The sequence below is a fragment of the Bifidobacterium catulorum genome, from assembly GCF_003129925.1.
Classification (GTDB): Bacteria; Actinomycetota; Actinomycetes; order Actinomycetales; family Bifidobacteriaceae; genus Galliscardovia; species Galliscardovia catulorum.
Map to the genome: position 1 here is coordinate 1 of NZ_QFFN01000019.1, position 45,774 is coordinate 45,774.

The 45,774-nt window shown below is 65.5% G+C and carries 34 protein-coding genes, 1 tRNA gene and 1 other RNA gene; 31 read left to right on the plus strand and 5 right to left on the minus strand.

The features are described 5' to 3' along the window. Nucleotides 1-512: 512 nt before the first annotated feature. The 7 genes from DF200_RS07150 to DF200_RS07180 all read left to right on the plus strand — a co-directional run bounded on the left by DF200_RS07150 (nucleotide 513) and on the right by DF200_RS07180 (nucleotide 4,908). Entirely contained in the window at nucleotides 513-1,280 is a 768-nt protein-coding gene (locus tag DF200_RS07150) for a CpaE-like family protein (protein WP_146192038.1), read from the plus strand. Continuing rightward, nucleotides 1,264-2,355 (plus strand): TadA family conjugal transfer-associated ATPase, encoded by a 1,092-nt coding sequence (locus tag DF200_RS07155; protein WP_109137598.1) that lies wholly within the window; start codon nucleotides 1,264-1,266, stop codon nucleotides 2,353-2,355. Before DF200_RS07150 ends, DF200_RS07155 begins: the two co-directional genes overlap by 17 nt. Nucleotides 2,356-2,382: 27 nt before the next feature. Then, a complete protein-coding gene (locus DF200_RS07160; protein WP_241520182.1) occupies nucleotides 2,383-3,054 on the plus strand; it encodes a type II secretion system F family protein in 672 nt (223 codons plus the stop codon). Between the two features lie 19 nt (nucleotides 3,055-3,073). Next, complete coding sequence (locus DF200_RS07165; protein WP_146192039.1) at nucleotides 3,074-3,649, plus strand: type II secretion system F family protein; 576 nt, start codon at nucleotides 3,074-3,076, stop codon at nucleotides 3,647-3,649. Nucleotides 3,650-3,861: 212 nt separating this feature from the next. Further along, nucleotides 3,862-4,137, plus strand: a complete 276-nt coding sequence (locus tag DF200_RS07170; RefSeq protein WP_109137600.1) for a DUF4244 domain-containing protein — start codon at nucleotides 3,862-3,864, stop codon at nucleotides 4,135-4,137. Nucleotides 4,138-4,151: 14 nt separating this feature from the next. After that, the gene (locus DF200_RS07175) at nucleotides 4,152-4,541 is read left to right on the plus strand and encodes a TadE/TadG family type IV pilus assembly protein (RefSeq protein ID WP_241520183.1); all 390 of its coding nucleotides are present in this window, start codon (nucleotides 4,152-4,154) and stop codon (nucleotides 4,539-4,541) included. Continuing rightward, nucleotides 4,534-4,908: an Rv3654c family TadE-like protein gene (locus tag DF200_RS07180; RefSeq protein WP_241520184.1), complete on the plus strand. Its 375-nt coding sequence runs from the start codon at nucleotides 4,534-4,536 to the stop codon at nucleotides 4,906-4,908. Before DF200_RS07175 ends, DF200_RS07180 begins: the two co-directional genes overlap by 8 nt. A gap of 109 nt (nucleotides 4,909-5,017) precedes the next feature. Here DF200_RS07180 and DF200_RS07185 read toward each other — a convergent pair whose 3' ends face one another. Further along, nucleotides 5,018-5,920 (minus strand): formate/nitrite transporter family protein, encoded by a 903-nt coding sequence (locus DF200_RS07185; RefSeq protein ID WP_109137602.1) that lies wholly within the window; start codon nucleotides 5,918-5,920, stop codon nucleotides 5,018-5,020. Between the two features lie 446 nt (nucleotides 5,921-6,366). Here DF200_RS07185 and dnaX point away from each other — a divergent pair, with 446 nt between their 5' ends. From dnaX to DF200_RS07215, 6 genes are all read left to right on the plus strand, one after another. Beyond that, nucleotides 6,367-8,883, plus strand: a complete 2,517-nt coding sequence (gene dnaX / locus DF200_RS07190) for a DNA polymerase III subunit gamma/tau (protein ID WP_109137603.1) — start codon at nucleotides 6,367-6,369, stop codon at nucleotides 8,881-8,883. Between the two features lie 29 nt (nucleotides 8,884-8,912). Continuing rightward, on the plus strand, nucleotides 8,913-9,515 hold the full coding sequence (recR, locus tag DF200_RS07195) for a recombination mediator RecR (protein ID WP_109137604.1): 603 nt from the start codon (nucleotides 8,913-8,915) through the stop codon (nucleotides 9,513-9,515). 271 nt (nucleotides 9,516-9,786) lie between these two features. After that, on the plus strand, nucleotides 9,787-10,551 hold the full coding sequence (locus DF200_RS07200) for an aspartate kinase (protein ID WP_109137605.1): 765 nt from the start codon (nucleotides 9,787-9,789) through the stop codon (nucleotides 10,549-10,551). 78 nt (nucleotides 10,552-10,629) lie between these two features. Next, entirely contained in the window at nucleotides 10,630-11,193 is a 564-nt protein-coding gene (locus DF200_RS07205; RefSeq protein ID WP_109137628.1) for an ACT domain-containing protein, read from the plus strand. Nucleotides 11,194-11,244: 51 nt separating this feature from the next. Next, entirely contained in the window at nucleotides 11,245-12,315 is a 1,071-nt protein-coding gene (locus DF200_RS07210; protein ID WP_109137606.1) for an aspartate-semialdehyde dehydrogenase, read from the plus strand. A gap of 697 nt (nucleotides 12,316-13,012) precedes the next feature. Beyond that, nucleotides 13,013-13,639: a DUF5701 family protein gene (locus DF200_RS07215; RefSeq protein ID WP_109137607.1), complete on the plus strand. Its 627-nt coding sequence runs from the start codon at nucleotides 13,013-13,015 to the stop codon at nucleotides 13,637-13,639. A 153-nt stretch (nucleotides 13,640-13,792) separates the two neighbouring features. Here DF200_RS07215 and DF200_RS07220 read toward each other — a convergent pair whose 3' ends face one another. Further along, nucleotides 13,793-14,689, minus strand: a complete 897-nt coding sequence (locus DF200_RS07220; protein WP_109137608.1) for a hypothetical protein — start codon at nucleotides 14,687-14,689, stop codon at nucleotides 13,793-13,795. A gap of 118 nt (nucleotides 14,690-14,807) precedes the next feature. Beyond that, nucleotides 14,808-16,187, minus strand: coding sequence for a PspC domain-containing protein (locus DF200_RS07225; RefSeq protein WP_241520186.1), 1,380 nt, complete (start codon nucleotides 16,185-16,187; stop codon nucleotides 14,808-14,810). 190 nt (nucleotides 16,188-16,377) lie between these two features. Here DF200_RS07225 and DF200_RS07230 point away from each other — a divergent pair, with 190 nt between their 5' ends. The 3 genes from DF200_RS07230 (at nucleotide 16,378) to leuA (ending at nucleotide 20,607) form a co-directional block, all read left to right on the plus strand. Continuing rightward, the gene (locus DF200_RS07230) at nucleotides 16,378-17,640 is read left to right on the plus strand and encodes a sensor histidine kinase (RefSeq protein WP_158275805.1); all 1,263 of its coding nucleotides are present in this window, start codon (nucleotides 16,378-16,380) and stop codon (nucleotides 17,638-17,640) included. A 107-nt stretch (nucleotides 17,641-17,747) separates the two neighbouring features. Beyond that, complete coding sequence (locus DF200_RS07235) at nucleotides 17,748-18,488, plus strand: LuxR C-terminal-related transcriptional regulator (protein WP_109137611.1); 741 nt, start codon at nucleotides 17,748-17,750, stop codon at nucleotides 18,486-18,488. Between the two features lie 199 nt (nucleotides 18,489-18,687). Next, nucleotides 18,688-20,607, plus strand: coding sequence for a 2-isopropylmalate synthase (leuA, locus tag DF200_RS07240; RefSeq protein WP_109137612.1), 1,920 nt, complete (start codon nucleotides 18,688-18,690; stop codon nucleotides 20,605-20,607). 316 nt (nucleotides 20,608-20,923) lie between these two features. Here the strand turns inward: leuA and DF200_RS07245 are convergent, their stop codons facing one another. Then, nucleotides 20,924-23,251, minus strand: coding sequence for a transglycosylase domain-containing protein (locus DF200_RS07245; protein WP_109137613.1), 2,328 nt, complete (start codon nucleotides 23,249-23,251; stop codon nucleotides 20,924-20,926). Between the two features lie 307 nt (nucleotides 23,252-23,558). Here DF200_RS07245 and DF200_RS07250 point away from each other — a divergent pair, with 307 nt between their 5' ends. Beyond that, nucleotides 23,559-25,850: an LTA synthase family protein gene (locus DF200_RS07250; RefSeq protein WP_241520185.1), complete on the plus strand. Its 2,292-nt coding sequence runs from the start codon at nucleotides 23,559-23,561 to the stop codon at nucleotides 25,848-25,850. Nucleotides 25,851-25,886: 36 nt separating this feature from the next. Here DF200_RS07250 and glf read toward each other — a convergent pair whose 3' ends face one another. Further along, a complete protein-coding gene (gene glf, locus DF200_RS07255) occupies nucleotides 25,887-27,065 on the minus strand; it encodes a UDP-galactopyranose mutase (protein WP_109137614.1) in 1,179 nt (392 codons plus the stop codon). 275 nt (nucleotides 27,066-27,340) lie between these two features. Here glf and ffs point away from each other — a divergent pair. From ffs to DF200_RS07325, 14 genes are all read left to right on the plus strand, one after another. Next, nucleotides 27,341-27,435: signal recognition particle sRNA small type (ffs, locus tag DF200_RS07260), an RNA gene on the plus strand. Nucleotides 27,436-27,452: 17 nt separating this feature from the next. Then, nucleotides 27,453-28,547 carry a PfkB family carbohydrate kinase gene (locus DF200_RS07265; RefSeq protein WP_109137615.1) on the plus strand — a complete coding sequence of 365 codons (1,095 nt, stop codon included), beginning with the start codon at nucleotides 27,453-27,455 and terminating at the stop codon, nucleotides 28,545-28,547. Between the two features lie 361 nt (nucleotides 28,548-28,908). Then, nucleotides 28,909-29,877 carry a PfkB family carbohydrate kinase gene (locus DF200_RS07270; protein ID WP_109137616.1) on the plus strand — a complete coding sequence of 323 codons (969 nt, stop codon included), beginning with the start codon at nucleotides 28,909-28,911 and terminating at the stop codon, nucleotides 29,875-29,877. 116 nt (nucleotides 29,878-29,993) lie between these two features. After that, nucleotides 29,994-30,689, plus strand: coding sequence for a phosphoribosylanthranilate isomerase (locus DF200_RS07275; RefSeq protein ID WP_109137617.1), 696 nt, complete (start codon nucleotides 29,994-29,996; stop codon nucleotides 30,687-30,689). Beyond that, complete coding sequence (locus DF200_RS07280) at nucleotides 30,689-31,846, plus strand: iron-containing alcohol dehydrogenase (RefSeq protein ID WP_109137618.1); 1,158 nt, start codon at nucleotides 30,689-30,691, stop codon at nucleotides 31,844-31,846. Before DF200_RS07275 ends, DF200_RS07280 begins: the two co-directional genes overlap by 1 nt. A gap of 42 nt (nucleotides 31,847-31,888) precedes the next feature. Continuing rightward, nucleotides 31,889-32,833, plus strand: a complete 945-nt coding sequence (uriH, locus tag DF200_RS07285) for a uridine-preferring nucleoside hydrolase UriH (RefSeq protein ID WP_109137619.1) — start codon at nucleotides 31,889-31,891, stop codon at nucleotides 32,831-32,833. Nucleotides 32,834-32,905: 72 nt separating this feature from the next. Beyond that, nucleotides 32,906-34,324: a uridine transporter UriT gene (gene uriT / locus DF200_RS07290; RefSeq protein ID WP_109137620.1), complete on the plus strand. Its 1,419-nt coding sequence runs from the start codon at nucleotides 32,906-32,908 to the stop codon at nucleotides 34,322-34,324. Nucleotides 34,325-34,578: 254 nt separating this feature from the next. Then, a tRNA-Arg gene (locus tag DF200_RS07295) sits at nucleotides 34,579-34,652 on the plus strand. A 246-nt stretch (nucleotides 34,653-34,898) separates the two neighbouring features. Then, a complete protein-coding gene (locus tag DF200_RS07300; protein WP_158275806.1) occupies nucleotides 34,899-36,245 on the plus strand; it encodes a phosphatase PAP2 family protein in 1,347 nt (448 codons plus the stop codon). A gap of 66 nt (nucleotides 36,246-36,311) precedes the next feature. Next, entirely contained in the window at nucleotides 36,312-39,446 is a 3,135-nt protein-coding gene (gene topA, locus DF200_RS07305; protein WP_109137622.1) for a type I DNA topoisomerase, read from the plus strand. 116 nt (nucleotides 39,447-39,562) lie between these two features. Then, entirely contained in the window at nucleotides 39,563-40,204 is a 642-nt protein-coding gene (tmk, locus tag DF200_RS07310; protein WP_109137630.1) for a dTMP kinase, read from the plus strand. After that, nucleotides 40,201-41,367, plus strand: a complete 1,167-nt coding sequence (locus tag DF200_RS07315) for a DNA polymerase III subunit delta' (RefSeq protein ID WP_109137623.1) — start codon at nucleotides 40,201-40,203, stop codon at nucleotides 41,365-41,367. The genes tmk and DF200_RS07315 overlap by 4 nt, the downstream gene beginning before the upstream one ends. A 198-nt stretch (nucleotides 41,368-41,565) precedes the next feature. Then, nucleotides 41,566-44,355 (plus strand): family 78 glycoside hydrolase catalytic domain, encoded by a 2,790-nt coding sequence (locus DF200_RS07320; protein WP_109137624.1) that lies wholly within the window; start codon nucleotides 41,566-41,568, stop codon nucleotides 44,353-44,355. Between the two features lie 243 nt (nucleotides 44,356-44,598). After that, nucleotides 44,599-45,714: a LacI family DNA-binding transcriptional regulator gene (locus DF200_RS07325; RefSeq protein ID WP_109137625.1), complete on the plus strand. Its 1,116-nt coding sequence runs from the start codon at nucleotides 44,599-44,601 to the stop codon at nucleotides 45,712-45,714. Nucleotides 45,715-45,774: the final 60 nt, after the last annotated feature.

The following is a 45,774-nucleotide window of genomic DNA, read 5'->3' on the forward strand; positions in this document are numbered from 1 at the left end:
GCGGGTGGGGCGCGATGTAGACGGTGGCGGTGCGTGTGCGCGGATGCATTATGCGGGTGACTCGGAACAGATGAATCGGGCCGGGTGCTTCGGGCCGAGGGTGGTCCATCCGTCAACATTGCCGGAAAACCCCATGCCGGCATGACCGACGTTGCGACAATCGGACCATGGATACTGCATATATCGGAATGGTCGAAGAGGATGCCCGGCCGGCGGGACGGGGCGTGAACGCGGGCGCTGGCGGCGGTGCTCTCCGTGGGGATGCCGTCGGTGCGGTGGATGCCGTCGGTGGTATGCCGCTGCCCGCGGGAATGAAGACGCTGCCGACGCCACGACCGAGACGGTTCTACGTTCGAGCCTCCACGCAGGGGCCTCCGGCGGGGCGGATGGAACGAGAACGGCGGCGTGGGTATGGGCATGGGCATAGTCACGGTCGCGGCGTCGGTGGCCGTGGGGCGTCGGGGTCCTCTGCCGGGACGGCGTTCGGAGACAGGCCATCCGGTGCCGTGCGGATGAGCGGACCGGGTGCGGTGGTGTTCTCGTCGGCGAGCGGCGGCATCGGCGTCAGCGCGTTCGCCGCCATGTGCGCGCGGACGCTGATGAAACGCGACAGGTCCTGCGTGCTCGTCGACATGGATTTCTCGGCGGGCGGGGTCGACGTGCTGCTTGGCCAGGAATCCGAGGGCGGGCTTCGGTGGAGCGGCGTCAGCGCGCCATTGGGCAGGATCGAACCGGAATCGCTGCTGCACGAGCTTCCCCAATGGGAGGGCCTGCCCATGCTGGCTTCCGATCCCTGGAACGACGGGCATCCGGACTGGTGGGAGATCGAAGCCGCCGTGGATGCTTTGGCGCAATGCCGTGACGTCGTCATGGTGGACGCCGGCCATGCGGGGGACTGGCGGAAGATTCCCATCGCCCTGCATGTGATGATGGTGGAGCTCAGTGTGCTTGGGCTGGCGCGGGCCCGGGGCGCCCTGGCCCGGTTGAAGGACCGGGGCGTGGACGGCGATGGCGGGGCCTCCTTGGCGGTGGCTGATGCCCCATTGCTGCTCGTGGGGGTACGGCCGTTCGGTGCGGGGCATGGTGGCGTGGTGACGGAGCGCGACGCCAAGGATTATCTCAAGGCGCCGTTGGCCGGTGTGATACGGAGGAAAAGCGGTCTGGGCAAAGGTTTGCTGGCCGGACTGGGGATTACGCGGATTCCACGACGGTACCGCAGACTGCTGGATGACATATGCGACCGGGTGGAGGAAAGGTGCTGCGATGGACGTCGGCCATGACGTTGGCGGGGCCCGTCGGCCCTCCGTGGTGTTCGGGCCGTTGGACGCCGTGCTGCACGAGTCCGGGATCACCGATGTGGCCGTCACCTGTGACGGGCGTATATGGGTGGACCGCGGCGGCGGCATGGAGGAGCGCGTGGTGCCGATGGGGTTCCGCACGCCCCGCATCGTTCGGGACTATGCGGTGCAGCTGTGCGCCCAGCTCGGACACCGGCTTGACGACTCGCGCCCGATAGCGGACGCCGCCACCCCCGACGGCATCCGCGTGCATGCCGTCATCGAGCCGCTGGTGGAGCAGGGGGCGGCGTTGTCCATCCGCTTCCCGGACCGCGTGCCCTCGGACCTGTCGACGCTGCGCGGCTCCGGCATGTTCCCCGAATCATGGATGACGCTGCTGCAACGGCTGGTGGAGGAGCGGGCGACGATGCTGATCACGGGTGGGACCGGAACAGGCAAGACCACGCTGCTCAAGGCGTTGCTCGCCTCGTGCGACGCCGGCGAACGCATCGTCAGTGTGGAGGAGATTCGCGAGCTCGGCGCATTGGACCATGCCAATCATGTGTCGCTGGTGGCGCGGGAGGCGAACGTGGAGGGCGCGGGCGCCGTGGGACTGCCCGACTTGGTCAAGGCCACGCTGCGTATGAGGCCCGACCGCGTGGTGCTGGGGGAGTGCCGCGGCGAGGAGATAGCGGACCTGCTGCGCGCGTTGAATTCCGGGCATCATGGCGGCATGGCCACGGTGCATGCGGATGGTGTGGACCGGGTTCCGGCCCGGCTGACCACGCTGGGATTGCTGGCCGGATTGAGTCCGGAGGCGTTGGCGATGCTGGCGCAGGGGGCGTTCGATGTGGTGCTGCATCTGGAACGGTTGCATGGCGTTCGGCGCATCGCCCAGGTCGGTGTGCTGGAGGCGGGCGCCGATGGTCGTCTGGTGGGCAGTCCGCTGTGCGAATGGGATGGCGCGGGGGCGGAGGCATATCATGCCGGCTGGCCCGCGTTCGCCGAACGGTGGGGCGTGCCGTTGTCCGGCGACGGGGTCCGTCCGGCTCCGCAGCTGCCGGCGAGACGTCGATGATCGGCGTCGGCGAATGATGGGCGGGTGATGGTGATGATGGCGGTGTTGGCGGCGGTGGGTGCGGGATGCACCGTGGGATTCTTGCTGTGGAATGTGGCGCCGCCGTGGCGCCGTCTCGACGGCCTGGGTGATGCCGCTGTACGGTCCATGACCCGTATGGGGGTGGCGGCGGCATTGTCGTCGATGGGAGCGTTCATCCGCAACGGCGGAACCGCGTCCGCCGCCTTGGAGGAGCTCGCCGGTCGTCGGTTCGCCACGAACCGCGTCACCGAGGAGCGCGCCGCGGAGGTGTTCGAACAACGTCGCGGCGCCGACGAGACCCCGGAGGTGGCCCGTCGCGTCGCCCGCGACGTGTTCGTGGCATGCCGTGTCAGCGAGCGGCTTGGATGCGAGACGGTGCGTTGTCTGAAGGCGGTCGCGTCGTCGTATGCCCGTTCGCGGTTGATGGATGATCTGAAGGCGAAGGCGCTGGCCATGCCCCGGTCCACGGTGAGACTGCTGTCTGCGCTGCCTGCCGTGACCGTCGTGCTCGGCGAGATGCTGGGTGCCGGTCCGCTGGCGTTCCTGTTCGGTTCCATGCCGGGATTGCTGTGTCTGTCTGCGGGCGTGCTGTGCTATGCCGTGGGGTTGCTGTGGGTGGAGGCGCTTATGCGTCGCCTGCATGATGATGTCGGCGGCGCGGATGCGCGGACACCATGATTCGGTGGGGTGATGGCACATGGGAATGATATGGCAGCTGCTGGCGGCCGGAACGGCCGGCATGGCGGCGTATCTACATATCGGTGGCCGTCGCGCCGTTGCGCTGCCGGGCCGCCCGTCGTGCGGCACCGTGCCTCCGGTGCCGTTGCTGTTGGAACTGGTCGCCGTGGCGGTCCGGCAGGGATCGTCCATTCCCCGCGCGTTGGCGGTCATCGGCGAAACACTGCTCGACGACGGCGTCACGGTCGAGCCGGACGACGATGCGTTGGGCATTCGACTGGTCGCCGTGGCGAACGCGTTGAACCGTGGAGCGGATTGGGACAACGCCTGGGGCGTGGTCCCGCCCGACAGCCGTCATCGGCGGTCGTTGGACGCCATACGCGAGACGCTGGCCCCATCGTGGAAGCATGGCGTCTCGCCGCTGATGCGCATCGAAACGGCCATCGAACAGATCGACCGGGACGAACGCCGTTCGATCGAGGAGGACGCCGCCAGACTGTCGGTACGGGTGCTGGTGCCCATGGGACTGTGTTTCCTGCCGGCGTTCGTGCTCATCGGAGTCATCCCCTCCATCGTGTCGTTCGCCGGGGCATGACAAATACGCATGGTCCGCAGGATGTGGATGGTTTTTCCGTTGTCCACAAGACGTTTTTTCAAGCGGGAGTAAGGCTCATCCACGTTTGTCAACATTGCCGGGAAACCCTGCTGCGGCGGTCCGTAATACGGCACACTGGAATCAGCTTCGAAGCCGAGACAATGCAGACCGATACAAGGTGGGCGGCCATTCGACCGCCGGAAAGGACGGACATGATGGAACGACTGCAATCAGACGGGCTGAATCATGGACCCAACATAAGCGACCGTCTGGGAAGCATGACCCAGAGGGCGAAAACGACGATATGCCTATGGGACGCACGGCTGCGGACATTGACCGCGGAACCGGAGAAAGGGCTGGCGACGGCCGAATACGCCGTCGTCATGATCGCCGCGACCGGCTTCGCCGGCCTGCTGGTGGCGATCCTGAAGTCCGGGGCCGTGAAGACGCTGCTGACCAATCTGGTCAGGCAGGCCCTGAGCGTATGACCTGAAAGGCGGGGATGATGAGGGGCGAGGCGCGACGATGGGATCGGGTCCGTGGCGGGCTGGCACGCTCGGACCGGGGAACGGTCACTGCGGAGTTCGCCGTGGTGTTGCCGACGGTGATGGTGGTCGCGCTGATGCTGTTCTCGTCCGCACGGGCGGTGATCGTCAACATGAACTGTCAGGACGCCGCCCGAGCGGCCGCCCGGGAACTGGTGGTGGCCGGAGACGGCCCCGCCGACGTCGCGGGGGTCGTCACACGCATAGCGGGGAACGGCGCGAGCGTCACGACGTCGGTGACCGACGGCATGGTCGTTGTGACGACGCGATGCCCGGTGCTGCCCGGACCGTTGGGAGTGGTCCTGCCCGATGGGCGGGGCGAGGCCGCGGGGATTCGCCATGAATAACGTGGCCGGATTGAACGCGTGGACGCGTTCCGACGAAGGGTCCGGCACCGTCGTCGGCGTCGGACTGGTGATGGTCGCCGCGGTGTTGCTCTCCGCGATTCTGGCCGTGGGCAACGTGCTGTATTGCAGGGCGGTGGCGCAGACCGCGGCGGATCATGCGGCGCTTGCGGCGGCCACCGCATTGTATGAATCCGCTGGAGACCCCTGTGTGGAGGGCGGTTCCACGGCGGCCGCCAACCGCGCCCGCATGACGGGATGTGCGATCGACGGCGAGGATGTGACGGTCACGGCCGCTGTGTCGACCCGCGTGCCGTTCGTCGGAGACGCTTCGGCCCGGGCACGTGCCGGGCCGAAGGACTGCGGATGACGTCTGGGCGATGGCCGGGCCGTCATCTGGTCGTCGAGGTGCCGCCGCCGTGGTGGTTGGCGCCGTCGCGGGCATCGATCACGCGGGCATCAATCACCGGTGGGCGTCGTCATCGGTGGGCGTCATCGCGGCGGGCATTGACGAACCAGTAGGCGAGCGCCACGAAGATTGCGCCGCCGACGATGTTGCCCAGCGTGGCCGCCGAAAGGTTATACAGGATTCCGGGCACGTTCACCGAACCGGCGCCGGCGGCCGAGGCGCCGAAGCCCATGAGCTTGGCCACGAGACCGACGGGAAGGAAGAACATGTTCGCCACGCAGTGCTCGAAGCCCATGGCCACGAAGCCGGCGATGGGCAGCAGGATGCCGAGCACCTTGTCGCCGACGGAGCGTGCGGAGAAGCCGATGCGCACGGCGAGGCAGACGAGGATGTTGCACAGGATGCCGCGGAAGAACAGCGTGACCCAGTCCGGGGTGATCTTTGATGCGGCGGTGGCCACGGCGGTGTCTCCCACGGCGCCGTCGTTGAGTCCCATGGTGCCGGCGAGCGCGATGAGCGTGACGAGCAGCAGCGCGCCGGCGAGGTTGCCGAACCAGACGATGATCCAGTTCTTGGCGAGCGCCCCCCAGCTGATTTTGCGTGCGGCGATGTCGCTGGCCATCAGGGAGTTGCCGGTGAACAGTTCGGCGCCGCAGCACAGCACGAGTACGAGGCCCATGCAGAAGGCGAGGCCGCCGACGAAGCGTTTCGGGCCCCAGGTCATGGCCGGGTCGGAGGTGACGATGAGGAAGAACAGCGCGCCGAAGCCGATGAAGGCGCCGGCGAACATGGCGGAGACGAAGGCCTTGCCTCCGGTGAGCTGCGTCTTGCCGATGCCGGCCTTCTCCACGGCCTCCTCGGTCTCGGCCGGGGTCAGGGCGTTGACGTTGATCTGCGGGGTGAGGATGGACTGCGTGGTCTTGATGGACGGCGATGAACCGGTCTCGGCTGCCGGGGCGTCGTTGTGCGGCATGGTGCGATCCCTTCTCTGGAGTCTTCGATGAACCGCATACCATATTCGCGCACACGGTTGACTCGTTCTCCTCCGTTCCCATCATTTGCAGAAGGGACGGGCTCGCCGGGCGGATTCCCGTACCGATGCGGTTCCATGGTTCGGCGGGGCCGGATGGTCAAGCGGGGTCAAGTAGTATGGGAATCTGGTCCGCCGGGAAGCAGCAGTTTGGTTTTGGATAGATTGGGTTTGGATTATGGCTTTGGCATTGTATAGGCGTTACCGTCCCGACATCTTCGATGGAATAGTGGGTCAGGACCAGGCTGAGCCGTTAAGACGACAGTCCAGTGGACTGTCGTTAGGCGATGCGAGCGCGATGCATCGAGCGCGAGGTCTGGAAACGGCGGCATGGTGACCTGGTCCGCCGGGAAGCAGCAGTTTGGTTTTTGATAGATTGGGTTTGGATTATGGCTTTGGCATTGTATAGGCGTTACCGTCCCGACACCTTCGACGGAATAGTGGGTCAGGACCAGGTCACCATTCCTCTCTCCCGCGCCCTTGACGAGGGCAAGCTCACGCACGCCTATCTGTTCTCCGGACCGCGAGGCTGCGGCAAGACCAGTTCGGCGCGCATCCTCGCCCGCTGCGTCAACTGTGCGAAGGGACCGACCTCGCATCCCTGCGGTGAGTGCGAAAGCTGCCGGGACCTTGCCACGGGCGGCCCCGGGTCCATCGACGTGGTGGAGATCGATGCGGCCAGCCACAACGGTGTGGACGACGCCCGCGAGCTGCGCGAGCGCGCCGGGTTCGCGCCTGCGCGCGACCGTTACAAGATCTTCATCCTCGACGAGGCCCATATGGTCACGCAGCAGGGGTTCAACGCACTGCTGAAGATCGTGGAGGAGCCGCCCGAGCATGTGATGTTCATCTTCGCCACCACCGAGCCGGAGAAGGTCATCGGCACCATCCGCTCGCGCACCCACCACTATCCGTTCCGTCTTGTGCCGCCCGAGGTCATGGGCCCGTATCTGGATGAGATCTGCGATAAGGAGGGCATCAGGCCGGAGCCGGGCGTGCTCAGGCTCGCCATGCGTGCCGGCGGCGGCTCCATGAGGGACACGCTTTCCGTGCTCGACCAGCTCATGGTCGGCGCCGTCGACAACGTCATCACCCATGATTCCGCGATCGCGCTGCTCGGTTTCACCCCGGAGGCACTGATCGCCGAGGCCATCGACGCCGTGATCGACAAGGACGGCGAGAAGCTTTACGGCGTCGTGCAGAAGGTCGTGGTCGGTGGATTCGATCCGCGTCGGTTCGTCGAGGACCTGCTTTCGCGTGTGCGAGACCTTCTGGTGCTCACCATCGCCGGGGAACGGGCGGAGTCCGTGCTCAGCGACGACGCCGAGGCGGAGGACGTCGACGATCTGCGCCGTCAGGCCAAGGCGCTCGGTCTGGAACAGCTGACGTCCATCGCCGACGTCATCAATTCGACGCTTGGTTCGATGAGCGGCGCCACATCCCCCCGTATGAGGCTGGAGCTCCTCGCCGCACGGCTGCTGGTGCCGTTCCACCCGTCGCAGCGGAACGTCTCCACGGATTTGGCCCAGACGGCTCCGGCGTCGCCTTCCCCGACGCAACAGTCCGGCGCCGCGCGCGGAGGCTTCATCGGCCGCCGCCGGGCACCGCAGTCCGCCCAGTCCGGTGGTGGTTCCGCCGAATCCCGGCCTGCGGAACCGGCTGCCATGCAGACCGCGGCAACGGCTGCGACGGAGCCCGCACGGTCCTCATCACCCGCGGACGCGTCCGCGCCGCATCCGGCACCGGCGGAGGAACGCCATCGGTCCGACGACTCCCGTACCCCGGACGAGAAATGGGATGCGCTGGTCGCCGCCCTCCCCTTGGACGTGCGCGCCTACGTGGACCGCACCAGGGTTCCGCGGGTCAAGCTCGCCCCCCATCCCAGGACCGGCAAGATGTACCTGTGGATCAAGTTCAGCAAGCCGCTGAACAAGTATGCGTTCGCGCTTGCGGTGGCGTCGCAGAGCGTTGACGGCACCACCAAGGTGACGAACATCATCCGTTCCGAGATCCACAAGGCGTTCGGCCCCGAAGTGGGCCTCGCTCCGACCAGGAAGATGGCGGACGGGCAGGAGGCGCCGCCGTGGAAGAGCCTCGATCCGCAGCGGCAGCAGCAGATCAAGGCGCAGCTGCTGCAGGAGCAGATGAGCGCCGTCACGGCGCCGGCGGGCACCGCCGCACCGGCCGTGTCGCAACCGCGCGAGCACGCCACGTCCGACGCCGACGCCCCACAGGCCGCCGGCGCCAGCGACGACGACGCCGACGTCCACCGGACCGGACAGGCCCCGCAGGCGGCGGCCCCGTTGCCCGAAGACGACCCCTGGGCCGCGCCCGCGGCTCCGTCGGGCCCATCGTCCGTGTCCTCCGATGTTCCCGGACCCTCCGTGCCCGACGACCCGTGGGCCGTGCCCGCCCGGTCCATGCCGGCATACGAGGACCTGTCGCATGAGGAATCCCGTCGTGCGCCCCAAGGCCCGACGCACACCAAGCATGTTGCGGTCCCCGACCTGAGCGACGATACCGACCCGTGGGCCGTTCCCGTCTCGAACGGCAACCGGTCGCCGCAGCCATCGCAGGAGCCGAAACCGGAGCCGCAGCAGCCCGGCCCGTCGCAACAGGCGCCGCATTTCCGTCCGAACATGCGGCAGACCCCGCCGCCGTCGCATCCGGCGTCCGACGGCCCCGCCACCGTCCCGCCGTCCGAGAACCCCGCCCCGGCCGTGGACCCGGACGAGGACGAATACTCCATGACCGACGAGTCGCTCGGCTCGTCGAACGCCATGAGCCTCGATGCCCTCAAACAGATGTTCGAGGTTAAGACCGTGGAGGACATCGCCGCAGACGATCCAAGGAACCCGCGCAACATCGCCGCCAAACGCAGGACGGACACCGACGGCGACGAATGACGGTATGACCATCAACGGAAGGAAAGACCATGGCATTGGCCTATGATGGCGCAATCCAGAACCTCATCGACGCATTCGCCAAACTGCCGGGCATCGGACCGAAAGGCGCGCAGCGCATCGCCTTCTACCTGCTCGGTTCCGACGACCATGAGGCCCAGGAGCTCGCCGACGCCATCCAGGAGGTCAAGGCCAAGGTGCGGTTCTGCGATATCTGCGGCAACGTATGCGAGACCAGCCCCTGCCCGATTTGCGTGGACCCGCGGCGCGACCGTGGAATCATCTGCGTGGTCCAGGAACCCAAGGACGTGATGAGCATCGAACGTACGCGGGAATTCCGGGGCCTCTACCATGTGCTCGGCGGCGCCATCAACCCCATGGCCAACATCGGCCCCGCCGACCTGCGCATACCACAGCTGCTCAAACGGCTCGAATCCGGCGAGGTCACCGAGGTCATCATGGCGTTGAACCCCAATATCGAGGGCGAGGCCACCACCACCTACATCGCACGCCTGCTCGGACCATTGGACGTCAAGGTCACACGGCTGGCCAGCGGCCTGCCCGTCGGCGGCGACCTCGAATACGCCGACGAGGTCACGCTGGGCCGCGCGCTCGCCGGCCGACGGGAGGCATAGCCGGACGGCGTGATGACACAGCCGGACGGCGTGATGACACAGTCCGGACGGCGCTGACGACACCGTCAACCCATACGGAAACGACAGTCGAACGATTTACGTGAGTCGTTCCTGACGTCCGGAACGTGCGGCTCGCTCACAATGTGGAGAATGCGATCTGCGATTCACCTCGCACGCCCTATAATCTTGCCGTTTGCGTACACTGTTGCGTACTTGTGCGCACAACGACAACGACAAAACGGGCGCAGATTTTTCACGAGATTGGATTGACGTGGCACTTATCGTTCAGAAGTATGGCGGCTCGTCGGTAGCCGACACCGACTCAATCAAACGTGTGGCCAGGCGCATCATCGAAACCAAGAAGAAGGGCAACGATGTCGCGGTCGTGGTCTCGGCGATGGGCGACACCACCGACGATCTGATCGACCAGGCGCTCGACATCGACGCCAAGCCGCCGGAACGCGAGATGGACATGCTCATGACGGCCGGCGAGCGCATCTCCATGAGCCTGCTCGCCATGGCCATTCACGCGCAGGGCGTGCGCGCCCACTCCTTCACCGGGCAGCAGGCCGGTTTCCTCACAGACGCCCGCTACGGTGCCGCGCATATCCGCGCCGTCAAGCCGAAGCGTGTGGCCGAGGTGCTCGATGAGGGAGACGTCGCCATCGTCGCCGGTTTCCAGGGGATCAACACCAAGGGCGACGCCACCACGCTCGGCCGTGGAGGCTCCGACACCTCCGCCGTGGCGCTGGCCGTGGCGCTGGGCGCCGACGTATGCGAGATCTACACCGATGTCGACGGCGTGTTCACCGCCGATCCGCGCATCGTGCCGACCGCGCGCCGCATCCCCGCCATCTCCTACGAGGCGATCCTCGAAATGGCCGCCTGCGGCTCCAAGGTGCTGGCGTTGCGTTGCGTCGAATACGCGGAACGCTTCCAGATGCCTCTGCACGTGCGCAGCTCCTTCTCGCACCGTCCCGGCACGCTGATCCTCCCCGAGGGCGCCGATCCGCGCGGCATCCCCAACCTGCAGTGACCCGACGGCCACACCCCGGCCGAGACCACATCCGTATTACTCGTATTCCATCCGTACAACATCGCGAAAGTAGTGATCATGACCAACGATAACCAGTCCATGGGCGACCTGTTCCCCGACCTCGGCCCCGAAGACCCGGTCGTTTCCGGCATCGCGCACGACAAGAGCGAGGTGCAGGTCACGCTGCGCCGCATCCCCGACGTGCCCGGAGTGAGCACCTCCGTGTTCACCAGTCTGGCCGAGGCCGGCGTGAACGTCGACATGATCGTGCAGGCCGCCGCCTCCACCGGCACCGCCGACATCTCCTTCACCGCCTCCGAATCCCAGCAGCGCCAGATCGAGCAGGTGCTCACGGACAAGCGCGACGAACTCAAGTACGAGTCCCTCGACATCAACAAGGAGGTCGGAAAGGTCGCGCTCGTGGGCGTGGGCATGAAGACCCACTCCGGCATCGCCGCCACGTTCTTCCGTGCGCTGAGCGAGAAGAACATCAACGTGCTGATGATCTCCACCTCCGAGATCCGCATCTCCGCCATGGTGCCGCTCGCCGACCTTGAGGACGCCGTGCGCGCCATCCACACCAAGTTCAACCTCGACTCCGACCAGGTGGAGGCCGTGGTGTACGGCGGCACCGGCCGCTGACCGCACGGCATGGAATCGTTTGGGAACCAATAGGGAAGAAGGGAACGAACCATGGTTCAGATCAATGACAAGGGCGTAAACGTAGCGGTGCTCGGCGCCACCGGCCAGGTGGGCATGGTGATGCGCCGCATCCTCGACGAGCGGGACTTCCCCGTGAAGGACCTGCGCTTCATGGCGTCCGCGCACTCCGCCGGCACCGTGCTCAACTGGCGCGGCCACGACATCGTGGTGGAGGACGTGGCCAAGGCCGACCTGTCCGGCATCGACATCGCCGTGTTCTCCGCCGGCGGCGGCACCTCCAAGGTGTGGGCCCCGAAGTTCGCCGAGGCCGGCGCCTACGTGATCGACAACTCCTCCCAGTGGCGTATGCACGACAACGTGCCGCTGGTCGTCGCCGAAGTGAACCCCGAGGACCTCGACGAGGTGCCGGACCGCATCATCGCCAACCCGAACTGCACCACCATGGCCTGCATGCCGGCCATGAAGGCCCTTTCCGACGAGTTCGGCCTCAAGCGCCTGATCGTCAGCTCCTATCAGGCCGTCTCCGGTGCGGGCCGCGCCGGCGTTCTGCAGTTGATGAACGAGGCGAAGGCCGCCATCGAACAGGGCGCCGACAAGCTCGTGTTCGACGGTTCCGCCATCGACTTCCCCGAGCCGACCAAGGTGGTGCGCACCATCGCCTTCAACGCCGTGCCGTTCATCGGCGCCATCGTGGACGACGGCAGCGAGGAGACCGACGAGGAGCAGAAGCTGCGCAACGAGAGCCGTAAGATCCTGCACCTGCCGGAGCTCAAGGCCAGCTGCACCTGCGTGCGCATCGGTGTGTTCACCGCCCACGGCATGAGCATCAATGCCGAGTTCGAGAAGGACGTCACCCCGGACGAGGCCCGTGCGGTGCTCGCCAAGGCCCCGGGCGTCGTGCTCGACGACATCCCCACCCCGCAGCTCGCCGCCGGCAAGGACCCGAGCTTCGTCGGCCGTATCCGTCAGGATCAGGCCGTCGATGGCAAGAAGGGCCTGTCGATGTTCATCACCAACGACAACCTGCGCAAGGGTGCAGCCCTCAACGCCATCGAGCTCGCCGAAATCGTAGCGAGGAAGCACTTCGGGGATCAGTTGTGATCTCCGAACGATAAACACTGCGCAAATCAGTTGTGATTTGCCGAACCTGCCGGGCAATCGGCTCCCCTCCCGGCGGAGGGGAGCCGTCGAGCGTATGCGAGACTGAGGGGAGTGGATTGCGCGGGGTGCGGTTCGTTTTTGGCTGGTGGCCCCCTCAGTCCGCCTTGCGGCGGCCAGCTCCCCCACCGTTCGTGGGGGAGCCGATTGGGTGGGGCGTCTTGCCGGTGGCCGGTTCCCCGTGGGCTGAGGGCCGCCAATCGGATGGGGCGTCTTGGCGGCCGTTTTCCCGTGGATTGTGGTGTCCGGTTGGGTGACGTCGGTCCATCTTGGTAATCGGCTCCCCTCCCGGGGAGGGGAGCTGTCGAGCGTATGCGAGACTGAGGGGAGTGGATTGCGCGGGGCGCAGCTCTTTTTTTGGCTGGTGGCCCCCTCAGTCCGCCTTGCGGCGTCCAGCTCCCCCACCGTCCGTGGGGGAGCCGATTGGGTGGGGCGTCTTGCCGGTGGCCGGTTCCCCGTGGATTGTGGTGTCCGGTTGGGTGACGTCGGTCCATCTTGGTAATCGGCTCCCCTCCCGGCGGAGGGGAGCTGTCGAGCGTATGCGAGACTGAGGGGAGTGGATTGCGCGGGGCGCAGTTCATTTTTGGCTGGTGGCCTATCGCCGGCGCCGCTTGTCACCATCGCTGGGGATACTGTAGACATGTCTGAAGCATCCGTTGAAGCGCAAAAGCAGTTGGACCGCATCGTGGCCTTGGGATATCCCGACGTGGCCGATATGACGGCGGCCGCGTTCCGTGCGTTGGCCACCCCGATCATCAACGCGTTGTCGAAAAGCGATCTTGGCGCCAATATTCTGCTCGTGCCCACACGGGAGCTGGTCTCTCCGGAATCGCTGATCGCCAGGACCAGCATCAACCGCATGGCGGGATTCACCACCATGCCGCCCCGCGACATCGCCAGTTTCATGCCGCAGGATGGTTTCGAGCCTCCGGAAGGCCCGTTCTACATCGTCGTGGACCCGCATACCGGCACCACATATACGAACCGCGAGCCCGACATCGCCCGCAAGCTCGTCGAATCCGATGGCCGTCTGCCATTGACGCTTGAGGAGGGGCTCGCCATCGCCACCCAGCATCCCGACTGGCTTGTGCACAAGAACGGGTTCAATCTGCTCGGGTCGCGAAGCAACGACGGGCGCGTCCCCAGCATCTGGATGAGCCAGAACGCGCCGCGTCTTGGCGCCGTATGGCCGACGAGCAGGCATACGTGGCTGGGCAACGCATATTGCCGGTCCCGTCTCGGCGTCTCGCTGTTCCATTATCAGTGAGCCTCAGGTTCAGATAATCTGAAACCTGCCGGTCGGTGATATGTCGGCGACGACCCGGCTCTGCGTCGTCGGCCGGCATTGCAGCGTCGGGTCATCGCCGCATTGCCGGCATATCACCGCGTCGGGAGATATCGGGTCTTCGGCCGATTCCGGTCATCGGTCGGTTTTGCGCCGTCGTACCGCAGAGGCGATACCGCCGATGACGAGCGCCGCACCGATCACCACGAGCGCGGAGATGGCGAGGATCGTCCACACGCTCGGCGACATCGCGAATCCGAACAGCCAGGTGCTGGCCAATCCTCCGAATGCGAACAACGCCAGCAACGTGCCCCATACGACGGTCGCCGTGCTCGGACCCTTCTTGTATTCCACGCGGGGCGTGTATGGTGCGCTGGGATTGGGATTGCCGGCATATTGGTTCCAGCCCGGATAGTTCGCGTATTGCGGCCCGGCCGTCGCCTGCGCCGTCTCGCCCGATCCGGGGTATCCGTTGCGATGCGCCTCGCTGGCGTAGCCTTGCGCGGCGGCGGCCTGCTGCTGCCAGGCTGCCTGCGGTCCGGGGGCTCCGTCGGCGTTTGGAGTTCCCTCGGGGTGTTCGGTACCGGCCAGGTTTACGTCCGGCTTGCCGATCATCGGCCGGGTCGGCAGGTCGTCGTCGGACGATGGCTCGGTCTCTTCGGTTTTTTCTGGCTCGGCGATGTCGGCAAGCTGGGCGTCCAACGGTTTGGTGGCACCGAGGCGTTCGTTGATGGTCGTGTCGATGACCGACGTCGGGGCGATGGGCCCGGACGAGGACGAATCCATCGAATCCGTTGCGATCGGCCGCGTTTCGGCGACAGGCGGCATCGCCTCCGTGTCGGCGTTCTGCGCGCGGACGCGTTCGGGGTCGATCGCCTGCGTCGGCGCCTCCGCCGACGACCGGCGTTCCTCCGTGGCGGGGAACGCCTCGGTGGCGGCGTCATCGGCTTGCTTCGTCTCGGCGCCTTCTCCGTCCGACTGTTTGATGATCATCGTCGGTGCGTTGGAGAATCCACGATTGTACATGGTCATGATGGTCTCGATTCATTGGTTGATGACGGTATTGATGACGATGGGTCGACCGCCGTCATATGGGACGGCGTATGGAATGTCGTGGCCGGTATGGTTGCCGCGGTCGGTATGTGTGCGGTCAGTATGTTTCGGGGTCGTCGTAACGGTCGTATGTCGTCGGACTGGAGTCAGTGACGTGAATGCTGGAGAACGCGGCGTCGCCGACCAGGAACAGCGAGTCGTCCGATCCCGATTCGTTGTAGGAGCTGGCGGAGGCGAACATCAGGTTCATGTTCGGCGTGGCGTTGCAGCCCGATGGCAGGATGATCGTCACCGTGCTCGACATCGCGTCGATGGGGAAGTCTCCCGTCGGGCATTCGCCCTCGTCGGGGTGCACGGTCCGCCAATCCGACAGGTCCACGGTCACGTTCGACGACACCGCCTGCAGTCCGTTGCCGCGCAGCTGGTAGAAATCGTCGGAGCGGTAGTTGACGTTGGTGCGGATCGCCGATTCGCCGTATTCGCCGCTGAGTTTGTTCGCGACTGTCGTATACGCGGGCATGGCGGCGTACGCGCAGATCGAGCAGATCAATGCGATGATGGTGATGGGAATCAGTCCGCCTGATTTGCGTCCGGCGAAGCCGACGACGATGGTGACGATGCCGAGCACGAACGTGGCACCGAGGACCCACAGGCAGATCAGCATCACCGGGGATGGCATGTCGGGAAATCCGGCGAAGTACAGGAAGTACAGCAGGGCGGCCAGCGAAAGCAGCAGCAGGCCGGACGTGATGCCGACCACTACCGGGCCGGCCGGCTTGCGGCGGTACACGACCGGGGGGACGCGTCTCGGCGGAGGCGCCTGGCGGAACTGCATGTTCGGCGGCTGCGGTGCGGCGTACGGCTGTTGGGGGCCGTTCGTCGGCGCGGCGTTCCCATAGGCGGGTGCCGGGCCGTTTCCGGCGGGGCGTCGTCCGGGGCCGGCTCCCGTGGCGCCCCGTCTGCTGGCGTCGCGGTTGTACAGCACCGCGGCGACGATGATGAGGACCACGAACACGGGTATGGAGATGAACGGCACGGCGAACAGGCTGCCCGGGCATCCGATGATCATCATCACGATGGCGATCCAGAACGACGACGGGAAGCGTCCACCGACCAGGGCGTCCTCGGCCAGTATCACGCCGTCTCGCTCATCCGGCAGCAGCAGCCAGGCGAGGCCGTAGAGCAGGGCGCCGAACCCGGCCGCGCAGAAGAACGCGAACCAGATGATGCGGATGATGATGGGGTCCCAGCCGAGACGGTTGGCGATGGCGCCGGACACGCCGCCGAGCCAGCGTTCGGAACTGCGGTTGAATCCCAGCGTGCGGATCCAGTTGAAGAAGCCGTTGCCGAACGGGCGGCCGGATTTGCGGCCGGCCGGATTTGCGTTCGGTGCGGCGCCCGGGTTCGCGCCCGGCTGCTGGGGCTGGAACGGCGGTGCTTTCGGCCCGCCGAACGGATTCTGGTCATAGGAGGTCATGCCACTCACATCCAATCTCTTCGGAAACGATCTTCGTTGATTCCATTCCACCGCGCAGCGGCATCGAACGCTATGGGGGAACACCCTGAACGTTCCCTGATTCATGGGTGGGAACCCCGAACCCGCGTTCTCGGCGACGTGGGGATTGTTACAGTTGAAGGACCTCCCCAAGACGAGAAGGAGCGTCATCATGGCAGAACCCAATCGTATGGGCCCTTCACCGGGCCGGACGCACCCGGCGGGGAGCGATTCCTCGGGGACAGGTGCAGGGGCCGGGGACCCCGCTTTCGACTCGCCCCTGCGACGCACCACGCTGAGCTCCCTCGTGGATGCGGCGAGCCGGATCCGGGAGTCGCAGCGCAACGTGCGGCCGGCGACGGTCGGCGTGGTCACGGCGCTGGTGGGTGTCCTCGCGATCGGACTGACGACCTGGGGCGTGATGGTGGGGTTGCCGGACCGCGTCGTGGTCGGACTGTCCATGGTGTTCATCGGCGTGGCGGTCGGCTGGGCACAGATGAGCTTCGTCATGGACGACCAGCTGCATCCGGAGATGCATACCAGTCGCATCACCATCGTCGTCACGGCGGTCAGCATGATGACGACCATCGTCGGCGTGCTGGTCATGTTCAGCACGGTGCTGCGTCTGGTGTCGCTGATTCAGGGTGCGGTAGCCGGATTCGTGATGATCCTTGCCTTGGGCGTGATCATAGCGCCATGGTGGATCAGTCTGGTCTCCGATCTTGGGATGCAGCGTGCGCGCACGGCCAGTGAGGAGCTTCGGGCCGACATCGCCTCCCGGCTTCACGATTCCGTATTGCAGACGTTGGCGTTGATCCAGATGCAGTCCGGGGACGCGACCAAGGTCGCGGCGTTGGCGAGGGCCCAGGAGCGTGACCTGCGCGAATGGCTGTACGGCGATCCGGAGGCGGCCGCCTCCTCGATGGGGGCGCCCGGCCCCGCCGCCATGCCGGCGACCGGTTCCGTTCCGCCGTCCGAGCCCCCGATGAAGGCCGGCCCCGGACCGTCGGCGGCCGCCCCGCCGCCAGCCGTGCCGCCGCCCGGTGCACGGGAGCCGTTGTCCCGCGTGATCAAGCGTGTCTCGGCCGGTGTGGAGGATGCCCGGGAGAAGCCCATCGACGTGGTCGTGGTGGGGGAGTGCCCGTATACGCCGAATCTGGAGGCGCTGCTCTATGCGGCCGTCGAGGCCATGAACAATGCGGCCAAGCACGGTGCCGCACCGATCTCCGTATATGCGGAGGTGGGGGCGGACCGTGTGCAGGTGTTCGTCCGCGACCATGGCGGGGGCTTCGACGTGGATCGGCTGCCTGCCGGTCATCTTGGGGTGAAGGAGTCGATCCTTGGACGCATGAAACGAGCCGGGGGCACCGCCGAGATCGTCTCCCGGCCCGGATGGGGCACCGAGGTGCGACTCACCCAGCCGCTGAGAAGCTGAAACGCGAGTAGTGAGGCTTCGCTCAGGCAGCTTCGGATCGCCGGGTCTAGGGAATCCGTGACCGGCGGCAATGATGCCATACTGAAGACGAGGAACAAGGAGCGAATATGACCGGAGAAGCCGTGGGAGACAATGTTCGGAGAATCCGCATCGGCGTGGTGGACGACCACGACCTGTTTCGGGCGGGCGTGATCGCGGCGATCACCTCGGCCGCCGATGATCTTGAGATCGTCGGACAGGCCGGTGACGTGGAGTCGTCAGTGCGCATGATTGCCGAGACCAAGCCGGATGTGGTGCTGCTCGACGTGCACGTGCCGGGTGGCGAGGGCGGAGGCGGGTCGGAGATCATCCTGCGCAGCATGCCGTACGCGCCGCATACGCTGTATCTGGCGCTGTCCGTCTCCGACGCGCCGGTGGATGTGGGCGCGGTCATCCGCGCCGGCGCCCGGGGCTACGTGACCAAGACCATCACCGCCGACGACCTCATCGCCTCCATCCGCCAGGTCGCCGAAGGCTACGCGGTGTTCAGTCCGAAACTGGCCGGATTCGTGCTCAACGCGCTCGGCCCCGCACAGTCGCCGCCCGCGTCCGGGGCACGGACGCCGCAGCCCACGGTCCCCGACCTCGACGGCGATCTCGACGACGACATCGACATCGACGTACTCAGCCCCCGCGAGCAGGAGGTCATGCGGCTCATCGCCCGCGGCTACTCCTACAAGGAGGTGGCCGCAGAACTGTTCATCTCCATCAAGACCGTCGAGACCCACGTCTCCAAGGTGCTGCGCAAGCTCCAGCTCTCCAATCGCGGCGAACTCGCCCGCTGGGCCGCCCATCGCCGCATCGTGTGATCATGCGGTCGTATCGCGCCGGTCATGGCCGGTGACTTTTCGGATTCCCACCTGTCCTGCGGGTATGTGACAGGGTTTCGAGCCGCCCGGTGTTTCTGTTGTCGCCGGCTTGTAAACTGTGAAAGTTGGTGGTCGAAAGGCCGCCGAACATGAATCTACGGCGCAACCGGCGCCGTTCTATATGGAAAAGGAGGAAGTTATGGGCCAGGATCATAACCCCGACGTTGACTCGGTATTCGATCTTGCGGCTGCTGCGGCGGCATCCAACGGAGGGAACAACGACCCGCTGCTGCCTCCCGCGCGTTTCATCGGCTCCCCGCAGAAGCCGAGCGCCATGCCGTACAACAAGTACGCATCCTATGAGCTTCAGGTGCCGTTCAGCTTCCCCGAACGCACCTGGCCGGACAAGACCTTCAAGCGTGCGCCCCGCTGGTGCTCCGTCGATCTTCGCGACGGCAACCAGGCGCTCGTCAACCCGATGGACTCCGAACGCAAGCTGCGCTTCTGGAACCTCCTCGTCTCCATGGGCTACAAGGAGATCGAGGTCGGCTTTCCGTCCGCCTCGGAGACCGACTTCGACTTCATCCGCATGCTCATCGAACGCGAGCTCATCCCCGACGACGTGACCATCGTGGTGCTCACCCAGTGCCGCGAGCACCTGATCCGCCGCACCTACGAGGCGCTCAAGGGCGCCAAGCGCGCCATCGTGCACTTCTACAACTCGGTCTCCGTGCTGCAGCGCGAGGTCGTGTTCCGCAAGAACCGCGCCGAGATCAAGAAGCTCGCCACCGACGCCGCCGAACTGTGCAAGAACCTTGAGGGCGAGGCCGAGGGCATCGATCTCTACTACGAGTACTCGCCGGAATCGTTCACCGGCACCGAGCCGGAATACGCCGTCGAGGTGTGCAACGCGGTCATCGACGTCATCAAGCCGACGCCCGAGCATCCGATGATCATCAATCTGCCGGCCACGGTGGAGATGACCACGCCGAACGTGTTCGCCGACGAGGTGGAATACGTCTCCACGCATCTCAAGGACCGCGACGCCATCGTGCTTTCCCTGCATCCGCACAACGACGAGGGCATGGGCGTGGCCGCCACCGAGCTGGGCGTGCTCGCCGGCGCCGACCGCGTCGAGGGCTGCCTGCTCGGCAACGGCGAGCGCACCGGCAACGTCGACCTCGTCACGCTCGGCCTAAACCTGCTCACGCAGGGAGTGGACCCGCAGATCGACTTCTCCAATGTGCCGGAGATTCGCAAGACCGTCGAATACTGCAACCAGATCAAGATCTCCGAACGTCATCCGTACGCGGGCAACTTCGTGTTCACCGCGTTCTCCGGCTCGCATCAGGACGCCATCAAGAAGGGTCTGGAGGCCCGTCAGATGGCCGCCGACCGCGCCGGTGCCGACCTCGACAAGTTCGTGTGGCTTGTGCCGTACCTGCCGATCGACCCGAAGGACATCGGCCGTACGTACGAGGCCATCATCCGCGTGAACTCGCAGTCCGGCAAGGGCGGCATGGCCTATCTGCTCAAGACGAACCACAACCTCGATCTGCCGAAGCTCCTGCAGGTGGAGTTCGACAAGATCGTGCAGAAGTACGCCGACGACACCAAGAAGGAAGTCAAGGACGAGGACATCTGGCGCCTCTTCAAGGACGAGTACCTTCCGGTCGAGTCCGGTGGTGAGACCGCGGCCGGCCATGTGGTGGGCGACACCTCCGATGCCTCCCTCAAGCAGTGGGGACGTCTCAAGCTGCTCAAGGTCTCCGTCTCCTCCGGCGAGGACGGCTCCGACACCGTGCTCAATGCCACCGTGCTGGACCGCGGCGCTGACAAGACTGCCGAACCGGTCGAGCGCCAGCTTTCCGGTGTGGGCAACGGCCCGATCGCCGCGTTCCTCAACGCGATCAGCGCGCTGGGCATCAACGTCTCCGTGATGGATTACGTGGAGCACGCCATGACCGCCGGCACCGACGCCATGGCCGCCTCCTATGTGGAATGCGAGATCGGTGACGCGCCCGAATCCCAGGTGATCTGGGGCGTCGGCATCGACTCCTCCATCACCACGAGCTCGTTGAAGGCCATCATCTCGGCCATCAACCGTTCCGAGCGCTGAGTTTTCGTCGCTCGCCGTGTGGTTGCACTCCCCCGCATTCGCGGGGGAGTTTTTTGTCGGCGCGTGGGATTTGGCGCCTTTACGGGGAGGGATGTTTGGGGTGGTTCTCCCCTCAGTCTCACTTCGTTCGACAGCTCCCCTCGGGGAGGGGAGCCGATTGGAGTGGATGTTCGGCTTCTGATTCCCGGGGAGCCGATTGGATGGGATGTTCTCCAACTGGCTCCCCTCGTGGTCGAGGGGAGCTGTCAGGCGTAGCCTGACTGAGGGGAGTCGGTCGGCTGGGGCGTTCGGCTTCTGCTCGGCTCCCCCGTCGCCATCACTGGGTGCTGTTGTTGGTCTGCCCCTGCTGCTGCGACTGGCTGCCGCCCTGTTCCGTCGTGCCGCTCTGGCTGCCGCCGTTCGACGACGACCCGCCGTTTGACGATCCGCCCTGCTGCTCGGACCCGCCCGACGACGATCCGCCCTGCTGCTCCGTCGTTCCGCCGTTCTGGTTCTGCGTCGACGATTCGTCCTGCTCCTGCATCTGGTACGACTGCGAGGGCGACGGGCTGGCGCTCGAACCGTTCTGGTCCTGGCTCTGGTTTTCATCGCTGTTCTGGTTCTGGTCCTGCGAACTCGACCCACCGGAGTATGAGGAGCCGCCGCCGGTGCCCCACGTGCCGTCCGTGCCGCCGACCGTGCCGTCGTCCGTGGCTTCGGGGAACTGCTCGTCGGCCACGCCTTCAAGCGCCTGCGACATATACAGCGTGAACAGGTGCGCCGGGTATCCCATGCCGCTCTGGTATCCGTTGAACGTCGGCATCTCCTGTGCGGAGCCGTCCTTGCCCGGGTTCCACATGGCGAAGATCGTGAGCGTGTTGGGCGTGAAGCCCACGAAGCTCACGGCCTTGGCATCGTTCGCGGTGCCGGACTTGCCGGCCATGGTCTTGCCGATGGAGCTCGCCTCCGAACCGGTGCCGTACTGGATCACGCCCTCCATGGCCTTGACAACGAGTCCGACGTCGTTCGCGTCGAACACGCGTTCGGCGCCCGTCGGGCCCTTGTACAGCTCCTTGTCCGACGAATTGTTCACCTGCTGCACGATGTGCACGGTGGGTTTCTGCCCTTGGTTCGCGATCGTGGAGAAGCCCCGGGCCATGTCCATCACGCTCAGACCGGAGTTGCCGAGCGCCGTGTAGGCGTCGTTCGCGATGTTGCCTTTGATGCCGGCCGTGTGCGCCGTGTCGATGATGGTCTGCGAGCCGAGATGCTGCGCGAGGTCCATGTAGACGGTGTTCACCGAGTTGGCCGTGGCCTGGTACAGGTTGATGTAGCCGTAGCTCACCCCGCCGGAGTTGCTCATCGGCGTGGTGATGCCGGGGAACGTGCGCGGCGAGTTGCCGTTGAACACGGTGTTGAGGCTCACGCCCTTCTGCACCGTCGACAGCAGCACGAACGGCTTCATCGTGGAGCCGACCTCGTAGGTGGCCTGCGTGGCGTTGTTGAGCTGGTGGGTGAGGAAGTCCTCGCCGCCGTAGATGGAGATGATGGAGCCGTTCTTCGGGTTTACCGAGATGCTGCCCACCTGCACGCCGTCCGGTATGCCCTTCTCCTTGTCGCTGGGCGTGGCCGTCTTGTACATGAGGTCCTGCTTGGCCTTGTCGATCGTGGTGATGATCTTGTAGCCGCCGGTGTCGATGTCGGTTTCGGTGAACGCCTTCGAGTTGACGAGCTCGTTGCGCACCATCATGAGCAGATAGCCCTTGGTGCCCTGGTAGATGTTGTCGGTCCTCTGCTTCACCGTGTTCGGCAGTTTGGCGTCGCTCTTCTCCTTGGCCGTGATGTAGCCGTCCTCGCTCATGATGTTGAGCACGCGCTTGAACCGCTGTTCGGCCATGGTCTTGTTCTTGGCCGGGTCCCAGTTGTTCGGCGAGGGGATGATGCCGGCCAGCGTGGCCGCCTCGGAGAGCGTGAGGTCCTTGGCCTCCTTGTTGAAGTACGCCTTCGCCGCCGCCTGGATGCCGTAGGCGTTGCGGCCGAGGTAGATGGTGTTCATGTAGTTGCACAGGACCTTGTCCTTGTCCTGCGACTGGGCGATCTTCAGCGCGAGGAACGCCTCCTTGATCTTGCCCTTGTATGTGGTGGTTTCGCCGAGGTAGTAGCGTTCCGCATACTGCTGTGTGATGGTCGATCCGCCCTGGCGCGTGCCCTTGGTCACGTTGTTCACGAGCGCGCGTCCGATGCCGCGCAGGTCGATGCCTCTGTCGGACCAGAACGTGCGGTTCTCCGACGCCACGATCGCGTTGCCCACGTAGTCCGGCAGCGCGGAGCAGTCGATGATCTCGCGGTTCTGCTCGGCGAAGCTTCCGATCTCCGTTTTGCCGTCGTTGTAGTAGACGGTCGTCTTCTCGGCCATGGCGATCTTCTCGGGGTCGGGCACCTCCGTCGTCGCATACAGGAACGCGAACGTGCCGCCGCCCGCCACGATGCACAGCAGGAGGAACAGCAGTATGCCCTTGAGGATCCTGTGCTTCTTTTTCTTCTTCGGGGGTCGATGCGATCCGCCGGCGTTCGGCGTGTGCGAGGTCGGCCTGTTCACCGCGCCCCCCGCCGTTCTGGGGGAGGAGGCGGCTGATCTGATTGATCGACGAGTCTGGGAAGCCATAACTTTCAGGCTACCCCGCGAATCGTCGGGAATGCTTCCGACGATGGCAAACGTTCATACTATTCGTACGATTTATCGTCGTCATCCTTGAAATATCGTCGATATTTCACCGTCCGTATACCGTTCGCCGTACGTGAAGGCCCCAAGAAGGTGTATATTCTCCGATTTTTTCAGGTTCGTTGGTTACACTGGCCGGTTGTCGGAATACATTGACGATGACCGGATTCCCCGATATCGGCCGTCGGCGTCCGTCGGATCCGCCGACGATGCCGCGGCGGGGGCGATATCACGACGAAGGAGACTGCACGTGACCGTGGACCAGAACGTGGCCGATGACGACAAGCCGTCGGACGCCGACATGCATGATGCGGGCGTCATCTCCGACACCGGGACGAGCGGCGACGGCATCGATGATCCCGGTGACTCCGGTCGTGTCCGTCTGATCGAGCACAGGCCGCTGCCCTGGTGGTTCTACGTCGTCGCGTTCCTCGTGGTCGACGCCGTGGCCGTGGGCCTGCTGCAGTGGAGCGTATGGACCGTGGAACCGTTGCGCGGCTTCGGCGGCTTCATCTCCAAGATGTGGGCAAGCGGCCAATTCCAGTTCGCGTTGAACATGCTGCTGCTCGGCATGGTCTACCTCGTGCTGCTGATGATCGTCAACCGGTTCTGGACGGCCACGCCCCTGTTCCTCTCCATCGTGGGATTCTGCGCGGTGGCGGAACGGTTCAAGGTGGGCGCGCGCTACGAGACCATCAAACCCTCAGACCTGGGCTTCCTCAAAAGCGACGCCGGCAACATGGCCGGCTTCATTCCCAGCGGGTCCGGGCGCATATTCATGAACGCGGCCATATTCTTCCTCGCCATGGTCGTGATCTGCTATTCGCTGCGGCATCGTGACGGACGGCGACGGTTCGTCGACTTCGACGACCGGCGACTCTCCATCACCACGCGCGTGGTGCTCGTCATTATGCCGTCGCTGTTCGTCGGCCTGTTCGCCGCCGGCCTCGGCACCACCGGTTCATGGTCGAACTCGTTCGCGCAGGCGCTCGGCGACTCGCCGAAGCTCTGGGATTCCGTCGAGGACGCCCAGGCGAACGGCACGCTCATGGGCTTCGCGCGATTCGTCAACCCCAAGGTCATGGATGAGCCGGCGAACTACTCGCAGGCCACGATGAAGGCGATCGCCAAGAAATACGCGGCCGAGGCGGAGACCATCAACAAGGACCGCGCCGTGAACATGCAGGACAGCACGGTCATCATGGTGCTCTCCGAATCGTTCTCCGACCCGACCCGCGTGCCCGGCCTGAGCCTCAACAAGGATCCGATGCCGAACGTCCGCGCCATCAAAACGACCACGACATCCGGCAGGATGCTGTCCGCCGGCTACGGCGGCGGCACCGCGAACATGGAGTTCATGGCGATGACCGGCCTGTCCATGGCAAACTTCGACGCCTCGCTCAGCTCGCCCTACCAGCAGCTCGTCCCCAAGCTCACATGGACGCCCACCTTCAACCAGCTGTGGAACGGCGGCAAGGACTCCCAGGCGTTCCATCCATACGAGTCCTCCATGTATTCGCGCCGCGAGAACTACAAAAAATTCGGGTTCGCCCACTTCTGGACGCTGAACGAGCCCGACGTTATCGCCCACCAGGACCGCATCGACAGCTCGCCGTACGTGCGTGACTCCGACGCCTACCAGAGCCTGCTCGAAAAGATCGACACCGATAAAAGCCAGTTCCTCTCGGTGCTGACCATGCAGAACCACATGAACTACGACAACTGGTACAACGACAACGAGTTCAAGGCGTCGAGCACCGATCCCGACTCGCCGCTCGGCCTCGACGAGACCACGCAGATCCAGACCTACGCCAAAGGCATGGAATACACCGACCAGGCCACCAGGAGCTTCCTCGACCAGCTCGACAACATCAGCAAGCCCATCACCGTGATCTTCTACGGCGACCATCTGCCCGGCATCTACGCCTCCGCGTCCTCGGACGCGAACAACTCCGTGGCTCTGCATGAGACCGACTACTTCATCTGGTCGAACAAGGCGTCGCAGTCACATGGCACCAAACTGCCCGACTCCACCTCGGCCATCACCTCGCCCAACTATTTCATGGCGCAGACCGCCGAACACATGAACGCGAAGGTGAGCCCCTATCTGGCGTTCCTCACCGAACTGCACGACAAGGTGCCCGCATTGGAGCCGCCCGTGGTGAACCAGATCCAAAGCTGGTCGCGCATCCCCGACGGCCAGGCGCTGTATCTCGACAGGAAAGGCAACCGCGTGGACATCACCAAGGCGGACAAGGCCACGCAGGAGCTGCTGGAGGATTATCGCCTCATCCAATACGACATCACCGACGGCGAAGGCTATCTCAAGGACACGGCGTTCATGTCGCTGCCGCGCGAGAACCGTTCGGTGAGCCAGCTTGAGGCGGAAAGCGAAATGCCCGAAGGCACCAAGAACGCGGCCGGCGTTCCCGACCCGACCATCGCGCCCACCGAGTTCAGCGACCACGACAGCGACGACACGGATTCGTCCAAGTCCGCCGCTGCCACGCCGACGCCGGCCCCGTCCCGCAAGGAGGAGTAGGGCCGGTCGGTACGGCGGCCGTTGCGCGGGGAGTGGCTACTTCCTCAGCAGCGGGGCGACCTGCTCGTCATAGGCGGTCAGGGCGGTGTCGATCACCTGGTGCATGTCGTAGTACTTGTAGGTGCCGAGACGCCCGCCGAACACGGTGTTCGGCTCCAGCGCCGCCTTCGCCTGATACTGCGCGTAGATGTTCTTGTCGTCCTCGGTGTTGATGGGGTAGTAGGGTTCGTCGCCGCGCCGGGCGAAGCGCGAGTACTCCTCCCACACGACCGTCCTGCCGGGCTTGTACGAATCCGCGCGTTCGGGGTTGAAGTTCCTGAACTCGATGGCGCGGGTGAACGGTACGTCGGCGTCGGCGTAGTTCATGACCGGGCAGCCGAAGTGGTCGTCCTCGTCGTAGCGGCGCTCCTTGAAGTCGACCGTGCGCCACTTGAGTTCGCCGAGGTCGTAGTCGAAGTACCTGTCGATCGGGCCCGTGTAGACCACGGGGATGCCGGCCGCCTGGATGGCCTTCCTGTTCATCGGCTGCGATTCGTCGAAGAAGTCGACGCCGAGCGACACCTCGATGCGCGGGTCGGCGATCATCTTTTCGAACCATGCCGTGTAGCCGTCCTTCGGCAGGCCCTCCCACGTGTCCTTGAAATACCGGTTGTTGTAGTTGAACCGCACCGGCAGGCGGCGGATGATGCTCGCCGGAAGCTCGGCCGGGTCGGTCTGCCACTGCTTGCCCGTGTAGTTCTTGATGAATGCCTCGTACAACGGCTTGCCGATGAGCTTCTTGCCCTGTTCGTCGAGGTTCTTCGGCGTGATGTCGGCGTATTCGCCGGCCTGCTCCTCGATGAGCCGTTTCGCCTCGGCCGGCGTGTAGGAGGCGTGGAAGAACTGGTTGATGGTGCCGAGGTTGATCGGCAGCGGGAACACCTCGCCGTCGTGCGTGGTGTACACGCGGTGCACGTAGTCGGTGAACTCGGTGAAGCGGTTGACGTATTCCCACACGCGGGCGTTCGACGTATGGAACAGGTGGGCGCCGTACTTGTGGATCTCGATGCCGGTCTCGTCGTCGAAATACGAGTAGGCGTTGCCTCCGATGTGGTCACGCACGTCGATGATATGGACCCGGGCGCCGGCGTGTTCGGCCGCCTGTTGCGCGACGGTCAGGCCGAACAGGCCCGCGCCGACGATCACGAGATCGGTGTTGTTGGGATTGAATTCCATGGATTTCCTCGACTTTTCTCACATGGTTGGGTTGCTGTTCCATGGTACATGGCGGGATTATGCGTCATATGGGTCGGCTGCCGTCACATGGTGCGGCTGCCGTCACGTGGTGCGGGTGGACCGTGTCACGTGTTGTTGGAAACGTTGCAATTCCAACGTTTTGACGACTGCGTTACGTGGTGCGGGTGGACCGCGTCACGCGACCTGGCCCGTGTCACGCGACCCGGCCCGCGTGACACGGTTGTGTCGTCCACGGCGATGCTGTATAGTGGCTATCCGGCTCCTACGCGGCGTTACGCCGCCCAATCCCCCCAGGGCAGGAATGCAGCAAGGGTAAGCGGTCTCTGGCGGGTGCGTAGGGGTCTTTTCTTTTTCCCAGGGGACCTCATGACCGAACGCGAACGTCAGATACTGCTGTGGATCACGCAGAATCCGATGATCAGCCAGAACGAATTGGCTGAACTGGCCGGCATCACCCGGTCCAGCGTCGCCGTGCACATCTCCAATCTCATCAAAAAGGGATATCTTCGCGGCCGCGGCTATATCGTGGCTCCTCCCAGCTATGTGGCCGTCATCGGCGCGGTCAACATGGACGTGTTCGGCGTCGCCTCCCATCGGATCGTCGGCGGCAGTTCCAACGAGGGGCATGTGTTCTACAAGCTCGGCGGGGTCGGCCGCAATATCGCGCTGAACCTGTGCCGTCTGGACGTGCCGAACTACCTCGTCACCGTGTATGGCGACGACTACAACGGGGAGCTGTTCAAATCGGACGCCGTCCGCAACGGCATGGACATCACCTATTCCCGGCAGCTGACCGGCGTCGGCACATCCACGTATCTGTATGTCAATCAGCCTGACGGCGACCGCATGGTCGGGCTTGACGACATGGGCATCAACGGGAACATCACCCCCGATTTTTTGGAGGAACGACGGTCGGTCGTCGACAACGCCGACCGGGTGGTCATCGATTCCAATCTCTCCCAACAGGCCATCGACTGGGTGTACGACAATTGCGACCGCCCGGTCTTCGCCAAATCGGTGTCGGTGAACAAGGCCCGGCGTCTGCTGTCTCGTCCCGAGCGGCTTGACACGCTGGTGCTCGACTTCGTGGAGGCCGAGGTGCTGTCCGGCGTGAAGGTGACGGACGAGGAGTCCGCACGGCGTTGCGCCGACGTGCTGATTCGGCGTGGCGTGCGCAACGTGTGCGTGCATGGCAGCAACAAGGGGATGCTGTACCGGAATGCCGACGAATCGGTGTATTTCCCGCTGTCGGGGAAGGCTTCGTCCGACCGGAACACCAACGGCGCCGGGGCCTCGGCCGTCGCGGCGTTGACGTGGGCGCGTGGCCTCGGATGCGGTTTCGGGGAGAGCGGACGGCTGGCGGTGGCGGCGGCGTCGCTGACCGCGGAGTCGAACGAGGCCGTGAATCCCGGCATGTCCGCCGATCTGCTGCGTGAGCGGGCCGAACGGTTCCGATCGTAACTGCGGGCTTTATTCTGCGGACTTCATACTGTTGACGAGGCCGGCGAAGACTGTTCGACGGGGTCGTCGAAGACCGTTCGATGGACGTCCGCCCGCGAATCGGTCCGATGCATGGGGCGACGATATGCGGCCCATGATGTTCCGGAATCATCCATACGTCATCTTGCATGGGCGCGTATTGCGCAGGACACGCGCGAATCACCGTGGTTGACATGTTTGCGGGGCATGGTGTAGTGTTTTATCTAACAAAAGTTTAGAGCACTAAACAAATGTTGATATCGTTTGGTCCACGAATATGTCGACAGGTGGCAGCGCCCTGAACTTGGTCAAGGAAGACGCGGAAACTCGAAGGAGAATAATCATGGGTGATTATTCGTCGACCGGACGGGACCCCTACGTGGTGGTCATCGGCGGCATGAACATAGACATCTGCGGACGGCCGCACGAGACGGTGGTGAACCGTGATTCCAACCCCGGCGTGGTAAGCATGTCGGCGGGCGGCGTCGGACAGAACATCGCACAGAACCTGGCCCATCTGGGCGTGCCGACGTATCTCGTGACCGTATACGGCGACGACGCGAACGGATTCGCGCTGAAGGCCGCATGCGAGGGCAACGGCATCCGTCTCGACCAGGCGGCGCAGCTCAAGGGAGAACGCACCTCCACGTACATGTTCGTGACCGACGAGACCGGCGACATGCTGGTGGCCGTCAACGACATGGACATCTGCAAGAGGATCACGCCGGAATTCCTCGCCGAACGCCTCGACTTCATCAACGGGGCGGCGATCTGCCTGCTGGACGCCAACCTCGCATCCGAGACGATGGCGTGGATCGGCGAGCACGTGACGGCACCGCTGTTCGGCGACACCGTGTCGACCGTGAAGGCGCATCGCTTCGAGCCGATCCTCGACAAGATGACCGTGCTCAAGCCCAACGACCTCGAAGCCTCGGTGCTCACCGGCATCGACGTGGAGGACGCGGACAGCGCCCGCGCGGCCGCGAAGGCACTGCTCGACAAGGGCGTGCGCAACGTGTTCATCTCGCTTGGCGTGCAGGGCATCCTGTGCGCGAGCCGCCGCGCGGACGGCGACGTGATGGTGCAGGTGCCGCCGTACCTGACCGAGATCGCCACGGCGAACGGCGCCGGCGACTCCGGCATGGCGGCGATCACGTGGAGCTACTTCGACGATCCGGAACGTGACCTGGCCGAGACCGGGCGCATCGCGCAGGCGGCGTCCAGCATCGCCCTCGAATGCACCAAGGCCGTGCCCGACATCACCGTGGAACGCATCCGCGGCAAGATGGCGGACGCGACGCTCGCCGTGTGACGGGCGGACCGATCAGCACGGACGCGGCCTCGCGGCGCATACGACGAACAATCAACCGAACAACCATACCGACCACAACGACCGATACAACCCGATACAGAGACAAAGGAGCACACATGGTAGTCAAGCAGCTGTACTCGCTGATCGAATACGACGAGAGCGTCAAGACCATGGAGGCCGGTGCCGACCACATCGGCCTGGTGCCCATGCAGAACGGCGGCGTGCCAGCCCACCGCGTGCCGCTGGAGCGCGTGCACCGCATCTTCGACGAATGCAAACGGCGTGGCGTGGTCTCCGTGGCGATCATGCTGACCAACGACCCCGACGAGATGATCGAACTGGCCGAGGAGATCCAGCCCGACATCCTGCACGTGGCCGGCGACGGCTACGCCGCCGACGAGGCGTTCGCCAAGCGCCTCAAGGCCGTGGCCCCGAACACCAAGCTCATGCAGGCCGTGCTCGTGGACGACGAATCCGCCGTCGACCGCGCCAAGAAGTACGCGCAATACTGCGACTTCATCCTCACCGACTCCGGCCTCGCCCCCGACACCGGCATCGGCGCCAGCGGCCAGACCCACGACTGGTCCATCGACGCGCGCATCGTGGCCGAATGCGGCAAGCCGGTCATCATGGCCGGCGGCCTCGGTCCCGAGAACGTGGCCGACGCCATCCGCCAGTGCAGGCCGTACGGCGTCGATTCGCTGACCAAGACCAGCATCAAATACGACGGCGGCTACATGGAGAAGGACATCGACAAGGTGCGTGAGTTCTGCCGGAACGCCGACGCCGCGGCCGCCGAGGTGGGCGCCTGATGGAAGTCAAGATGCTGCAGAAGGTCAAGGTCGTCTGCACCGACGACCTCGGCGGGACCTTGCTTGAGATCCTGAACGCGGAGGGATACCGTCGGCCGCTGTTCGTCACCGATTCGTTCGTCGCCACGATGCCGCTCGTCGTGGCCGCCCGGCGGAAGCTCGCCGACGACGGCATCGACTGCGCCGTGTTCGACGAGGTGCGTCCCGACCCGTTGTGCGAGACCGTGGCCGCCGGCGTGGAGGCGTTCCGCGCCCACGAGGCCGACAGCATCATCGCCATCGGGGGCGGCAGCTCCATGGACGTGGCCCGTGGCGTGAACATCGTGCGCGTCAACGGCGGCGAGATCATCGACTACACCGATCCGAACGTGCCGATCGCCGACTGCCCGGGCATGATCGCCGTGCCCACCACGTCCGGCACCGGAAGCGAGGTCTCCAACGCGCTCGTCGTCACCGACGGCGCCACGCAGCGCAAACTCGCCGTGCTCGCCGACCCGGCCGTCAGCGAATACGCGGTGCTCAACCCCGATCTCACGATCGGTCTGCCGCCGCGCATGACCATCGCCAGCGGTCTCGACGCCTTCTGCCACGCCGCCGAAGGCTACCTCTCGCGCATGGCCAGCCCCATCACCGACGCCGTATGCGAGAAGGTGATGTTCCTGCTGTACAACTACCTGCCGCGCGCGGTGCGCAACGGCGAGGACCGCGAAGCCCGCGAACGCGTGATGGTGGCCGCCACCCTGGCCGGATGGATGCTCAACAACGCCGGCACCATCGCCGGACACTCCATCGCGCACGTGCTCGGTTCGAAATACCACATCGTGCATGGCGAGGCCGTCGGCTACGCGCTGCCCGGCGTCATGGAGTTCGTCGCGCCCGTAATGCCGCACAAGGTGCGCGAGATCGGCCAGATCCTCGGCGCCGTCTACCCGGAGAACGCTCCGGAGGAGCAGACCACCGTCATCGCCGTCCGCGCGTTCAAGGAGTTCCGCGACCGGATGCTCGGGCTGCATCCCTTCGAGGACTACGGCATCGACCGCGACGAGCTGCTCGCCAACGCCCAGGCGGTGGCCTACGAACGCTTCGCCGGCAACACGCCGCGCGACATCGGACCCGCCGAGGCCCGGCAATTGCTGGAGGCCTTTGGCGTACGCTGAAATCGTCGACACAAAGCAGTGAACCTACATAAGGAGATCACCATGACCAAGAAGATCATTCTCGATTGCGACCCCGGTCACGACGACGCGATGGCCATCCTGCTCGCCGTGGGCAACCCGGACATCGAGCTGGTGGGCGTCACCACGGTCGGAGGCAACCAGAGCCTGCACAAGGTGACATACAACGCCCGCGCCGTGCTTGAGGCGGCGCACGCCACCGACGTCCCCGTGCACCGCGGCTGCGACCGGCCGATCCTGCGTCCGCTCGAAGTGGCCGCGTCCATCCACGGCGACACCGGCCTCGACGGCGTCGAGCTGCCCGAACCGAGCCGTCCGCTTGACGAGGGCCACGCCGTCGACTGGATCATCGACACCATCATGAGCAACGAGCCGAACACCATCACGCTCGTGCCCACCGGGCCGCTCACCAACATCGCCATGGCATGCCGCCTCGAGCCGAGGATCGTGGACCGCGTCAAGGAGATCGTGCTCATGGGCGGCGGCTACCACGTGGGCAACTGGAGCGCCTGCGCCGAATTCAACATCAAGGTGGACCCCGAGGCCGCGCACATCGTGTTCAACGAGCCGTGGCACCGTCTGACCATGGTGGGCCTCGACCTGACGCATCAGGCGCTGTGCACGCCCGAGGTGCAGGGCCGCATCAACGCCATCGACACCGATCTGGCGCACTTCGCCAGCGGCCTCATGGACTTCTTCCGCAAGGCCTACCAGGGCAACCAGGACTTCATCGACCCGCCGGTGCACGACCCGTGCACCGTGGCCTACCTCATCGACCCGAGCGTCATGACCACGCGCCGCTGCCCGCTCGACGTGGAGATCCACGGCGACCTGACCCTCGGCATGACCGTCGCCGACCTTCGCGGTCCGGAGCCGTCCGCCGACGAATGCAACACCCAGGTGGCCGTCAAGCTCGACTTCGAGAAGTTCTGGAGCCTCATCATCGACGCCATCAAGACCATCGGCTGATCGGGGCCATCCGGGATTCTCCGAATCCAGCCGTAACTCATCGGAAAACCCAATCATAGAAGTGAATGAATCATGACCGAAACCAACGAAACCAAGATGCTCGACTCGGGCGGCAAGTCCGTCGTCGCCCTGATGACCGCGCTCATGGCCGCGATCTTCGCCTTCCAGCTCAACGCCTCCATGCTGTCGCCCGCGCTGACGACCATGCAGAACGAGCTGAACACCACGGCCGCGCAGATCGGGCTGACGCAGACGGTGTTCTTCACCTCCTGCGCGCTGTTCTCCCTGTTCCTGCCGCGACTCGGCGACCTCATCGGCCGTAAGAAGGTGCTGCTCGGCATCCTCGTGCTCACCGGCGTCGGCTGCGCCATCTCCGCGCTCGCCGTCAACGTGACGATGCTGATGATCGGCCGCGTGGTGCAGGGCGTCGCCGGACCGATCGTGCCGATGGCCCTCATCATGCTGCACGCCAAGGTCACCGAGGACGCCAAGTACGCCAAGCTCATGGCCATCCTCACGGCCGTCAACGGCGGCATCGGCGGCGTCGACGCCATCCTGGGCGGCTGGCTCGCCGGCACCTTCGGGTTCCGTTCCGTGTTCTGGGTCATGGTCGGCGTGGCCGTGCTCGCCATCGTGCTCGTGCTCGGCTTCGCCGAGGAATCCACCGCCAAGGAGACCCCGAAGATGGATTGGGGCGGCGTCGTCACCCTGGGCGTCGCGTTCCTCGCCGCCTACATGGTCACCCAGGAGATCCAGAAGCTCGGCGAGGCAAACTGGGCGCTCATCGGCGGCGAGGTCGTCGTGGCCGCGGTGTTCTTCGTCATCTTCTGGCAGATCGAGAAGCGGCATAAGGATCCGATGATCCCGACCAAGTACATGAAGCAGCGTCGTACCTGGGGCCTGCTGCTCACCACGCTGCTCACCATGACCGGCGTGTTCGCCATCATGAACGGCGTGGTCCCCGCCCTCGCGCAGGACGCCGAGGCCGGTGCCGGCATGAGCGCCAGCATCGTCTCCTTCGCCACGCTCACCCCGTACGCGCTCGTCGGTCTGGCGTTCGGTCCTGTCGCCGGTCTGCTCGCATCCCGGTTCGGCTACCACAACGTGCTGCGCGCCGGCCTGCTGGTGAGCATCGTGGGCGCCCTGTTCGGCGTGTACGTCTCCAACGCCCCGAGCGTGTGGGCCATGGTCGTCATGTCCGTCGGCCTCGGCGTCTCCTACGCCGGCACTGCGAACATCATGCTCAACGGTCTTGGCGTCGTGCTCTCCCCGGAGGACAACCCCGGCTACCTGCCCGGTCTCAACTCCGGCGCGTTCAATCTGGGCGCCGGTCTGAGCTTCGCCGTCCTGTACGCCTTCCTCAACGCCTTTACCGCCTCCGGTGGCGCGACCGCGGGATACGCGGCCTCCATGGTCGCCGGTGCGGCCATGCTGGTCCTCGCCCTGCTGGTCTCCTTCCTCGTCCCGAAGGCGGACAAGGCGGAGGGCTGATGCCACGTCCCCGAGGACGGTGGTCGGCCGCGAACGCAGTCGGGTTGTTCCCGGCGGTTGTGAACGATAACCAACTACCGTGAAGAAATTGTGACCGACATGCCGGCACCCCCTTCCCGCCTGGCATGTCGGTCATTGCGTTTCGTTGGAATCATTGGCGACACGCCGTATGTAACTTCAAATTTGCGCAGAATTCATCACTGGCTTATTGTATTCGAGTCGTTCGGTTGGAACCCGGTTCCAATGCGGAACATGCGCCAGTAGCCCAATGGATTAGAGCATCTGACTACGGATCAGAAGGTTGCAGGTTCGAATCCTGTCTGGCGCACTCAAGGCCTCGGAAACAATAGTGTCCGAGGCCTTTCCAATTTTTCCTCCAATGATTCGTATCGCCCTAATTCGGGGCTCCATAGACCCTAATTTGGTGGAAACGTTCATCTGGACCCCGATAATCGGGGTTTCATGGACGGATTTACCAAGTTATGGAATGGCAATTCGCGGGTCTGGTGAACAAAACGGGATGGTTCGGGCGGACGGGGGCCGTTTCACCGGTTCCGGCCCTAAAGTCGTGACTATGAGTGACAAGAAGCGGACGAAACTGTATCTCGAACCGTTGGACGGTGAGCCCGAGACGACGGGCGTCCCCGATGGAGCGTTGGGAACGATGGGGACGTTGGGAACATTGGGAACACCGGGAACACTGGGAACACCGGCGGGTGCGCCGGGTGCGACGCGGTCCCCGATGCCCGTCTCGTTCGAGCCGGTCGCGGGGACGCAGCGGTCGGCCCGTCGCCAGACCGCGGACGACATCATGGACGGCGGCTTCTCCGAGTTCGCGGCCGGCGTCGCCGACGATGGTGGCGCCGACGATGGCAATACGGACGATGGCGACACGGACGACGTCGGGCGTTCCGCCGCCCGCTCGTCCCGTCGCCGCACGCCGTCCGCGAACCGGATCGACGTGGACTCCGGCGCCGATCCGCTCGACACCCGGCCACGCGGCTCCAGCATCGTCCTCGCCGCCGTGTTCGGCGCATTCGCCGTGGCCGCCGCCATCGTCGTCTGGTGGGTGGCCGTGCAGACCATGGGCGGTCAGGAATACGACAACCTCGCCTACGCCGGCTTCTCGTCGAGTCTTCCCGGATGGCTCGCCGCCATCGCCGGAATCCTCTCGAAATCGTTCTCGTTCGGTGGTCTGCACATCGCGGTCTCCGCCGTCGTCGACGTCGTCGCCGGCGTGGTGGCAGCCATCGTCGTCGTCATACGCAAACGCTGGCGCCTGCTCGCGCAGCTCGTCGTCCTTGCCATCGTCGCATTCGCGGCCGCCGAACTGCTCAAAGGCATGCTGCCGCGTCCGCTGCTGAACATGTCGCAGCTCAACGTGGGCAACACCGCCCCGTCGGGACACACGGCCATGGCCGCCGTCGCCGCCGTCGCGCTCGCATGCGCGGTGCCGCGCGTCCTGCGGGCGCTGTTCGCCATCCTCGGCGCCCTGTACACGGCCCTCGTCGGCTGCTCCGTCGTCGTCATCGGCGCGCATCGCCCGTCCGACGCCATCATGGCGGTGCTGCTCGTCGGCGGTCTCACGCTCATCATGCTCGCCTGCACGAGCGGGTCGGGCATGGACCCGCTCGGCACCCGCATGTCGTCCGCCACCGTGCAGATCGTCGGAACGGTCATGATCGTCGGCGGCGTCATGGCCACGATCTACGGACTGTACATCGTCTGGCAGCTCGGCCCCGGTCTGCAATACAGCGCCCGCTGGGCGGCGGCCGGTGCGCGCGTGTCCGGCGCGATGCTGATCTTCGCCGTCTCCACGCTTGTCTTCGGCGCCGTCCTCGCGCTGCGTCACGCCACCGCCGCACCGTTGTCGAAATCCGGTCTCGTCGGCGCGCCGCCGGCCCCGCCGAAACGACGCTGACCGCCATCATGGTTATGATGCTCTGTAGCTGACAGGCTTACAGGCTGAACAACGAAGGAGAGGCCCATGACTACCGGTACCAAGCTCGTCATCGTCGAGTCGCCCACCAAGGCGAAGAAAATCGGCGGATATCTGGGCAAGGGCTACGAGGTCATGGCCTCGGTCGGTCATATCCGCGACCTCGCCCAGCCTTCGCAGGTGCCGCCGAGCCGCAAGGAGAAATTCGGCAAGTTCGGCGTCGATGTGAACGACGGATTCGAGCCGTACTACATCGTCAACGACAACAAGAAGTCGACGGTCTCCGAACTCAAGGCCGCGTTGAAGAAGGCCGACGAACTCTATCTCGCAACCGATGAGGATCGCGAGGGCGAAGCCATCGCGTGGCATCTTGTGCAGACCCTCAAACCCAAGGTGCCTGTCAAGCGCATGGTCTTCCATGAGATCACGCCCGAAGCCATCAAAAAATCGTTGACCGCCACGCGAGACGTCGACGACAACATGGTGGACGCCCAGGAGACGCGCCGTGTGCTCGACCGACTTTACGGATACGAACTGTCCCCCGTGCTATGGCGCAAGGTCGGACCGGGGCTGTCGGCCGGCCGCGTGCAGTCGGTTGCCACGCGACTGATCGTCGAACGCGAACGCGAACGCATGGCGTTCGTGCGCACCGCATATTGGGACGTCATCGCGACGTTGGTTGCGGAGGGGGCCACGGCGGGTGATGTCGATGGAGTCGATGGCGGCGATGATGGAGCCGCCGACGGGTTCGACGCGCGGCTCGTGTCGCTGGGCGGCAGCCGTCTCGCCGTGTCCAAGGATTTCGGCGCCGACGGCCGTCTGACCGACGCCGCCGCCAAGGAGACGCCGGTCGTCATGGACGAGGCGCTGGCGAACGAGGTCGCCGCCGCCGTGCGGGAGCGGCCGTTCACCGTGCGGTCGCTCGAAACGAAGCCGTATCGCCGCCGTCCGCAGCCGCCGTTCACCACGTCCACGCTGCAGCAGACCGCCGGCAACCGTCTCGGCATGAGCTCGCGCGCCACGATGCGCGCCGCCCAGGGCCTGTACGAGAACGGCTACATCACCTATATGCGAACCGATTCCGTCACGTTGTCGCAGGAGGCCATCGCCGCCGCGCGCAACGCGGTGGGAGCGATGTACGGCAGGGAATACCTTTCCGACAGTCCGAAGCAGTACGTGACCAAGACCGCGGGCGCGCAGGAGGCGCACGAATGCATCCGCCCCGCCGGCTCCACGTTCCGCTCGCCCGACGAACTGGCCGCGCGCGTGCCGCCGGACCAGCTGAAGCTCTATACGCTGATCTGGCAGCGGACGCTCGCCTCGCAGATGGCCGACGCCACCGGATCGACCGCCACCGTGCGTCTCGGCGCCGAGGCGGGCGGGCACGGCGAAGCGCTGTTCCAGGCATCCGGCACGGTCATCGAGTTCCCCGGATTCCTGCGCGTGTTCGGCAGGGGGCATGGCGACGGCGGGAACGGCGTCGAAACCGGCAAGGGCAGGAAGGGCGCCGACCGCGCCGAAAACGCGTCGCTGCCGCCGATGGCCGTGGGCGACCGACTCGCCGCCAAGGCGGTGGAGCCGGCCGGACATGAGACCCAGCCGCCGGCCCGATACACCGAGGCCACGCTGGTCAAGACGCTGGAGGCGAAGGAGATCGGCCGTCCGTCCACGTACGCGAGCATCATCTCGACGATCATCGACCGCGGATACGTGTACGAGAAGGGGCGGGCGCTGATTCCGTCGTGGCTGGCGTTCTCCGTCGTCAAACTGCTGGAGACGAACTTCCCGCAGTATGTGGACTACCAGTTCACCGCGCAGATGGAGAATGGACTCGACCAGATCGCCCGGGGCAAGGAGACCGGCAAGGACTGGCTCACGCATTTCTACTTCGGCACGGGCGCGGGAGCCGTGGGGTCGGCCGAGGAGGCGCACAAGGGTCTGCAACAGCAGGTGGCGCAACTCGGCGACATCGACGCCCGGGAGATCAACACCATAGACATCGGCGACGGGCTGCATGTGCGCGTGGGACGCTACGGCCCGTATCTTGAGGACACGAGGAACCTCGACGCCGACGGGAACCCGAAGCACGCCTCACTGCCCGACACGCTGGCGCCGGACGAGCTGACGCCCGAGGTGGGCCATGAGCTGATCGCCACGAACTCCGGCGGACCGCGCGTGCTCGGCACCGATCCGAAGACCGGCGGCACCGTGGAGCTGCGCAAAGGACGGTTCGGGCCGTATGTGGCGCTCATCACGCCGGAACAGCAGGCGCAGGCCGAAGCCGAACGGGCCGCGGCCAAGGCCGCCGAGGAGGAGGCCGCGAAGGAGGGCAGGCCCGCGCCGAAGAAGCGCGCCACCCGGCGCAAAGGTGGAGCCGCGGCCGCCGACAAGCCGAAGATGGCCTCGCTGTTCAAGACCATGAACCCCGACGCCCTCTCGCTCGACGATGCCCTGAAGCTGCTGTCGCTGCCGCGCGAGGTCGGCACGCTGCCGCAGACCAACGCCGAGACCGGCGAGACCACGCAGGCCGTGGTGCTGGCCAACAACGGCCGCTACGGCCCGTACCTGACCAAGACCGGCGCGGATGGCAAGTCCGAGACGCGTTCGCTTGGTTCGGAGGACGAGATCTTCACCGTCGACATCGCCAAGGCCAAGGAGCTGTTCGACCAGCCCAAGTACGGGCGTGGCCGTGGCCGCGGCGCCGCCAAGCCGCCGCTGCGTGAACTCGGCCCCGACCCGGAGACCGGCAAGCCCGTGACCATCAAGGACGGCCGCTTCGGCGCCTACATCACCGACGGCGAGACGAACCGCACGCTGCCGCGCCAGTACTCCCCGGAGTCCATCGACCCGGCCGACGCATTCCGCCTGCTTGCCGAGAAACGCGCCGCCGGACCGTCCACGCGTGGCCGTCGTGGCCGTGGCGGCGCGAAGAGCAAGAGCAAGGGCGGGTCTTCCGCCAAGACCGCGCCGAAGGTCAGTGCCGTGGAGGCGAAGCGGGCCGAACGCCGCGCCGAGGTGAAGAAGTATGCCAGCAAGGGGTGGGCCAATACGCGCATCGCCGAGAAGATCGGCTCCACCGCGTCCACCGTCAAGGCGGACATCGAATGGCTGGCCGCGAACGAAGGCTATGAACGTCCCGCCGTCGTCGCCAAGGCCCCCGCAGCCAGGAAAAAGGCCAAATAGACGCGCCCGAACGGCTACCGCCATCTTCCGGGGTTTTGCCCCGGAAGTCGAAGGCGGGTCTGTATGCCCCGTGGCGGCCCGGGGAAAAGTTGGGGTTCGCCGATACGGTAGAGGGCATGGCTGGATTGTTTATCTCCTTTGAGGGCGTGGACGGCGTCGGCAAGACCACGCAGGTGGAACGGCTGCGGCAGTACCTCGAATCACGCGGCCGCACGGTGCTGGTCACCCGCGAGCCGGGCGGCACCCCGCTCGGCGTCGCGCTGCGCCGGCTGCTGCTCGGCGGCGTGGACGGCGCCGGGGCCGACATCGCGCCGCGCGCCGAGGCGCTCATCTTCGCCGCCGACCGGGCACAGCACGTGGCCGAGACCATCCGCCCGGCGCTGTCCCGCGGCGAGATCGTCATCACCGACCGGTACCTCGATTCGTCGCTGGCGTACCAGGCGGGCGGGCGTGAACTGACCGCGAAGGAGGTCCGCGACCTGAGTATGTGGGCCACGAACGGCCTGCTGCCGGTGCGCACCTATCTGCTCGACATGGATCCGGCCGAATCACACGCACGGCTCCGGCACGACGAGGACCGCATGGAAGCGGCGGGAGACGACTTCCAGGCTCGTACGCGCCGGGCGTTCCTCGACCTGGCCGAAACCGAGCCGGAACGGTTTCGCATTATCGATGCCGCCCGGCCCGTCGAAACCGTGTGGACGCAGATCCGCGTGGACATCGACGCCCTGTTCGGCTATGACAAGGAGTCCCGATGAGTGTCTGGAACGCCATCGTGGGACAGAAGCCCACCGTCGAACTGCTGTCGAGAATCGCGGACGACCCCGCCGACGTGGCCCAGTCATGGCTGATCTGCGGTCCTCCCGGATCAGGCCGCTCGAACGTGGCGCGCGCGTTCGCCGCCGCGCTCGAATGCCCGAGCCACGGCTGCGGCGAATGCACGACCTGCCGCCACGTGCTGGCGAACACGCATCCCGACGTCACCGTGCTCGCCACCGACAAGGTGACGATCGGCATCGACGCGGTGCGTGGCCTCATCGAGACGTCCGAGCAGATGCCGGCCACCGCGCCGTGGCGCATCATCATCATCGAGGACGTGGACCGTATGCTCGAACGCACCACGAACGTGCTGCTCAAGGAGATCGAGGAACCGGCCGAGCATACGATATGGCTGCTGTGTGCCCCCAGCGCGCAGGACGTGCTGCCCACCATCCGGTCCCGCACGCGCGTGGTCACGCTCGCCGTGCCGTCGCAGAAGGCCGTCGCAGACTTCCTTATGACCACGGTGAATCCCACGCTGCCGGAGAACCGGCGGTTCACCGACCACGTGGCCGTCCGCGCCGCCCGGCTTTCCGAGGGGCATATCGGCATCGCCCGGCTGTATGCCACCAACGAGCGTGTGATGACCGACAGGGACACGCTTATCGTCGGTGTGCTGGGCCTCGTCAAGGCATCCGACGCCGTACTGCTCGCCGACCATCTGATCTCCGACGCCACCGCGCAGGCCGCCGAGGAGGTCGAACGCCAGGTGTCGCGGGACCGGGCCGAGTTCCGTCGCGTCAACGGGCTGGGGGAGAAGGACCGGATTCCGCCGAAGATCCGCGGCGCCTACAATGCCATCGGCAAGAAGGAGGAGGTGAAGCGCCGGACCACGCGCCGCAGCCGCGACGTGCTCGACCGTGCGCTGAACTCCGTCGCCAGCGTGTACCGCGATGTGGCCGTGCTGCAGAACCATGCCGAGAACACCGTCGGTCTGATCAACAAGGAGAACCGCACGGCCATCGCGGACCTTGCGTCGCGGTTGAGCCGCGAGGCTGCCATAGAACGCGCCGAGGCTGTCGGCGTCGCGCGGCGCCGGCTGTCGGGCAACGGCAATCCGCTGCTTGTGTTCGAGGCGCTGTTCTGTTCGCTGATCGCATAGGCCAGCAGCCGAACGGCACGCGCCGCGAGTTCGTTGATGCTGTTTTGCGCCTCTCATCAGGGGAGCTGGCCCGTGAAGCAGGTCTGGGGGGCAGGCGATTCGGCAAAAACGGCAAAAGACGGCGGTTAGCGCCCACGTTCCTATCATCATTGACAAACCGTAACGGTAATGACAACGATGTTAGGAAAAGAGCGCAACGTGAACAGCACAACAGCCGATACCACCGTGAACGTCATACGGGCGCACGCCGATGCACCGTCCGGGGCGGACCTTCCCGGCGCCCCCACGCATATCCGCATCAACGACCGCATCGCCCCGGTCGATCTGGCGCCGGAATCCGACGTCGACGTCCGATGGTGGTTCGGACCGGCCGCCGCGTCGTCGTCCGCGCCGGTGCAGGCCACGGAACCCGCATCCGTCGAATGGTCGTCCTATCAGATCATCGTCACCGACCATCCGCTCTCCGGCGAGACGGTATGGGACTCCGGCCGCCGCGATTACGACGGCGAATCGGGAATCCTCCTCGACGGCCTCGCGCTCCCCGCCTCCACCAGATACTGGCTGGCCGTGCGAGTATGGGACGACGCCGGCCGTGTCTCCGTATGGTCCGATCCGGTGACGTTCGGCACCGGTGCCGGAGACCACTGGCACGCCGACCCCATCTGGGTGCCCGCAGACGCCGCGGCACCCCGCGCAATCGACGAATCCGCCGAATTCGACCTGCCCGACGAAGCCGCCGCATCCACCGACGACTCGTTCTTCGTCGGCGAGCGCAAGGCCTCCGATCCACACAACTCCCGCGGCTGGGCGTTCCTGCGCGGCCTGGCCGGCCTGCCCGACAAGCCCATCGTCTGGGCCACCCTCAACGTAACGGCATCCAGCACACGCGCCGCCCGACAGTTCATATACCGAATCTGGGTCAACGGCACGTTCGTCGGCTACGGACCCACCTTCCCCGTCGACGGCGAGGCCCGATACGACGGCTACGACGTGACCGACCTGCTCAACGCCGGGGAGGACAACGCCATCGGCGCGCTCGCCTACACCGTCGAGGACCAGCGGTTCATCGCACAGCTCGACGTCAAATTCGCCGACGGCGAGCTCGCCCACTACGGCACCGACCCCGACTGGCGGACCCTGCCCGGAACCGCCATCTACCCCGATTCCGCATCCATCGGCACACAGTATTTCGAAGCCCCGGCCGAAAACGTGCAGTCGACGAACTATCCGTTCGGATTCACGACGCCGGATTTCGACGACGCCGATTGGGCGCCCGCCGCCGTACGCGGCGCGTTCACGGCGCTCGAACCCACGCCCACCGACAAACCGATTGTGCAATACCATGCCCCGGCGTCATCCCGTCTGACCGATGACGGTCATCTGATCCTTGATTTCGGTCGCACATGGGAGGGAGGCGTGCGCATCACGCGAGACGCCGGTCATGGCCACGCCGACCTCAAGATCCGCTATGGCGAAGTGCTCAACCCGGACGGCTCCGTCAAATGGCATCTCAGCGCATTCAACAACTACGAGGACACGTGGCATCTCGGCGACGGAACCGAAGCCGTGACCATGGAGACATGGGGACTGCGCGTATTCCGTTATGTGGAAATCATCCCATCGGTCGATTCAACGGAGGCAATGCGGCATCTCGCCTCCGGCGACGACCGCGTCGAGGCCGCCGCGCTCATCTACCCGTTCGACCGCTCCGCAGCATCGTTCACCTCGTCGGACGCCACGTTGGAAGCCGTCTGGAACTTCTGCCGCAACACCATGGAATCAACCAACGGCAACATCTACGCCGACTCGTGGACGCGTGAACGCGCACCATACGAAGGCGACGCATGGCTTCAGCAGCACGCGCATCTGGCCGTCGACGACGCCCCCGCGCTCGCCGAATACTCCGTCGACTGGCTGATCGCCAACCGCACGTGGCCCACCGAATGGCCGCTGTATCTCATCCTCGCTGCCCACGATGCGTGGATGCGCACCGGTTCCATCCGCCAGATAGCAGGCCGCTATGACCAGTTGGTCGCCCTGCTGCCGACGAAGCACCTCGACCCAGCCTCCGGACTGATCGTCAAGGACCCGGGCGAATCCAGTCACACCGACGGCGACCTCATCGACTGGCCGCCGGTGGAACGCGACGGATTCGTGTTCGGCCGCGTCAACACGGTCATCAACGCGCTCTCGTCGCAGACGTTCGCCGACATGGCCGACATCGCCGCCGCGCTCGGTCGCGACGACGACGCCGAGCGGTTCGCCGCCACCGCCTCCCGGATGCGAGCCGCCATGCATGAACGGCTCTATGACGCCGAAGCCGGCACCTACGTGGATGGTCTGACGGACGGTGCGGATGGCGAACGCATCGCGCATCATTCGCTGCACGCCTCCGCGTTCGCGCTTGCGTTCGCCGATCTTCCGGAAGGCCAGCGTGAAGCGGTCGGCGCATACCTGCGCGGGCGGGGCATGGCATGCAGCGTGTATGCCGCCAGCGTGTATCTCGCCGGACTGTACGCCGCTGGATTCGGCGCGGACGCCACGGCGCTGATCGCCGCGCGCGACGGTCTGCGCACATGGGTGAACATGATGGAGAAAGGCGCGGGCGCGACCATGGAGGCGTGGGACGTGGAGAACAAGCCGAACACCACGTACTCGCATCCGTGGGCCGCGTCGCCGGCGTTCCTGCTGCCCGAGGGGCTGCTGGGCATCCGGCCGACCTCACCCGGCTATGCCACGTTCGAGGTGCGGCCGCAGCTGGGCGCGTCGGGGGAGCGAGGCGCCGTGGATTCGGCGGCGGCCACCGTGCCGACCGTGCGCGGGCCCATCACCGTGCGTGCCGAGCGTGTGCCCGACGGGGGATCGGTCGCCGACACCATCCGTGTGGCCGTTGACGTGCCGTGCCACACCGAGGCCACGGTGCTGACTCCGCAGGGTGCGATCGCCGCCGCACACCTCACCCCCGGTCATCATGAACTCGTGCTGTGACCGTGACGCCAAGCCATCTCCATCTTCTGGGCGACTGCTGGTGACTGGCTGCGTTGCGGGCACCTGACTCGATATTCCGGGGCCTTGCCGTCGATATACGGAGTACGGCCGTTGGAATATGAACGCCCATGAGAATCGGGTTTGCGGTCGGATGCCTGCCTTCGCGGGCCGCGTGGCTAAGATTGGAGTAATTCAGACGGCTACGGTGCGCGGCGACGATGCGAGGCCGGGGGAGGAGATGGCATGAGAGACATGGCCGATGCAGTCGGTGATGCTCCGGGCGTCTCCGCTCGGCCCGTGCGCCTTGTGGACGTGGCGGCCGAAGCCGGCGTCTCGCCGTCCACGGTGTCTCGTGCGTTCAAGAACCCCGACCGGGTGAACCCCGCCACCGTGGCGCAGATCCGCGCCGCGGCCGACCGGCTCGGCTATGTGTACCGCCCCTACCGCAAACGTCCGATGAGAACCTCCGGTCTCATCGGTCTCATCGTCAAGGACGCCGCGGAATCGTCGGCCCTGTTGCGCGGCGCGCAGGACGAGGCGTATGCGGCGGGACTGGCCATCAGCGTCATCGAATCGAATCGCGGTGGTCAATGGGAGGGATCGTTCGTCGAGGAGGTCGCCGAAACATCGCGCGGCATCCTCATCGCATCCGACCGCATGGACGACGACCGGCTCGCCCATCTCGCACGCCGCGTGCCCATGGTGGTGCTCAACCGTCCCGTCGACGGCGTCTCCAGCATCGTGCCGGACGTATCGTCGGGCATTCGTCGGGCATTGTCGCTGCTCGCCTCGAACGGCCACGCGCAAGTGGCATATGTGTCCGGACCGGATTCGTGGGCCGACCGTTCCCGATGGCACGCCATCCGCGCAGCCGCACCGGTCACGGGGCTTGCGACGCATCGTATCGGCCCGGTGGAACCGTCGGCGCGGGGCGGCGACCAGGCCGCCCGGATGCTGCTCAACCAAGGGCATCACATGGGTGATGCCGCCGCCACGACCGCAGTCATCGCATACAACGACGCGATCGCCGCGGGCATGATATCGCGGTTCTTGCAGGACGGCGTGCGTGTGCCGGGCGATCTGTCGATCATCGCGTTCGACGATTCGCCGATCGTCGACGTGGTCCGTCCGAAGCTGACGACCATCACGATACCCCGCTCCGAAATCGGCGCGGTCGGAGTGCGGACGCTGCTGCGTATGGATGGAGCGGGAACGTATTCGCTCGACATGTTCGGTGACGCCGACATGGCGTCGTTGCGACTGCCCGACGGCTGCGTGCGGACGGGCGGCGGCGATGTGGTCGCCCTGCCGACGTCGCTGTGCGCACGAGACAGCGTCGGCGCGGCGCCGTTGCGTTAGGTGGTGTCTGGTGGCGGCCTCCCCTCAGTCAGGCTTCGCCTGACAGCTCCCCTCCGTCGG

Bases quoted from the DNA above. Each gene is read 5' to 3' on its own strand.
- uriH (WP_109137619.1), top strand. From the start codon at position 31,889: ATGACCAAGAAGATCATTCTCGATTGCGACCCCGGTCACGACGACGCG.
- DF200_RS07175 (WP_241520183.1), top strand. From the start codon at position 4,152: ATGATGAGGGGCGAGGCGCGACGATGGGATCGGGTCCGTGGCGGGCTG.
- DF200_RS07185 (WP_109137602.1), bottom strand. From the start codon at position 5,920: ATGCCGCACAACGACGCCCCGGCAGCCGAGACCGGTTCATCGCCGTCC.
- DF200_RS07230 (WP_158275805.1), top strand. From the start codon at position 16,378: ATGGCAGAACCCAATCGTATGGGCCCTTCACCGGGCCGGACGCACCCG.
- DF200_RS07210 (WP_109137606.1), top strand. From the start codon at position 11,245: ATGGTTCAGATCAATGACAAGGGCGTAAACGTAGCGGTGCTCGGCGCC.
- DF200_RS07170 (WP_109137600.1), top strand. From the start codon at position 3,862: ATGATGGAACGACTGCAATCAGACGGGCTGAATCATGGACCCAACATA.
- topA (WP_109137622.1), top strand. From the start codon at position 36,312: ATGACTACCGGTACCAAGCTCGTCATCGTCGAGTCGCCCACCAAGGCG.
- leuA (WP_109137612.1), top strand. From the start codon at position 18,688: ATGGGCCAGGATCATAACCCCGACGTTGACTCGGTATTCGATCTTGCG.
- DF200_RS07155 (WP_109137598.1), top strand. From the start codon at position 1,264: ATGGACGTCGGCCATGACGTTGGCGGGGCCCGTCGGCCCTCCGTGGTG.
- DF200_RS07180 (WP_241520184.1), top strand. From the start codon at position 4,534: ATGAATAACGTGGCCGGATTGAACGCGTGGACGCGTTCCGACGAAGGG.
- DF200_RS07220 (WP_109137608.1), bottom strand. From the start codon at position 14,689: ATGACCATGTACAATCGTGGATTCTCCAACGCACCGACGATGATCATC.
- tmk (WP_109137630.1), top strand. From the start codon at position 39,563: ATGGCTGGATTGTTTATCTCCTTTGAGGGCGTGGACGGCGTCGGCAAG.
- DF200_RS07325 (WP_109137625.1), top strand. From the start codon at position 44,599: ATGAGAGACATGGCCGATGCAGTCGGTGATGCTCCGGGCGTCTCCGCT.
- DF200_RS07235 (WP_109137611.1), top strand. From the start codon at position 17,748: ATGACCGGAGAAGCCGTGGGAGACAATGTTCGGAGAATCCGCATCGGC.
- DF200_RS07265 (WP_109137615.1), top strand. From the start codon at position 27,453: ATGACCGAACGCGAACGTCAGATACTGCTGTGGATCACGCAGAATCCG.
- DF200_RS07150 (WP_146192038.1), top strand. From the start codon at position 513: ATGAGCGGACCGGGTGCGGTGGTGTTCTCGTCGGCGAGCGGCGGCATC.
- DF200_RS07245 (WP_109137613.1), bottom strand. From the start codon at position 23,251: ATGGCTTCCCAGACTCGTCGATCAATCAGATCAGCCGCCTCCTCCCCC.
- DF200_RS07315 (WP_109137623.1), top strand. From the start codon at position 40,201: ATGAGTGTCTGGAACGCCATCGTGGGACAGAAGCCCACCGTCGAACTG.
- DF200_RS07270 (WP_109137616.1), top strand. From the start codon at position 28,909: ATGGGTGATTATTCGTCGACCGGACGGGACCCCTACGTGGTGGTCATC.
- glf (WP_109137614.1), bottom strand. From the start codon at position 27,065: ATGGAATTCAATCCCAACAACACCGATCTCGTGATCGTCGGCGCGGGC.
- uriT (WP_109137620.1), top strand. From the start codon at position 32,906: ATGACCGAAACCAACGAAACCAAGATGCTCGACTCGGGCGGCAAGTCC.
- dnaX (WP_109137603.1), top strand. From the start codon at position 6,367: ATGGCTTTGGCATTGTATAGGCGTTACCGTCCCGACACCTTCGACGGA.
- DF200_RS07165 (WP_146192039.1), top strand. From the start codon at position 3,074: ATGGGAATGATATGGCAGCTGCTGGCGGCCGGAACGGCCGGCATGGCG.
- DF200_RS07225 (WP_241520186.1), bottom strand. From the start codon at position 16,187: ATGACCTCCTATGACCAGAATCCGTTCGGCGGGCCGAAAGCACCGCCG.
- DF200_RS07275 (WP_109137617.1), top strand. From the start codon at position 29,994: ATGGTAGTCAAGCAGCTGTACTCGCTGATCGAATACGACGAGAGCGTC.
- DF200_RS07280 (WP_109137618.1), top strand. From the start codon at position 30,689: ATGGAAGTCAAGATGCTGCAGAAGGTCAAGGTCGTCTGCACCGACGAC.
- DF200_RS07300 (WP_158275806.1), top strand. From the start codon at position 34,899: ATGAGTGACAAGAAGCGGACGAAACTGTATCTCGAACCGTTGGACGGT.
- DF200_RS07205 (WP_109137628.1), top strand. From the start codon at position 10,630: ATGACCAACGATAACCAGTCCATGGGCGACCTGTTCCCCGACCTCGGC.
- recR (WP_109137604.1), top strand. From the start codon at position 8,913: ATGGCATTGGCCTATGATGGCGCAATCCAGAACCTCATCGACGCATTC.
- DF200_RS07215 (WP_109137607.1), top strand. From the start codon at position 13,013: ATGTCTGAAGCATCCGTTGAAGCGCAAAAGCAGTTGGACCGCATCGTG.
- DF200_RS07160 (WP_241520182.1), top strand. From the start codon at position 2,383: ATGGTGATGATGGCGGTGTTGGCGGCGGTGGGTGCGGGATGCACCGTG.